This window comes from Modestobacter sp. SYSU DS0657 (assembly GCF_054050925.1).
Map to the genome: position 1 here is coordinate 1 of NZ_JBJHAG010000015.1, position 54,890 is coordinate 54,890.

60 protein-coding genes (1 of these 60 running past the window's edge) are annotated in these 54,890 nt (G+C 73.7%); 26 read left to right on the forward strand and 34 right to left on the reverse strand.

Annotation, left to right across the window (positions count from 1 at the left end; translation table 11 throughout):
- Nucleotides 1-102: 102 nt before the first annotated feature.
- The 11 genes from fliF to ACI79A_RS11070 form a co-directional block, all read right to left on the reverse strand.
- On the reverse strand, nt 103-1,656 hold the full coding sequence (gene fliF / locus ACI79A_RS11020) for a flagellar basal-body MS-ring/collar protein FliF (protein ID WP_457082972.1): 1,554 nt from the start codon (nt 1,654-1,656) through the stop codon (nt 103-105).
- Nucleotides 1,656-1,997, reverse strand: coding sequence for a flagellar hook-basal body complex protein FliE (locus ACI79A_RS11025; RefSeq protein ID WP_457082974.1), 342 nt, complete (start codon nt 1,995-1,997; stop codon nt 1,656-1,658). The genes fliF and ACI79A_RS11025 overlap by 1 nt, the downstream gene beginning before the upstream one ends.
- Nucleotides 1,998-1,999: 2 nt before the next feature.
- Nucleotides 2,000-2,404, reverse strand: a complete 405-nt coding sequence (locus ACI79A_RS11030) for a flagellar basal body rod protein FlgC (protein WP_457082976.1) — start codon at nt 2,402-2,404, stop codon at nt 2,000-2,002.
- Nucleotides 2,404-2,751 carry a flagellar basal body rod protein FlgB gene (locus ACI79A_RS11035; protein ID WP_457082978.1) on the reverse strand — a complete coding sequence of 116 codons (348 nt, stop codon included), beginning with the start codon at nt 2,749-2,751 and terminating at the stop codon, nt 2,404-2,406. Before ACI79A_RS11035 ends, ACI79A_RS11030 begins: the two co-directional genes overlap by 1 nt.
- Nucleotides 2,752-3,016: 265 nt before the next feature.
- Nucleotides 3,017-3,403, reverse strand: a complete 387-nt coding sequence (locus tag ACI79A_RS11040) for a hypothetical protein (protein WP_457082981.1) — start codon at nt 3,401-3,403, stop codon at nt 3,017-3,019.
- Nucleotides 3,400-3,786 (reverse strand): flagellar export chaperone FliS, encoded by a 387-nt coding sequence (gene fliS, locus ACI79A_RS11045; protein WP_457082983.1) that lies wholly within the window; start codon nt 3,784-3,786, stop codon nt 3,400-3,402. Before fliS ends, ACI79A_RS11040 begins: the two co-directional genes overlap by 4 nt.
- Nucleotides 3,787-3,828: 42 nt before the next feature.
- Nucleotides 3,829-5,190, reverse strand: coding sequence for a flagellar filament capping protein FliD (gene fliD, locus ACI79A_RS11050; protein WP_457082985.1), 1,362 nt, complete (start codon nt 5,188-5,190; stop codon nt 3,829-3,831).
- Nucleotides 5,191-5,299: 109 nt separating this feature from the next.
- Nucleotides 5,300-6,487, reverse strand: coding sequence for a flagellin N-terminal helical domain-containing protein (locus ACI79A_RS11055; RefSeq protein WP_457082987.1), 1,188 nt, complete (start codon nt 6,485-6,487; stop codon nt 5,300-5,302).
- 224 nt (nt 6,488-6,711) lie between these two features.
- Complete coding sequence (locus tag ACI79A_RS11060; protein WP_457082989.1) at nt 6,712-7,893, reverse strand: flagellin N-terminal helical domain-containing protein; 1,182 nt, start codon at nt 7,891-7,893, stop codon at nt 6,712-6,714.
- A gap of 132 nt (nt 7,894-8,025) precedes the next feature.
- Nucleotides 8,026-8,844: a flagellin N-terminal helical domain-containing protein gene (locus ACI79A_RS11065; protein WP_457082991.1), complete on the reverse strand. Its 819-nt coding sequence runs from the start codon at nt 8,842-8,844 to the stop codon at nt 8,026-8,028.
- 138 nt (nt 8,845-8,982) lie between these two features.
- Nucleotides 8,983-9,987, reverse strand: a complete 1,005-nt coding sequence (locus ACI79A_RS11070; RefSeq protein ID WP_457082993.1) for a sigma-70 family RNA polymerase sigma factor — start codon at nt 9,985-9,987, stop codon at nt 8,983-8,985.
- Nucleotides 9,988-10,120: 133 nt separating this feature from the next.
- Here ACI79A_RS11070 and ACI79A_RS11075 point away from each other — a divergent pair, with 133 nt between their 5' ends.
- The 8 genes from ACI79A_RS11075 (at nt 10,121) to ACI79A_RS11110 (ending at nt 16,596) form a co-directional block, all read left to right on the forward strand.
- Entirely contained in the window at nt 10,121-10,648 is a 528-nt protein-coding gene (locus ACI79A_RS11075; RefSeq protein WP_457082995.1) for a flagellar protein FlgN, read from the forward strand.
- Nucleotides 10,645-12,057: a flagellar hook-associated protein FlgK gene (gene flgK, locus ACI79A_RS11080; RefSeq protein ID WP_457082997.1), complete on the forward strand. Its 1,413-nt coding sequence runs from the start codon at nt 10,645-10,647 to the stop codon at nt 12,055-12,057. The genes ACI79A_RS11075 and flgK overlap by 4 nt, the downstream gene beginning before the upstream one ends.
- A gap of 4 nt (nt 12,058-12,061) precedes the next feature.
- Entirely contained in the window at nt 12,062-12,967 is a 906-nt protein-coding gene (flgL, locus tag ACI79A_RS11085; RefSeq protein WP_457082999.1) for a flagellar hook-associated protein FlgL, read from the forward strand.
- Nucleotides 12,968-13,100: 133 nt separating this feature from the next.
- The gene (gene csrA / locus ACI79A_RS11090; RefSeq protein ID WP_153361098.1) at nt 13,101-13,352 is read left to right on the forward strand and encodes a carbon storage regulator CsrA; all 252 of its coding nucleotides are present in this window, start codon (nt 13,101-13,103) and stop codon (nt 13,350-13,352) included.
- Nucleotides 13,353-13,489: 137 nt separating this feature from the next.
- Nucleotides 13,490-14,059, forward strand: coding sequence for a hypothetical protein (locus ACI79A_RS11095; RefSeq protein WP_457083001.1), 570 nt, complete (start codon nt 13,490-13,492; stop codon nt 14,057-14,059).
- 116 nt (nt 14,060-14,175) lie between these two features.
- A complete protein-coding gene (locus ACI79A_RS11100) occupies nt 14,176-15,303 on the forward strand; it encodes a flagellar biosynthesis protein FliA (RefSeq protein WP_457083003.1) in 1,128 nt (375 codons plus the stop codon).
- Nucleotides 15,304-15,493: 190 nt separating this feature from the next.
- Nucleotides 15,494-15,841: a hypothetical protein gene (locus ACI79A_RS11105; protein WP_457083005.1), complete on the forward strand. Its 348-nt coding sequence runs from the start codon at nt 15,494-15,496 to the stop codon at nt 15,839-15,841.
- Nucleotides 15,838-16,596: a hypothetical protein gene (locus tag ACI79A_RS11110; protein WP_457083007.1), complete on the forward strand. Its 759-nt coding sequence runs from the start codon at nt 15,838-15,840 to the stop codon at nt 16,594-16,596. The genes ACI79A_RS11105 and ACI79A_RS11110 overlap by 4 nt, the downstream gene beginning before the upstream one ends.
- A gap of 27 nt (nt 16,597-16,623) precedes the next feature.
- Here the strand turns inward: ACI79A_RS11110 and ACI79A_RS11115 are convergent, their stop codons facing one another.
- The 3 genes from ACI79A_RS11115 to ACI79A_RS11125 all read right to left on the reverse strand — a co-directional run bounded on the left by ACI79A_RS11115 (nt 16,624) and on the right by ACI79A_RS11125 (nt 21,730).
- Nucleotides 16,624-18,537, reverse strand: a complete 1,914-nt coding sequence (locus ACI79A_RS11115; RefSeq protein ID WP_457083009.1) for an NlpC/P60 family protein — start codon at nt 18,535-18,537, stop codon at nt 16,624-16,626.
- Between the two features lie 359 nt (nt 18,538-18,896).
- Nucleotides 18,897-20,198, reverse strand: coding sequence for a citrate synthase (locus ACI79A_RS11120; protein WP_457083011.1), 1,302 nt, complete (start codon nt 20,196-20,198; stop codon nt 18,897-18,899).
- 137 nt (nt 20,199-20,335) lie between these two features.
- A complete protein-coding gene (locus tag ACI79A_RS11125) occupies nt 20,336-21,730 on the reverse strand; it encodes a class II fumarate hydratase (protein ID WP_457083013.1) in 1,395 nt (464 codons plus the stop codon).
- A 374-nt stretch (nt 21,731-22,104) separates the two neighbouring features.
- On the opposite strand from ACI79A_RS11125, the gene ACI79A_RS11130 reads away from it, so the two are divergent.
- A complete protein-coding gene (locus ACI79A_RS11130) occupies nt 22,105-22,422 on the forward strand; it encodes a hypothetical protein (protein WP_457083015.1) in 318 nt (105 codons plus the stop codon).
- 24 nt (nt 22,423-22,446) lie between these two features.
- Nucleotides 22,447-23,094: a DUF1707 domain-containing protein gene (locus ACI79A_RS11135; RefSeq protein ID WP_457083017.1), complete on the forward strand. Its 648-nt coding sequence runs from the start codon at nt 22,447-22,449 to the stop codon at nt 23,092-23,094.
- A 7-nt stretch (nt 23,095-23,101) separates the two neighbouring features.
- Here the strand turns inward: ACI79A_RS11135 and glpX are convergent, their stop codons facing one another.
- Complete coding sequence (gene glpX, locus ACI79A_RS11140) at nt 23,102-24,154, reverse strand: class II fructose-bisphosphatase (RefSeq protein WP_457083019.1); 1,053 nt, start codon at nt 24,152-24,154, stop codon at nt 23,102-23,104.
- 67 nt (nt 24,155-24,221) lie between these two features.
- Here glpX and ACI79A_RS11145 point away from each other — a divergent pair, with 67 nt between their 5' ends.
- Entirely contained in the window at nt 24,222-24,896 is a 675-nt protein-coding gene (locus ACI79A_RS11145; protein WP_457083021.1) for a DUF4245 domain-containing protein, read from the forward strand.
- A 65-nt stretch (nt 24,897-24,961) separates the two neighbouring features.
- Here the strand turns inward: ACI79A_RS11145 and ACI79A_RS11150 are convergent, their stop codons facing one another.
- The 4 genes from ACI79A_RS11150 to ACI79A_RS11165 form a co-directional block, all read right to left on the reverse strand.
- Nucleotides 24,962-25,186: an exodeoxyribonuclease VII small subunit gene (locus tag ACI79A_RS11150; RefSeq protein ID WP_457083023.1), complete on the reverse strand. Its 225-nt coding sequence runs from the start codon at nt 25,184-25,186 to the stop codon at nt 24,962-24,964.
- Nucleotides 25,183-26,406, reverse strand: a complete 1,224-nt coding sequence (gene xseA, locus ACI79A_RS11155; RefSeq protein WP_457083025.1) for an exodeoxyribonuclease VII large subunit — start codon at nt 26,404-26,406, stop codon at nt 25,183-25,185. Before xseA ends, ACI79A_RS11150 begins: the two co-directional genes overlap by 4 nt.
- Nucleotides 26,407-26,503: 97 nt before the next feature.
- Nucleotides 26,504-27,328 carry a M15 family metallopeptidase gene (locus ACI79A_RS11160; RefSeq protein ID WP_457083027.1) on the reverse strand — a complete coding sequence of 275 codons (825 nt, stop codon included), beginning with the start codon at nt 27,326-27,328 and terminating at the stop codon, nt 26,504-26,506.
- A 106-nt stretch (nt 27,329-27,434) separates the two neighbouring features.
- Complete coding sequence (locus ACI79A_RS11165; RefSeq protein WP_457083029.1) at nt 27,435-28,478, reverse strand: hypothetical protein; 1,044 nt, start codon at nt 28,476-28,478, stop codon at nt 27,435-27,437.
- 133 nt (nt 28,479-28,611) lie between these two features.
- Here ACI79A_RS11165 and ACI79A_RS11170 point away from each other — a divergent pair, with 133 nt between their 5' ends.
- Nucleotides 28,612-29,583 carry a 4-hydroxy-3-methylbut-2-enyl diphosphate reductase gene (locus ACI79A_RS11170; RefSeq protein WP_457083031.1) on the forward strand — a complete coding sequence of 324 codons (972 nt, stop codon included), beginning with the start codon at nt 28,612-28,614 and terminating at the stop codon, nt 29,581-29,583.
- 70 nt (nt 29,584-29,653) lie between these two features.
- Here the strand turns inward: ACI79A_RS11170 and ACI79A_RS11175 are convergent, their stop codons facing one another.
- From ACI79A_RS11175 to ACI79A_RS11190, 4 genes are all read right to left on the reverse strand, one after another.
- Nucleotides 29,654-30,337, reverse strand: a complete 684-nt coding sequence (locus tag ACI79A_RS11175; protein ID WP_457083033.1) for a DUF6542 domain-containing protein — start codon at nt 30,335-30,337, stop codon at nt 29,654-29,656.
- Between the two features lie 271 nt (nt 30,338-30,608).
- The gene (rmuC, locus tag ACI79A_RS11180) at nt 30,609-31,733 is read right to left on the reverse strand and encodes a DNA recombination protein RmuC (protein ID WP_457083035.1); all 1,125 of its coding nucleotides are present in this window, start codon (nt 31,731-31,733) and stop codon (nt 30,609-30,611) included.
- Between the two features lie 37 nt (nt 31,734-31,770).
- Nucleotides 31,771-32,304, reverse strand: coding sequence for a methylated-DNA--[protein]-cysteine S-methyltransferase (locus ACI79A_RS11185; RefSeq protein ID WP_457083037.1), 534 nt, complete (start codon nt 32,302-32,304; stop codon nt 31,771-31,773).
- Complete coding sequence (locus ACI79A_RS11190; RefSeq protein WP_457083039.1) at nt 32,301-33,788, reverse strand: AlkA N-terminal domain-containing protein; 1,488 nt, start codon at nt 33,786-33,788, stop codon at nt 32,301-32,303. The genes ACI79A_RS11185 and ACI79A_RS11190 overlap by 4 nt, the downstream gene beginning before the upstream one ends.
- Nucleotides 33,789-33,930: 142 nt before the next feature.
- Between ACI79A_RS11190 and ACI79A_RS11195 the strand changes: the two genes are divergently transcribed.
- From ACI79A_RS11195 to ACI79A_RS11210, 4 genes are read left to right on the forward strand one after another with little or no spacing between them, the layout of a single operon-like run.
- On the forward strand, nt 33,931-34,854 hold the full coding sequence (locus ACI79A_RS11195; RefSeq protein ID WP_457083041.1) for an ABC transporter ATP-binding protein: 924 nt from the start codon (nt 33,931-33,933) through the stop codon (nt 34,852-34,854).
- Nucleotides 34,851-35,684: an ABC transporter permease gene (locus ACI79A_RS11200; protein ID WP_457083044.1), complete on the forward strand. Its 834-nt coding sequence runs from the start codon at nt 34,851-34,853 to the stop codon at nt 35,682-35,684. The genes ACI79A_RS11195 and ACI79A_RS11200 overlap by 4 nt, the downstream gene beginning before the upstream one ends.
- Nucleotides 35,685-35,714: 30 nt before the next feature.
- Nucleotides 35,715-36,962 carry a sensor histidine kinase gene (locus tag ACI79A_RS11205; RefSeq protein ID WP_457083046.1) on the forward strand — a complete coding sequence of 416 codons (1,248 nt, stop codon included), beginning with the start codon at nt 35,715-35,717 and terminating at the stop codon, nt 36,960-36,962.
- The gene (locus tag ACI79A_RS11210) at nt 36,959-37,603 is read left to right on the forward strand and encodes a response regulator (RefSeq protein WP_457083048.1); all 645 of its coding nucleotides are present in this window, start codon (nt 36,959-36,961) and stop codon (nt 37,601-37,603) included. The genes ACI79A_RS11205 and ACI79A_RS11210 overlap by 4 nt, the downstream gene beginning before the upstream one ends.
- An 8-nt stretch (nt 37,604-37,611) precedes the next feature.
- On the opposite strand, the gene ACI79A_RS11215 is transcribed toward ACI79A_RS11210, so the two are convergent.
- Nucleotides 37,612-38,097: a hypothetical protein gene (locus tag ACI79A_RS11215; RefSeq protein ID WP_457083050.1), complete on the reverse strand. Its 486-nt coding sequence runs from the start codon at nt 38,095-38,097 to the stop codon at nt 37,612-37,614.
- Nucleotides 38,098-38,203: 106 nt separating this feature from the next.
- Between ACI79A_RS11215 and ychF the strand changes: the two genes are divergently transcribed.
- From ychF to ACI79A_RS11230, 3 genes are all read left to right on the forward strand, one after another.
- Nucleotides 38,204-39,277 (forward strand): redox-regulated ATPase YchF, encoded by a 1,074-nt coding sequence (ychF, locus tag ACI79A_RS11220; RefSeq protein ID WP_457083052.1) that lies wholly within the window; start codon nt 38,204-38,206, stop codon nt 39,275-39,277.
- 146 nt (nt 39,278-39,423) lie between these two features.
- The gene (locus ACI79A_RS11225) at nt 39,424-39,621 is read left to right on the forward strand and encodes a hypothetical protein (RefSeq protein WP_457083055.1); all 198 of its coding nucleotides are present in this window, start codon (nt 39,424-39,426) and stop codon (nt 39,619-39,621) included.
- A 186-nt stretch (nt 39,622-39,807) separates the two neighbouring features.
- On the forward strand, nt 39,808-40,656 hold the full coding sequence (locus tag ACI79A_RS11230) for a mechanosensitive ion channel family protein (protein ID WP_457083057.1): 849 nt from the start codon (nt 39,808-39,810) through the stop codon (nt 40,654-40,656).
- Between the two features lie 25 nt (nt 40,657-40,681).
- Here the strand turns inward: ACI79A_RS11230 and ACI79A_RS11235 are convergent, their stop codons facing one another.
- Entirely contained in the window at nt 40,682-40,918 is a 237-nt protein-coding gene (locus ACI79A_RS11235) for a hypothetical protein (RefSeq protein ID WP_457083059.1), read from the reverse strand.
- A gap of 179 nt (nt 40,919-41,097) precedes the next feature.
- Between ACI79A_RS11235 and ACI79A_RS11240 the strand changes: the two genes are divergently transcribed.
- On the forward strand, nt 41,098-41,712 hold the full coding sequence (locus ACI79A_RS11240) for a hypothetical protein (RefSeq protein ID WP_457083061.1): 615 nt from the start codon (nt 41,098-41,100) through the stop codon (nt 41,710-41,712).
- 45 nt (nt 41,713-41,757) lie between these two features.
- Here the strand turns inward: ACI79A_RS11240 and ACI79A_RS11245 are convergent, their stop codons facing one another.
- Nucleotides 41,758-42,165 carry a hypothetical protein gene (locus ACI79A_RS11245; RefSeq protein WP_457083063.1) on the reverse strand — a complete coding sequence of 136 codons (408 nt, stop codon included), beginning with the start codon at nt 42,163-42,165 and terminating at the stop codon, nt 41,758-41,760.
- Between the two features lie 81 nt (nt 42,166-42,246).
- Complete coding sequence (locus ACI79A_RS11250; RefSeq protein ID WP_457083065.1) at nt 42,247-42,594, reverse strand: hypothetical protein; 348 nt, start codon at nt 42,592-42,594, stop codon at nt 42,247-42,249.
- Nucleotides 42,595-42,851: 257 nt separating this feature from the next.
- On the opposite strand from ACI79A_RS11250, the gene ACI79A_RS11255 reads away from it, so the two are divergent.
- A complete protein-coding gene (locus ACI79A_RS11255; protein WP_457083067.1) occupies nt 42,852-43,832 on the forward strand; it encodes an LLM class flavin-dependent oxidoreductase in 981 nt (326 codons plus the stop codon).
- Nucleotides 43,833-43,923: 91 nt separating this feature from the next.
- Here ACI79A_RS11255 and ACI79A_RS11260 read toward each other — a convergent pair whose 3' ends face one another.
- The 4 genes from ACI79A_RS11260 to dhaK all read right to left on the reverse strand — a co-directional run bounded on the left by ACI79A_RS11260 (nt 43,924) and on the right by dhaK (nt 47,412).
- Nucleotides 43,924-45,222, reverse strand: coding sequence for a C40 family peptidase (locus ACI79A_RS11260; protein ID WP_457083069.1), 1,299 nt, complete (start codon nt 45,220-45,222; stop codon nt 43,924-43,926).
- 121 nt (nt 45,223-45,343) lie between these two features.
- Nucleotides 45,344-45,754: a dihydroxyacetone kinase phosphoryl donor subunit DhaM gene (gene dhaM, locus ACI79A_RS11265; RefSeq protein WP_457083071.1), complete on the reverse strand. Its 411-nt coding sequence runs from the start codon at nt 45,752-45,754 to the stop codon at nt 45,344-45,346.
- 6 nt (nt 45,755-45,760) lie between these two features.
- Nucleotides 45,761-46,408, reverse strand: coding sequence for a dihydroxyacetone kinase subunit DhaL (dhaL, locus tag ACI79A_RS11270; RefSeq protein WP_457083073.1), 648 nt, complete (start codon nt 46,406-46,408; stop codon nt 45,761-45,763).
- Between the two features lie 2 nt (nt 46,409-46,410).
- On the reverse strand, nt 46,411-47,412 hold the full coding sequence (gene dhaK, locus ACI79A_RS11275; protein ID WP_457083075.1) for a dihydroxyacetone kinase subunit DhaK: 1,002 nt from the start codon (nt 47,410-47,412) through the stop codon (nt 46,411-46,413).
- A 217-nt stretch (nt 47,413-47,629) separates the two neighbouring features.
- On the opposite strand from dhaK, the gene fdhA reads away from it, so the two are divergent.
- The 3 genes from fdhA to ACI79A_RS11290 all read left to right on the forward strand — a co-directional run bounded on the left by fdhA (nt 47,630) and on the right by ACI79A_RS11290 (nt 49,790).
- Nucleotides 47,630-48,853, forward strand: coding sequence for a formaldehyde dehydrogenase, glutathione-independent (gene fdhA, locus ACI79A_RS11280; RefSeq protein WP_457083077.1), 1,224 nt, complete (start codon nt 47,630-47,632; stop codon nt 48,851-48,853).
- 80 nt (nt 48,854-48,933) lie between these two features.
- Entirely contained in the window at nt 48,934-49,131 is a 198-nt protein-coding gene (locus tag ACI79A_RS11285; protein WP_457083079.1) for a hypothetical protein, read from the forward strand.
- A 56-nt stretch (nt 49,132-49,187) separates the two neighbouring features.
- Nucleotides 49,188-49,790 (forward strand): GDSL-type esterase/lipase family protein, encoded by a 603-nt coding sequence (locus tag ACI79A_RS11290; protein ID WP_457083081.1) that lies wholly within the window; start codon nt 49,188-49,190, stop codon nt 49,788-49,790.
- Nucleotides 49,791-49,957: 167 nt separating this feature from the next.
- On the opposite strand, the gene ACI79A_RS11295 is transcribed toward ACI79A_RS11290, so the two are convergent.
- The 3 genes from ACI79A_RS11295 to ACI79A_RS11305 are packed head-to-tail and all read right to left on the reverse strand — an operon-like array spanning nt 49,958 to nt 53,397.
- Nucleotides 49,958-50,737, reverse strand: a complete 780-nt coding sequence (locus ACI79A_RS11295; RefSeq protein ID WP_457083083.1) for a succinate dehydrogenase/fumarate reductase iron-sulfur subunit — start codon at nt 50,735-50,737, stop codon at nt 49,958-49,960.
- The gene (locus ACI79A_RS11300; protein ID WP_457083085.1) at nt 50,734-52,680 is read right to left on the reverse strand and encodes a fumarate reductase/succinate dehydrogenase flavoprotein subunit; all 1,947 of its coding nucleotides are present in this window, start codon (nt 52,678-52,680) and stop codon (nt 50,734-50,736) included. Before ACI79A_RS11300 ends, ACI79A_RS11295 begins: the two co-directional genes overlap by 4 nt.
- A 15-nt stretch (nt 52,681-52,695) precedes the next feature.
- The gene (locus ACI79A_RS11305; protein ID WP_457083194.1) at nt 52,696-53,397 is read right to left on the reverse strand and encodes a succinate dehydrogenase cytochrome b subunit; all 702 of its coding nucleotides are present in this window, start codon (nt 53,395-53,397) and stop codon (nt 52,696-52,698) included.
- A gap of 207 nt (nt 53,398-53,604) precedes the next feature.
- On the opposite strand from ACI79A_RS11305, the gene ACI79A_RS11310 reads away from it, so the two are divergent.
- Both ACI79A_RS11310 and ACI79A_RS11315 read left to right on the forward strand, forming a co-directional pair.
- Nucleotides 53,605-54,216 carry a sulfite oxidase-like oxidoreductase gene (locus ACI79A_RS11310; protein WP_457083087.1) on the forward strand — a complete coding sequence of 204 codons (612 nt, stop codon included), beginning with the start codon at nt 53,605-53,607 and terminating at the stop codon, nt 54,214-54,216.
- Nucleotides 54,216-54,890, forward strand: partial view of an FAD-binding oxidoreductase gene (locus ACI79A_RS11315; protein ID WP_457083089.1) — the 5' portion only. Its footprint extends 102 nt past the window's final position; 675 of the gene's 777 nt are visible here — the first part of the coding sequence; it begins with the start codon at nt 54,216-54,218; the stop codon falls past the right edge of the window. Before ACI79A_RS11310 ends, ACI79A_RS11315 begins: the two co-directional genes overlap by 1 nt.

Here is a 54,890-nt window from a genome sequence, read left to right on the forward strand (position 1 = left end):
CGCCGTGACAGCGCCCCCCCGGCGCCCGGTGGCCCCCCCCGGCCGCCCGGACCTGGGGCCGCCCGGGGCCCGGGGGGTGGGCGCGGGGCCCCGGGAGGTGGGTCACTTGGACTCGGCGAACCAGCCGCGCAGCATGGTGGCGACCTCGTCCGGGCGCTCGCTGACCATCTCCGAGATCTCGCCGCGGACCTTCTCCCGCTGCGCGGACTCCAGCCGGGCCTGCTGGTCGTCGAGCTCGGGGTCGCGGATGCTCTCGACCTGGATCCGCGCCTGCTCCAGCGCGTCCACCTCGTCGTCGAACTCCTCGTACTCCTCGCGGTTGCGGCGGGAGCGGAGCCAGACGACGAGCACCAGGAGGGCGATGCCCAGCGCGATGCCGCCGGTCTTGATCATCGACCACATGGCGGCGGTCTTCTCGGCCTCCTCCGCGGCGGCGAGGTCCGCGGCCGCCTGGTCGGCGGCCGTGGTGTCGAACGGCATCGCAGCGACGGTGATGGCGTCACCGCGGGCGACGTCGAGACCGACGGCGTTGCCGACCAGCTGCTGGATTGCGGCCTGGTCGGCGGCGATGCCGGCGTCCATGACCACCGAGACGGTGAGCCGGTTGACCGTGCCAGGGGCCCCGGTGATGGTCTCCACCGTCTTGTCCACGGCGTTGTTCGAGGTGGTCGACTCCTTCTCGTACGTCGACTCGCCCTGGCCGTTGACCGCGAGGTCCTCGGCGCCGAGCACGCCACCGACGGCCCCGCCCGTCCCGGTGTAGTTCTCCGTGGTGGTCGACTCCGACAGCGCCGGGGTGCCCTCGTTGTACTGGTAGCTCTCGGTGGTGGTGTCCCGCTTGGAGAAGTCCAGGTCGGCGCGGACCTTCACCACGGCCTTGCCGGGGCCGGCGACGGTGTTGAGGATCTGCTGGGCGTTGTCGGCCAGCCGGGCCTCGTAGGTCTGCTCCATCTCGGTGCGGGCGTCGCCCCCGGCGCCGGTGACCTCGCCGGCGGCGGAGAGCACCGCGCCGTTCGAGTCGGCGACGGTCACGCCCTCCGGGGCCATGCCCTGGACGCTGGAGGAGACCAGGTGGGTGACCGCCTGGATCTGCTCGCCGGACAGGGAGGTGCCGGGCTTGAGGTCCAGCAGCACCGAGGCGGTCGGCTCGCCCTCGTCGGTGGCGAACACCTCGTCCTTGGGCAGCGCCACGTGCACCACCGCGGTCCGCACGCCGCTGATCGACTTCAGCGTGCTGGACAGCTCGCCCTCCAGCGCGCGCTGGTAGGAGATCTGCTGCTGGAACTCGCTGGTGGTGATGCCCTGCTCGTCCAGCAGCGCGTAGCCGGTCTCGTTCCCGGCCGGCAGGCCCTGGCCGCTCATCGCCAGCCGCAGGTCGTACACCTTGTCCTGCGCCACCATGATCGTCTGACCGCCGTCTGCGAGCTGGTAGGCCGCGCCCTGGGCGTTCAGCTCCTCGACGATCGCCGAGGCGTCGGTGGAGGAGAGGTTGCTGAACAACGGCGACATGGTGGGCGCGGTGATCCAGCGGGTGAAGAAGAAGCCGCCGAGGAGCAGCCCGGCCAGCAGCAGACCGATGACGATCTTCTGGCCGAGGCTGATCGTCGTCAGCATCGAGCGGACCCGCTCCAGCGGGCCGGCGAGGGCGGCGGGCATCAGATCTGCATCCTCATGATCTCGGTGAACGCGGCCACCGCGGAGTTCTTCAGCGTCACCACGGTGTCGGTGGCGAGCCGCGCCTCAGCGCTGGCGATCATGTAGTCGTGGGCGTCCTGCAGGTCGCCGGTGGCGGCCTGCAGGGCCAGGGAGTCCGCGGTCGACTGCACGGCCTGCAGGTTGTCCACGGCACCGGTCAGGACGGCGGCGAACCCGCCGGCCCCGTTGGTCGACGGGACGGCGGCGGTCGAGGCGATGCCGGCGGTACCGGTCAGCTCCTGGACACCGGTGGCCGCGGCGGTGGGCATGCCGAAGGAGATCGGTCCGATGGGGGAGGTCACGGTCAGCCCTTCCCGAGCTGCAGGGCCTGCTGGTAGGCCGACGTGGCGCGTTCGATGGTGGCCAGGTTGGCCTGGTAGCCGCGCTGGGCCATCAGCAGCTGGGTCATCTGCTCGCCCAGGTCGATGTCGGGGTAGCGGACGTAGCCCTCGCCGTCGGCCAGCGGGTTGTCCGGCTCGTAGACCATCCGGCCCTCGGCGCTGCCGAGTTCGGTCCGGGCCACCCGCACGCCGCCCTCGCCGGAGCCGTACTGCACGGCCTCGGCGACGATCATGCGTTCCTGGAAGGCGTCCTCGCCGGCCGGGCGGACGGTGTTGATGTTGGCCATGTTGTCCGCGACGGCGTCCATCCACTTGCGGTGGACGAACAGCGACGAACCGCCGATGCGCAGGGTGTCGAAGACACTCATCACTGCGTCCGCAGGGCCGAGCGCAGCAGCGCGTACTTGCCGTCGAGGGCGTTGATCGCGAGCTGGTAGCGCAGGCCGGTCTCCTGGGCGATCACCGTCTCGGTGTCCAGGTTGACGTTGTTGCCGTCCATCCGGGTCGGGTCCATCGACCGGGTCACGGAGCCCTGCCCGACCCGGGCGGCCTCTCCGTTGGCGATCTCGGTCCGCAGGGTGGACTCGAAGTCCACCCTGCCGGCGAGGTAGCCCGGCGTCTGGAGGTTGGCGATGTTGTCGGCGGTCACCCGCTGGCGCTGCTGCAGGCCGGTGAGCGAGGCGTGCAGCGCCGTCATGGTCGAGTCGGTGATCACCGGACGTCCAGCGTGGAGCGACGGAGCACGAGATACCTCCGGGTACGGCGGGTCGCGCGGGCAGGGGCTCCTGCGCGCGTGAAGGGGTCGCCGATCCGTGGCGGGGTGGTGCATTCCGTGCACCAGGGTCATCGGCAGCCGCGGCGGCCGAGATGACCACGTGCACTCGATCGTGCAACTCCAGTCACAGAATGCACACGTCCCCCGGGGCAGAAATGGTCATTTCTGCCCCGGGGGACGGGGGAGGTGCGTGGGGTGGTGGAGGTCAGAGGGCCCGGTCGATGAAGGAGGCGACCGGGCGTGACGGTGCATAGCTCATCCGGGCGGCGACGTCGCGCTGCTTCTGCGACTGGGTGATCCGCTCGACGAGGGCCTCGGCGACGGCCAGCTGGTGCTGCAGCAGCCGGGCGGCGCGCTCCCGCAGGTCGTCCGGGAGCGGGCCCAGGTTGCTCGGCGGGATCCAGTCCGTGGACCGCCGCCCCCAGGCCGCGATCTCCTCGGCCCGGCCCCGCGCGAGGGTCTCCTCGGCGTCCTGCACGTCGCCTTCCAGCGCGTCGAGCACCGCGGGCCAGTTGCGGGCCTCGTCCACCAGCGCGGGGAAGTCCCCCACCCGGTTGCGGGCGGGGCCGTCGCCCGCCCGGTCGCCGATCATGCGGGTGCGGACGCGAGGGAGGCCGCGGCCTCCCGCCAGGCGTCCCGCAACGGCTCGACGACCTTGCGGCAGTCCCCGACGCGGCGCAGGTCGCCCTTGACGGCGGCCCGGCCGAGCTCGGCGATCAGCCAGTTGTAGAGCGCGGCCAGCCGGGGCGCACCCTCCCAGGCGTCGACCTGCAGGCTCTCCAGCAGGCCGAAGACGACGTCCTGGGCGTGCTGCAACTGCTCCTGTGCCGCCTCCCGGTCGCCGTTCTCCAGGGCGGTCTGACCGCGCTCGAGGTCCAGGGCGAGGCGGTCGTACAGCATCACGAGCAGCCGCTGCGGGGAAGCGGTGGTGACCGTGTCGCCCAGGTAGCGGGCGCGGAGGGAAGCGGTGCTCATCGGTTCGGGGCTCCAGGGGAAGACGCGGCAGCGGGGTCAGGACTACTTGGAGGAGGAGGACCAGGAGGGCAGCCCGGCGATCTGCGAGGTGAGCCAGGACGCCTGGTTCTGCATCGTGCTCAGCGCGGTCTCCATCGCGGTGAACTGCCGGGTCAGCGTCGTCTTGCGCAGCTCGAGCCGGACGTCCCAGGCGGCGATCCGGTCCTGGAGGTCCCGGGCGAGGTTGTCCCCGCTCTTGGCGAGCAGCACCAGTGACCCGGTCGTGCTGTCGCTGGCGCCCTTGGCCAGCACCTCGAGCTGGGCGGCGAAGCCGACGGGTGAGGTGACGTCGTCGGCGTTGCCGCTGATCCCGTCGGTGCCGGCGCTGACGATCTTCTTCTCGGTGAGCAACGTCTTCACCCCGGCCGGGTCGCTGGTCAGCGCAGTGGTGAACGCGGCCTTGTCGAAGGTGAGCTGGCCGTCGCGGGTCAGCTCGATGCCGACCGTCGACGCCGACTTCCCGCCGACGGCGCTGGACACGATGCTGAGGATCTGGGTCGAGAGACCGCGCAGCGTGCTGTCGCCCTTGAGGACCGCCGAGGTGCTCTCCGCGTCGGTGTAGGAGGAGACCGCCGAGAGCAGCGAGTTGGCTGCGTCGACCAGGCTCTGCACCTTGGTGGCGGTCGCGTCCGGGTCCTTGGCCACCGTGACCGTGGCCGCGGCGTCCTTCTTGCTGACCGTGAAGGTGGTCCCGGGGAGCACGTCGGTGAACGTGTTCGTCGACGACGTCACGTCGTAGCCGGTGGTCGCGTCCCCGACCCGGAGCTTCGCGTCGGTGCCGGTGGTGAGCGTCGAGACCGGGACGTCGCCGGAGACGGTGAAGACGCCGCCGGCGCCCGATGTCTTGGACGTGAGCTGGAGCCGGACGCCGTTGCCCGTGTTGACCGCGACGGCCGTCACCCCGGCGGTGGAGTCGTTGATGGCCTTGACGGCGTCGTTGACCGTCTGGCCGGCGGTCAGCGTGACGTCGACCCCGCCGATCGTGAGCGTGGTCGGTCCGCTGGCGTTCAGGGCGGTGTCGGCCGTGGCCCAGCTGCCGTTGCTGTAGACGGAGTGGGTGGCCGCCAGGCTCGTGACGGTGAAGCTCAGCGACCCGGTGGCCGCGCCGGCCGAGGCGGAGGCGGTCACGGAGGTGTCCGAGCTGCTCGCCTTGGTCGTGGTCCAGGCGGTGTCCGCGGTGAGCGCGGCTGCGGCGGTGCGCAGGGCGTCGAACCGGGTGTTGACCGCGCGGTAGGCGGCGGCGTCGGCCTGCGTGGCGGACAGCTGCTGCTTGAGCAGCGTCTGCGGGTTCGCCTCGACCTGCATCAGCTGGGTGATCATGGTGCTGTAGTCGATGCCCGAGATGAGGCCCGTGCTCACGCTCATGCCTGCCATGCCGGTGCCTCCGTCGTTCGGGGATCAGGGGTGGAGCACCAGTGAGGGGGGAGGCCCGAGGGCCTCCCCCCTCACCGGGTGTTCAGGTGGTGCGGGTGGATCAGCCCAGCAGCTTCAGGATGCCCTGCGGCGCCTGGTTGGCCTGGGCCAGCATCGCGGTGCCGGCCTGGGTCAGGATCTGCGTGCGGGTGAAGTTGGTCATCTCCTGAGCCATGTCCGTGTCGCGGATCCGGCTCTCCGACGCCGACAGGTTCTCGACGGCGACGTTGAGGTTGTTGACCGTGTGCTCGAACCGGTTCTGGATGGCACCCAGGTCGGCGCGAGTGGTGGAGACCGCCTTGATGGCCTCGTCGATCAGGCCGATCGCCTCGGAGGCGCCCGAGGCGGCGGTGAAGGACACCGTCGCGTCGGCCAGCTGCTGGGCGGTCGGGGCGGCGCCCGGGTCACTGCCGGTGAGGACCAGTCCGGTGCCGTTCGATGCGGTCACCGTGCCGGTGCCAAACGTCGAGTCGAGTGCGTTCTGCAGCTGCTTGATCTGGTCGGCGACATCGACGGTGCCGCTTGCGTCAGTGTCGGCGGTGGCGTCGAACTTGATCGAGGCCAGGTCCAGGCTCTTGCCGTTGTAGGAGACCGAACCGTTCAGGTCAGCGAAGCTGGCCGTGGTGAAGGCCGCATTCCCGATGGTGAGGGTCGACTCCGTGTTGGCCGCCGCCGCCGTCGCCCCCGAGGAGGTGGTCCCGCCGGTGGAGGCCGCAGAGACGTCGACGCCGTCGACGCCCAGGCCCTGGGCGCCCATGGCGGTGCCGATGCTGACGCCGATGGTCTCCCCGGCGTTGGCACCGACCTGGAAGGCGGTGTTGTAGTTGCCGTCCAGGAGCTGCTTGCCGTTGAAGTTCGTCGTGGACGCGATGCGGTCCAGCTCGGACTTGAGCTGCCCGATCTCGGACTGGATGTTCTTCTTGGCGTCGCCGTTCAGGGAGCCCTCGTTGGAGGCCTGGACGGACAGGTCGCGCATGCGCTGCAGGATCTTGTGCGTCTCGGTGAGCGCACCTTCAGCGGTCTGCACGACCGAGATGCCGTCCTGGGTGTTGCGGACGGCGACCTTCAGGCCACCGATCTGCGAGCGGAGGCCCTCGGAGATGGCCAGACCCGCTGCGTCGTCGGCGGCGCGGTTGATGCGGAAGCCGGAGGAGAGCTTCTCCAGCGACTTGCTCATCTGGCTGTCGGTGACCGACAGGTTGCGGTACGAGTTCATCGCCGCGATGTTGTTGTTGACGCTCAGACCCATGATGTTCCTCCGTGGACGTGGGTTTCAGGATTCCGCTGCATCCGTGCTGCGGGGTGTTGCACTGCCAGGATCGGCGGGTGCCGAGCCGGTCTTGACCTGAAACGGGAACGAACTTCCGAAGGCCTCAGGAGGGCCCGAGCGGGCGCGCCGACGGTCGGCGCAGCAGTGAGGGGGGAGGCCGGGGCTCCCCCCTCACTGGGTGCTGCTCAGGAAGTGCGGGTGGATCAGCCCAGCAGACGCAGGATCCCCTGCGGCGCCTGGTTGGCCTGGGCCAGCATCGCGGTGCCGGCCTGGGTCAGGATCTGGGCGCGGGTGAAGTTGGTCATCTCCGAGGCCATGTCCGTGTCGCGGATCCGGCTCTCCGACGCGGTCAGGTTCTCGACGGCGACGTTGAGGTTGTTGACCGTGTGCTCGAACCGGTTCTGGATGGCACCCAGGTCGGCGCGGGTGGTGGAGACCGTCTTGATGGCGTCGTCGATCTTGCCGATGGCGACCGAGGCGCCCGAGGCGGCGGTGAAGGTCACCGTCGCGTCGGCCAGCTGCTGGGCGGTCGGGTCGGTGCCGGGGTCGGTGCCGGTGATGACCAGCCCCGTGCCGTTGGCGGCGGAGACCGCACTGGTGCCATCGGCGTTCTTGCCGAAGGTCGCGGTCAGGGCGGTGTTCAGCGTGGCGAGCCGGGTGGTGGCGTTGTCATCCTGGCCGTACTTCACCGAGGCCAGGTCGAGGCTCTTGCCGTTGTAGGAGATCGACCCGTTGAGGGCGTCGAACCCTTCGGCGTCGAGGGCGGCGTTGCTGAGGGTGACGTTCGAGGGAGTCCCGTCAGCAGCCGCGGTCGGCGTGCCGACGACGGCGGTGCCGCCGGTGGCAGGCGCCGACACGTCGACGCCCTCGACCCCGAGGCCCTGGGCGCCCATGTTGGTGCCGATGCTGACGCCGATGGTCTCCCCGGCGTTGGCACCGACCTGGAAGCTGGTGTTGTACTTGCCGTCCAGCAGGCTCTTGCCGTTGAAGTTGGTCGTGGACGCGATGCGGTCCAGCTCGGACTTGAGCTGGCCGATCTCGGACTGGATGTTCTTCTTGGCGTCGCCGTTCAGGGAGCCCTCGTTGGAGGCCTGGACGGACAGGTCGCGCATGCGCTGCAGGATCTTGTGCGTCTCGGTGAGCGCACCTTCCGCGGTCTGCACGACCGAGATGCCGTCCTGGGTGTTGCGGACGGCGACCTTTACGCCACCGATCTGCGAGCGGAGGCCCTCGGAGATGGCCAGGCCCGCTGCGTCGTCGGCGGCGCGGTTGATGCGGAAGCCGGAGGAGAGCTTCTCCAGCGACTTGCTCATCTGGCTGTCGGTGACCGACAGGTTGCGGTACGAGTTCAGCGCCGCGATGTTGTTGTTCACGGTCAGACCCATGAGGGGCTCCTCCTTGACGGGGTGGCCGCGGCATCCGTGCCGCGGTCGTTGCTCCCCTGTCAACGGACCGGCCCGGTGGGTCCTTGAGGCCCGGCCGGCGGTGTCCCCCCATCGGGTGGGTGACCGGTCCGGTCAGCTCAGCAGCTGCAGCACCCCGCGGGCGCTCTGGTTGGCCTGGGCGAGCATCGCGGTGCCGGCCTGGGTCAGGATCGACGTCCGGCTCAGGGCGGTCGTCTCCGCGGCGAGGTCGGCGTCGCGGATGCGGCTCTCCGATGCCGCGGTGTTGTCGATCGCCACCCCGAGCTTGGCGATGTTGTGCTCGAACCGGTTCTGCACCGCGCCCAGCCCGGCGCGGACGGTCGACACCTGACCGATCGCCGCGTCGATCACCGCGATCGCGTCCGGTGCGCCGCCGGCCGTCACGTCCACCCCGGACACCCCCAGGCCGGCGGCGGACACGGAGGAGCCGAGGTCCACGGAGATCGTGTGACCCACGTCGGCCCCGACCTGGAACACCGTCCGGTAGCTGCCGTCCAGCAACGTCCTGCCGTTGAAGGAGGTCGTGCCGGCGATCCGGTCGAGCTCGGCGGTCAGCTGCCCGATCTCGGTCTGGACGTTCGCCCGGGCCGCGTCGTCCACGCCGCCGGCGTTCGCCGCCTGGACGGCGAGGTCCCGCATCCGGTGCAGGATCGACTGGCTCTCGGTGAGCGCACCCTCGGCGGTCCGCAGCACCGAGATGCCGTCCTGGGTGTTCCGCAACGCGACCTTGAGGCCGCCGATCTGGGTGCGCAGGCCCTCGGAGATCCCGAGGCTGGCGGCGTCGTCGGCGGCTCGGTTGATCCGCTGGCCGGAGGACAGCCGCTCCACGGAGGTGACCAGTTGCCGGTCGGCGACCGACAGGGCGCGATGGGCGTTCAGCCCGGGGATGTTGCCGTTGACGACGAGGCTCAAGGGACCCTCCGGGGACCGAGCGCGGCGAGGAGGCCCACCGCAGGGTGCGGTGGGCCTCCTCTCCTACGGTCCGCCCGGTCCGGTGTTGACCCGAAACGGGTGAGGTCCTTGGTGCGGCTGTGACTCGGCCGCCGCGGATCAGGCCGGCTGGGCGGTCGGCTCGTGCTCGGGCGCCTGCCACCCGTACCGCTGGCGCACCCGGGCGGCGGGCACCGGTGCGTGGGCCGGCGGGGCGGCCGGCGCGGGCACCCGGGCCGGGGTCGCCGGGGGAGCGGTGGGCCGCGGTGCGGGGACCGGCGGCCGGACCACGTTCCGCCCGGCGGCCTGGGCTGCGGCGACGCGGTCGACGTAGGCGCGCTGCTGGTTGCGGGCGCGCACCCCGCCGTCGGCCGGTACGGGCGTGTCGTCCCAGATCTCGCTCATCGCGGCGTGCAGCAGGGTCAGCGCGCGGGCACGCATCTGGGAGACCCGGGAGAGCGTCACACCCAGCGAGTCGGCGATGTCGGTCAGCGACTCGTCGCCGAAGAAGTTCCGCTCGACGACCTCGTCGAGGCGGTCGGGCAGCGCGCGGATCGCCTCGTGCAGGTGCCGGCCCCGCTCGGCGCGCAGCAGCGCCCGCTCGGGGGAGTCGCCGGTGTCGGGCAGGTCCAGGGAGGTGCCGTCGCCACCGGTCTCGGCGTCGATGCTCACCATCACGGCGCGGTGCACGTCGACCTGCAGCGAGTCCAGCTCGGCGCGGCCGACGCCCAGGCTGGCTGCGAGCTCCGCGCGCGTCGGTGGCCGGCCGAGGCTCATGGTGAGCGCGTCCGCAGCGGCGTCGGTGCGCCGGGCGGCGGCCCGGACCGAGCGGCTGGCCCAGTCCCCGGAGCGAAGCTCGTCGAGGACGGCGCCCTGCAGCCGGGGCAGCGCGTAGGTGGCGAAGGTGGCGCCGGCCGTCGGGTCGAACCGGCGGGCCACCTCGACCAGCGCCACGCGGGCGCAGGCCTGCAGGTCCTCGCGGCTGACGTGGCTGGGCAGGGAGATGCGCGAGGCCACCGCGTTCACCGCGAAGTGCGTCAGCGGCAGATGGGTGGTCACCAGTGCGTCGACGTCGGGGTGTCGGCGTTCGCCCCCGGTGACGGGGGTGGGGCTGGCTGCGGTCACGTCGTCTCTCTCGGCGGACCGGAGCCGGTCCGGGACCGGGTGCGCACGGATTTCTGTGCGGCCGTGCTGCTCGGCTTGACCGCGCGCCGGGCCGTGCCGATGGGAGTGGCGTCGGCACGCCCCGCCCGGGCGCGTGCCGCAGACGGACACGACGACGAGGAAGGCGGCCGGCATGGACCACCAGCACCTGTCGACGTTGCTGTGGCGGGAGCACGAGCTCCTGGACCTGCTGCTGTTCAAGGCGGAGGAGAAGCAGTACCTGATCCTCACGGGGAAGAGCCGCTGGCTGCCCCGCATCGCCCACGAGATCGAGGTCGTCCTGGAGCAGCTGCGCACCCTCGAGGTGGAGCGCGCTGCGGCGACCGAGCAGATCGCCGGGCGGCTGGGGCTGGAGGCCAACCCCTCCCTGCGCCAGCTGGCCGACTCCGCGCCGGCGCCGTGGAACGACCTCTACGCCAAGCACCACGAGGCGCTGCTGACGCTCGTCACCGAGCTGCGCAGCCTCTCCGACGCGAACAAGGAGCTGATCGAGAGTGGGTTGTCGGTGATCGGCGACGCGCTGCTGTCCTCCCGCACCGGGACGCAGTCCGGGACGTACACCCAGAACGGCCGCACCGCGGGCAACGCCTACCGCTCGGTGACCCTGGACGGTGCGATGTGAGCACGTTCTCGGGACTCAACACCGCGACGTCGGCGCTGTGGGCGCAGCAGCGCGGCCTGGACGTCACCGGCCAGAACATCGCCAACGTCAACACCGAGGGCTACAGCCGCCAGCGCGCGGAGCTGCAGTCGGTGGGCGGCAACCCGGTGCCGGCGATCTGGTCGGTCAGCAAGGACGTCGGCCAGGGCGTCAACGCCGACACGGTGATCCGCATCCGGGACGCCTTCCTCGAGGCCCGCGCCCAGGCCGAGAGTGGCAAGACCGCCTCGATGGCCGTGCACGACACCACCCTGGCGCAGATCGAGCAGGCGTTCCGGGAGCCGGGCGAGACCGGCATCCAGGCCAAGCTCACCGACGTGTTCAGGTCGTGGGGCGACCTGGCGAGCAACCCGACCGAGGACGGCGCCCGGACCGCGGTGCTGCAGAAGACCGCCACCCTGGTCGCCGAGTTCCACACCACCGACGCCGCCCTGGACAAGGCCTGGACGCAGACCCGGGGCGCGCTCGACGTGCTGGCCGACGACGTCAACACCACCATCGCGCAGGTGGCCGAGCTCAACACCGCGATCAAGAAGGCCACCCAGTCCGGGTTGCCGAGCAACGAGCTGGCCGACAAGCGGGACGCCCTGGTGCTGCAGCTGTCCCAGTCGATCGGCGCGACCTCCTCGAAGGGCGACTTCGGCACCGTCGACGTCGCGGTGGGCGGGGCGACCCTCATCTCCGGGAGCTCCTCCACCGGCGTGCGGGTCGTCGGCACCGCGGACCCGCTGGAGGCGACGACGACGCCCCCGCGGCTGGTCACCGACCCCGGTGGCACGACGCTGCACGCGGGCGGGACCGCCGGCGGACAGCTCACCGCGCTGCGCGACACGATCCCCGCCTACCGCGAGCGGCTGGACGGCGTCGCCCAGAAGCTGGCCGACGAGTTCAACGCGGCGCACACCACCGGTGTCGACAAGACCGGCGCCCGCGGCGGTGCCCTGTTCGACGACGGCGCGGGCGCCACGACCGGCATCACGGCCGCGACGCTCCGCCTCGCGATCACCAGCACCGACCGGCTCGCCGCAGCGGACCTGGGCACGGAGGGCACGCCGAGCACGGACAACCGCAACGCCATGGCCATCGCCAGGCTGCAGAACTCGGCGGACGGTACGGCGGTCGGCTACCGGCAGCTGATCGTGAAGCTGGGCGTGGAGGCGTCGGTGGCCACCGGCAACCTGAAGACCCAGACGGTGGTCGCCAGCCAGGTGGACGCCTCCCGGGAGTCGGTCTCCGGGGTGAACCTCGACGAGGAGATGACGAACATGCTCCGCTTCCAGCACGCCTACTCGGCGGCGGCCCGCATGATCACCGCGATCGACGAGACGCTCGACGTGCTGATCAACCGCACCGGCCGCGTGGGGCTGTGACCCGATGAGGATCACGCACAAGGCGGTCGTCACGACCAGCCTCCAGGGGCTGAACCGGAACATGGACGCCATCCAGAAGCTGCAGCAGCAGCTGACCTCCGGCAAGGCGATCAACAAGCCCTCGGACGACCCGGCCGGCACCAACGCCGCGATCATCGCGCGGCAGGAGCTCGCGACCGCGACCCAGCACGCCCGCAACATCACCGACGGCATGGGCTTCCTGGACGCCACCGACTCCACCCTGCAGAACATGATTGCGCAGGTGCAGAAGGTCCGGGACCTGACCGTCAAGGGGCTCAACGACGGCGCCAGCTCGGAGAGCTCACGGGCAGCGATCGCCACGGAGGTCGCCGGCATCCGGGAGAGCCTGCTGGGCCTCGCCAACCGCACCGTGCAGAACCGGCCCATCTTCGGCGGGATCACCGCCGGGACCACCGCGTACGACGTCACCACCGGCACCTACGTCGGCAACGGGGGCGGGGAGACCCCGATCAACCGGCAGGTCTCCGACGCCGACGTCATCCGCATCGACATCACCGGGCCGGAGGCGTTCGGCGTGACCGATCCCGCGACGGGGCAACGCGACCTGTTCACGATCATCGGGGACATCGCCCGTGACGTCGGGCCGGACCCGGCGGCGCTGGAGGGCCACCTGGCCGCCCTCGACGGGGCGCTCAGGGACATGCTCAAGGTCACCGCGGACATCGGGACGCGCACCTCACGGCTGGAGACCGCCAAGCAGGTCAACACCGACCTGCAGCTGTCGCTGACCAGCCGCTCGGCCGACATCGAGAACATCGACCTGGCCAAGACCATCATGAACCTGCAGATGCAGCAGACCGGTTACGAGGCGGCGCTGTCCGCCACCGCGAAGGCGATCCAGCCCTCGTTGCTGGACTTCCTGCGCTGATCAGGGGCGGTCGGGTGCCGTACCGGTGCCCGACCTGCCGAGAAGGGAAGTGCAGGGCGCCGCGCGGCGGCGTCCCGCCCCGCACCGCGGGGCGAGCCACGGATGGCACCACACCCATGGAGGGGTCAACGACATGCTCACACTCACCCGCAGCGTCGGCGAGAGCATCCGCATCGGCGAGGACATCGAGGTCTACGTCGTCGAGGTCCGCGGCGGCACCGTGCGGCTGGGCTTCAAGGCCCCCCGCGAGGTGGCGATCCACCGCGAGGAGGTCTACCGGCAGATCGCCGAGGCCAACGCCCTGGCTGCCGAGGTGGCCGCCGATGCGCTGGGCGCTTTGGCAGCATTCGCGCCAGAGTCCGAACAGGCATCGAGCAAGAAGTGACAACGACCTGGTCATATCGGCCCAATAACCGCTCGACTCGTCCGTCTCAGTAGTCACAGGGCGGCGAGTCTTGCCGTTGGTGACTCGGATCGTGCGCAAGCCTTCCCCTACCGCGCCAGCTACAGGGGGAGACCAAGATGGCACTCAGCGCACGCACCATGAGCACGGTCGAGGCGGTCGACCTGCTCGCCGACAGCACTGCCGCCGAGCAGCACCGCCCGGCCGGTGACGAGCACCTCGAGTGCCCGGACGCCGCGTGGTCCGACACCGTCGTGGTGCACGTGCAGCTGCGTCCGCGGCGCTCGGCCACCCGTCGCTGCCTCGCCGCGCTCACCGAGCTGGCCGCACGGCACGAGGCGGTCGCCTTCGCCCTGACCGGCCTGTCCGGTGACGCCCGTGCGGTGCGGGTGACGGTCGGCGTCGAGCTGGGGCCGCGCGACCAGATCGCCCGGTTCTCCACCGAGGCGCAGGCGGCCTACGCCTTCGTCGACGCGCTGTTCACCGACCTGTACGACTTCATGCCGGTCTACGTCGGTGAGCCGAGCGAGGCCGAGCGGGTCGCCGCGGCCGGCGTGCTCGACGCCGTCGGCGGAGCGCGGACCCCCGCGCCCCGCTCGCCGATGCCCCGCATCCCCACCCCTCGCACCCCGTCCTCGGTCGCGGGTGCGGCGGTCGCCGGCTTCCGCGGCATCCCCGTCCCGGCCTGAGCCCGGTCGTCGGGCCGCGCTTCGCCGCTTCGCCGCTTCGCCGCTTCGCCGCCTCGCCGTCGGCCTCCGGCCCCCTCGTCACCCCGCCCACCTGCACTTCCCCTCAGGAGGACCCGGTGCCCCAGCACACCACCACCCCCGCCGACACCTCACCCGCCGACACCACCCCCGCGGCCGACGACGACCGCGGCCGCGTCCGCGAACCGCTGGTCTTCGGCGGACTGGCCGAGGCCGAGGGCTGGGCGCTCGCGCCCATCACCCCCCGCGACCGGGTGCACTTCCGCACCGACCGGGAGCTGTCGCTGACCGACTTCCGGGCAGCCCTGCCCGCCGGCGTCGAGGTGAGCTACGACGAGGGGGAGGGCCTCTACCGGGTCGACGGCCGGCCGGGCACGGGGGAGGCGCTGGCCACCCTGGTCCGCGGCTGGTGCGCCGGGGAGGGGATCGCCACCGTCGGGCTGCGCCCGGAGGCCGGCGTCCGCCGCCGCGCCCCCCGGGACCTGCCGCCGGCCTTCCTCGCCGACCTGTGCCGGCACTACTGCCGGGTCAGCCTCAAGCGCCTGCAGCGGAACATGAGCACCATCCGGCTGCACCTGCCGGACAACGACGACATCGACCAGCAGGTCGCCGAGTGGGTGCTCAAGGCGGTGTCCACCTACGACGAGACCAAGTCGGTGCCGTTCGGCGCCTACCTGGCCACCCAGCTGTCCAAGTGGGTGCACGACCTGGGCCGCAACGCCTACGGGCGCACCGCCGCGGACACCGAGAACAAGCAGCAGAAGGCGGTCGCCGCCTTCACCGCCGAGCACCAGCGCCGGCCCAGCGAGAAGGAGCTCGCCGCCTACATGGGGCAGAGCGTCGCCACCCTGCGCCGCAACTCCCAGACCGTCGCCACGCTCACCGGGCTGCGCAACCTCCAGTCGCTGGACGGCGGTGCGGACGCCGTGGAGTACGTGCTGCCCGACGGCGCCGAGGTCCCCGACGAGATCATGAGCGAGGCGGAGCAGACGCTGCTCTCGCACGCGCTCACGGCGGCTTGCGCCCCGGATCCCACCGCGCGTCGCGACCAGCGCGCCGCCCAGCCCAACGTGCTGGGCTGGGCCACCTGGTACCTGACCACCTGGGGTGGCAAGACGAAGACCCAGCTCTCGGCGGACCTGGGCACCTCGGTGCGCAACATGAACGTGCACGCCGACCGCGCGGAGAAGGCCCTCAAGACCCGGCTGACCGAGCTCGGCGGCTGACCCCACCGCACTGACCGGCGACCGCCCGGCACCCCGACCCGGGGTGACCGGGCGGTCGGCGTTCCGGGCCCGCACGGACGGCGGAAAACGGCCGGCTACGGGTCCACCTGGCCGCCGACCTGCCGATATCCCTCTCGTGACCGCCCCCGACCGCTCCCGCCACCCGCGGGAGCCCCGGGAAGAGCGGCTGGTGAGCGTCCCGCCGGCCGAGGACACCCGGCAGCCCGTCCTCGTGCCGCACTGGCTCGACGCCGCAGATCGCAGCGAGGTCGAGCGGGCGGTCCAGACCGCTCTGGACGGGGCTCCGGTGCACCCCGTGGCGGCCGTCCACCTCGGGGACGTGCTCACCGAGCTGCACGTGGCGGCCGCCCGCGAGCTGGTCTGGCCGGCCTCGGTGGCGCGGGTCCGCAGCGCCACCGGCTGGGGGGACGACGTCGTCCCGGTCCGGCTCAGCGCCGTGGAGCTGGCCAGCGTGCTGTCGCTGACCGGCCTCGGCCCGGTCGCCCGGGCGGCGCTGACCGGGGGACGCAGCCGGTGACCGACTCGCCCTTCGGCTCCCCGGCCGGGCTGCTGCGCCGGCTGGTGCGCACCGAGGTGGACGTCGACGACGTCCGGGACGCCGTGGACCACCTGGCCGGGACCCACGAGCTGCCCGGGCTGCGGCTGTCGGTGGCCGACGGGCCACGGGGTGCGCTGCTGGTCGTCGAGGAGGCCGGCCGGGTCAGCCGGGCGCTGCTCGGGGACCTCGCCGAGCAGATGACCCGGGCGCGCATCGACAGCACCCCGCACGCCGTCCTGGCCGGGCTGCGGGCCTGGCTGGACCACCGGCCGGTGCCCGACCCGGTGGCTGCCGCGGCCGGGGTCGCCGTGCTCGACTGGGCCGAGGGCCGCGGCGAGATGCTGGGCTGGCGGGTGGTGGTCCGGCGGGCCGGCCTGCTGGTGCCCTGGCGCCCGTCCCGGAGCGCCTCGCTGCCCGACGTGCACCGCACCCGCGCCGCGGCCTGGGACCGGTCGGTCGCGGTGGAGGCGGCGCTGCGGATCGAGGGCCCGGTCGGCCTGTGGACGACCACGAGCGTCCCCGGCGCCGACTCGGCGGTCCTCGTCGACCCCGAACGGCTGCTGGGTGAGATGGCCGAGCGTGGCCTGCGGATGCACGACGTGCACGTGGTCGTGACGCCGCGGCGCCCGGTCGCGTGCGCGGAGGGCGGCGTCGCCCGCCGGCTGGTGGCCGAGGCGGCCGACCAGAGCGTCATCCTGCCCTGGCGGCGCGTCGCCGACCTCGGCTGGACCTGACCGCCCCGTCCTCCCGGACGCCGGAGCTCAGGTCAGGCTGCCGTACTCCCAGTGCCAGGGCTCGGGGTTGCTGCCGTCGGCCTGCGCCCAGTCGGGGTGCACCCAGCCCCAGCGACCGGCGTTCGCCTGCATCCAGGCGGTCTGCACGGTGCCGAAGACGTTGATCCCGCCGCAGAGGTCGACCGCCAGGGCCCAGCCGTGGTTGGAGGTGCCCGGGATCGCGGTGATCCTCGGCTTGCGGTGGTGGGCGTCGACCTGCGCGCCCAGCGACCGGTAGGAGTCGGTGATGCACAGCGGTGCGCCGAAGGCGGCCTGGTACGCCGCGGACATCGCCGAGTAGGCGGCCGCCGCGTCGCAGCGCAGCCGGTGCGGGTACCCGATCGAGCAGAGCTGGTCGCGGGGGATCTCGCCGTTGGCGAAGCCACCCCAGGCGCCGCTCACCGGTGCCCGGTCACTGCCCGGCGCGGGCACCGGGGCGGTGCAGGTGGCCGGGGCGGCGGCCGCGACCGGCAGCGGCGTCGGCGTGCCGGCCGGCACGGTCACGCGGACGGCGGCGCGCAGGTCGGGCACCTCGCGCACCGCGACCTGCCAGCGGTCGGCGGAGGCGGACAGCACGCTGCGGCCGCCGACGTAGATGCCGACGTCGTCCAGCGTGGTGCCGCCGGCGGTGCTGAACACCAGGTCGCCGACCTGCAGCTGCCCCTCGGGCACGGGCGTGCCCTGTGCCCACTGGCCGGCCAGGCCGACGGGCAGGCCGAAGCCGCCGTGCGCCCAGACGGCGGAGGTGAAGCCGCCGCAGTCGAACCCGTCGGGACCGCTGCGGCCGGGCAGGTACGGCCGGCCCAGCAGGGCGAAGCCGGCGCTGACCGCGGCGACGGTCTCGGCGGGCAGCACGGTGATCGTCGCGCCCGCGGCGTAGGTCAGGGCGATGCCGGGCACCGGCGTGCCGGCGGCGTCCCGGACGGCGGCCAGGCCGGTCGGCAGCGACTCGGGCGCGGCCAGCTCGGCGGCTGCCGGCGGCGTGATGCCCGCGACCGCGAGCCGGGTGAGGTAGTCCTGCCAGCCGGCCAGGGCGGCGGCGTTGTCGGCCGCCTGGGCGGGGCCGACCGGGGTGGCGGCGGAGCCGGCCCAGGTGGCGGCGGCGAGCGGGTCCAGGTGGGCGACCAGGTCCCGCACCTCGGCGAGCACCTCGGCGGCGTCCTGCCGCGCCTCGTCGGCGCGCGCCTCGGCGGCGGTGGCGTCGTCGGTGAACTCCGCGGCGTGCACGGCGGCCCGGGCGACACGGGCCACCCGGGCGTCCTGGGCGTCGGTGAGCTGCTCGGCGAGGCCCTGGGCGTGCAGCACGTCGCCGGTGGTCCGGGGGGAGTGCAGCGAGAGCTGGGCGAGCGGCCAGCGCTCCTCCGCGCTGCGCTGGTAGGCGGCGACGGCGATCTCGCCCACGGCGACCCGGTCGGCGGCGACCTCGGCCTGCGCGGCGGCGCCGGCGTCGCGGGCCTGCTGCGCCTGCGCGCCGTGGCGCGCGGCCGTCTCGGCGGCGGCCCGGTAGCGGGCCGCCGCGTCGGCGAGCGCGGTCGCGGTGACGCCGGCCTGGCCCGGGTCGGTGACCTGGCCGGCCTCGGTCGGCGGCTGGGCCACCGAGCCCATCAGTGCGACGATCGCGACGGTCGCCCCGGTGATGACGCCGAGCCGGCGCAACCACAGGCGCAGGTGCCCGGTCGAGCCGGTCGGGCGCTTCCTGGCCGGCCGGCGCCGCGACGCGGGGCGTCCCGCGGTGCGGGGATGCCCGGTGGCGCCGTTCCGGCGCTGGGGCGAGCCGGGCCGGGGAGCGGCGGACCGGGCGGGGCTGCGGCCGGCCGGGGTGCGGGCGCCCGTCGCCGGGCGCTGGCGAGGGGCCTGGGCGCGGGTCCGTGGCGCAGCGGACTGCGCGCGCGGTGCGGGCACCGGGGGCTCCCTCGGGTCGTCGGCCGGATCGTCGGGCTGCCGGGTGGCAGCCGTGTCCTGATCCCATCGACGTCCCCCGGGAGGGGGTGAAGGTTCCTCACGCGTTCGGGGGGTGCGTCTCACCCCTCCGGGGGGTGTCGGTCACCCGGAGGCGGAGCGAGCAGTGCTGGTCGCGGACGCAGGGGACCCGACGTTCGGGGACCGCGCCGGCGCTCACTCGGGCCACGGTCCCCGTCATCCCGGGCACGACGAGGCCCCCGCCGTCCGGGAAGGACGACGGGGGCCACGTGAGCGGTTGGAACGGCCTCCTCGCAGGGCCCGCGCTGAGCGTGCGAAGCGCGGGGAGGGAGGAGGTCCTCCTAGCGCTGGGCGATCTCGACGAAGGAGCGCTCGGCGGGGCCGGTGTAGACCTGCCGGGGGCGCCCGATCTTGGTGGCCGGGTCCTCGATCATCTCCCGCCACTGGGCGATCCAGCCGGGCACCCGGCCGAGCGCGAACAGCACGGTGAACATCCGGACGGGGAAGCCCATCGCCCGGTAGATCAGCCCGGTGTAGAAGTCGACGTTCGGGTAGAGCTTGCGCTCGACGAAGTAGTCGTCGGAGAGGGCGATCTCCTCGAGCTGGCGGGCCAGGTCGAGCAGCTCGTTGTTGCCGCCGAGCTTGCTCAGCACCGTGTCCGCGGTCTGCTTCACGATCGCCGCGCGCGGGTCGTAGTTCTTGTAGACCCGGTGCCCGAAGCCCATCAGCTTGACGCCGGGCTCCTTGTTCTTGACCCGCTCGACGAAGCGGGGGATGTCGCCGCCGTCGCGCTTGATCGCCTCCAGCATCTCCAGCACCGACTGGTTGGCGCCGCCGTGCAGCGGACCGAACAGCGCGTTGATGCCGGCGGAGACCGAGGCGAACAGGTTGGCGTGGGAGGAGCCGACCAGCCGCACCGTGGAGGTGGAGCAGTTCTGCTCGTGGTCGGCGTGCAGGACGAAGAGCATGTCCAGCGCCTTGACCAGCTCCGGGTCGGCCTCGTACGGCTCGGCCGGGAAGCCGAAGGTCATCCGGAGGAAGTTCTCCACCAGGCCCAGGGAGTTGTCCGGGTAGAGCATCGGCTGACCGACGGACTTCTTGTAGGCGTAGGCCGCGATCGTGGGGAGCTTGGCCAGCAGCCGGACGGTCGAGAGCTCGACCTGCTCGGGGTTGAACGGGTCGAGCGAGTCCTGGTAGAAGGTCGACAGCGCGCTGACCGCCGAGGAGAGCACCGGCATCGGGTGCGCGTCGCGCGGGAAGCCGTTGAAGAACTGCTTGAGGTCCTCGTGCAGCAGGGTGTGCCGGCGGATCCGCTGGTCGAACGCCTCCAGCTGGTCGGCGGTGGGCAGCTCGCCGTAGATCAGCAGGTACGACACCTCGAGGAAGCTGGCCTGCCCGGCCAGCTGGTCGATCGGGTAGCCGCGGTACCGCAGGATCCCGGCGTCACCGTCGATGTAGGTGATCTCCGAGGTGCAGGACGCGGTGTTCACGAAGCCGATGTCCAGGGCGACCCTGCCGGTCGTGGACAGCAGCTTGCTGGTGTCGATGCCAGGGGCGCCTTCCGTCGCGGGGATCTCCCGCAGGGGGAGTTCGCCGCCGGGGAAGCGCAGGGCCACGTCGTCGGTGCTCGCTGTCTCGCTCATCAGTTCTGGACGCTACTGCCCCACGCCCCCGGATGGCGTGCCAGGGGGCAGGATTCCTGCTCTTTGCACGCCATCCGGCCCCTCTGCTGGGGCCCGCCGCGAGCTCGCGGAGCGGTGGGGGCAGAGGGGTCCCTTTTTCAGGGGTGGGTCATGGAGAGGACGTCGAGGGCGGCGTCCAGCTGCTCCTCGGTGAGCTTCCCCTGCTCCACGTAGCCGCGCTCCACGACGACCTGGCGGATCGTCTTCTGCTCGGCCAGCGACTGCTTGGCGACCTTGGCCGCCTCCTCGTAGCCGATGTACTTGTTCAGCGGGGTGACGATCGACGGCGAGGACTCCGCGTACTCGCGGCACTGCTCGACGTTGGCCACGATGCCGTCGACGCAGCGGTCGGCCAGCAGCCGGCTGACGTTGGCCAGCAGCCGGATCGACTCCAGCACGTTGCGCGCCATCAGCGGCAGCGTCACGTTCAGCTCGAATACGCCGGTGGTGCCGGCGTAGGTGACCGCCGCGTCGTTGCCGATCACCTGGGCGCCCACCTGGATGACGGCCTCGGGGATCACCGGGTTGACCTTCCCCGGCATGATCGAGCTGCCCGGCTGCAGGTCCGGCAGGGCGATCTCGCCCAGTCCGGTACGCGGACCGGAGCCCATCCACCGCAGGTCGTTGGCGATCTTGATGAGTCCGACGGCGATGGTCTTCAGCTGCCCGGACCCCTCGACCAGGGCGTCGCGGGAGCTCTGCGCCTCGAAGTGGTCGCGCGCCTCGGACAGCGGCAGGCCCAGGTCGGCGGCGAGCTTCTCGATGATCGCCGCGGCGAACCCGGGCGGGGTGTTGATGCCGGTGCCGACGGCGGTGCCGCCCAGCGGGAGCTCGCCGATCCGGGGCAGCGAGGCCTGCAGCCGCTCGATGCCGTAGCGGACGGCGGCGGCGTACCCGCCGAACTCCTGGCCCAGGGTGACCGGGGTGGCGTCCATCAGGTGCGTGCGGCCGCTCTTCACCACCTCCGCGTACTCGGTGGCCTTGCGCTCCAGCGAGGCGGCGAGGTGCTCCAGCGCCGGCACCAGGTCGACGACGATCGCCCGGGTCGCGGCGACGTGGATCGCCGAGGGGAAGACGTCGTTGGACGACTGCGAGGCGTTGACGTGGTCGTTGGGGTGCACGGGCGAACCGAGCGCCTCGGTGGCCAGGGTGGCGATGACCTCGTTGGTGTTCATGTTGCTCGACGTGCCCGAGCCGGTCTGGAAGACGTCGATCGGGAAGTGCGCGTCCCAGGTGCCCGTGGCGACCTCGGCCGCGGCGGCGGAGATGGCGTCGGCGACGTCGGCGGGCAGGACGCCGAGCGAGGCGTTCACGGTGGCCGCAGCGCCCTTGATGGACGCCAGGGCGCCGATGAGCTCGCGCTCGATCGGGGTGCCGGAGATGGGGAAGTTCTCGACGGCGCGCTGGGTCTGGGCCCGCCACTTCGCCCAGGAGGGGACGCGGACCTCCCCCATGGAGTCGTGCTCGACGCGGTAGTCCGTCTCGGTGGCCACGGTGCGCTCCCGGTGTGGTGTGGATGGTGACAGTGCTCCGCCAGCGACCCTAGACAGCCGCCCGGACGGCACGGCTGCGGGCGCCTGTGGACGACGGCTCCGCGGTGCCGCGCCGGCGCCCTACGCTCCGCCGGACCCCGGACCGGTCCGCCGCCGGTCCCCGACAGCCGGAGACGTGCATGCCCGAGCAGCACCCCGCGCCACCGCCCGCACCGGGACCGTCGGCGCAGCCCGCCGGCCGGCCGGATGCCGGGTGGTGGCCCGGCGCTGCGGGGGCCGGCACCGGGTGGACGGGCGCGCCCGGCGGCGCTCCTGCCGCACCCGCGACGCGGCGCCACGGGCCGTCGCTGGGCGCGGCCGCCGTGTCGGCGGGCGTGATCGCGCTCGGCGTCGTGCTGGCCTCCGGGAGGACTGCGCCCTCGACGACCTCGACGACCTCGGCCTGGACGACCACGGCCTGGACTACGGCTCGGACGCCGCGCAGGTGGAGCAGACCGACCCGGTGCCACCCGACGGCCTGGGCGACGACCCGGTGCTGGACGGCCTCGCCCAGCAGTGCTTCGACGGTCCTCCAGGCCTGCGACGACCTCTACCAGGAGGCGCTGTCGGAGCCGGGGTACGCGGACTACGGGCTCACCTGCGGCGGCCGGGTCGAGGAGTTCGCCGTCTACGCCTGCACCCGGCTGGAGTGAGATCCGGCCCGCTAGGGTCCGGGCATGGCCGAGGAACCAGCTGCCGAACGCCCCGCCGTGCGCGCGTCGGACGCCGACCGCGAGGCGGTGGTGACCCGGCTGCAGACCGCCCTCGGTGAGGGCCGGATCGACGTCGACGAGTTCACCCAGCGGGCCGACGCCGCCTATGCCGCGACCACCGTCGGGGAGCTCGACGGCCTGCTGGCCGACCTCCCCGCGCCGGCATCGGCCTTCCCGGCGGTGGGGGAGATCGTCGGGGAGCGGACCAACGGCTCGGTCGCCAGCGTCTTCGGGGACGTCAAGCTGACCCCGGTGGTCGGCGTGCCGGAGCGGGCCAGCACCGTGTTCGGCGACGTCCGGATCGACCTGCGTGGCCTGCGCACCGCCGCGGAGACCGTGCAGCTGCAGCTGGGCACCGTCTTCGGCGACGTCGACGTGATCGTCAGCGAGGGCGTCGCCGCGGAGATCGAGGGCTGGACGGTGTTCGGCGACCGCAAGACCCAGCTGGCACCGGTGCCCCGGCTGGCCGGCACGCCGCTGGTGGTCGTCCGCGGCTGGACCGTCTTCGGTGACCTGCGGCTGCGCAGCCTGGCGCCGGGGGAGTCACCGAGCAGGTGGCGCGCCGTCGTGGACCGGCTCGCCGCCCGCCGCGAACCCCCGCCCGGCGCCTGAGGAGCGGCTACCCGTCCTCGCCGAAGGGCACCGCGGAGTACTCGTTGAGCTTGGCCAGCGAGTGGAGGCTGTCGATCGAGCGGATCGTGCCCGACCGCGACCGCATGACCAGCGACTGCGTGGTGGCACCACCGGCGCGGTACTGGACGCCGCGCAGCAGCTCGCCGTCGGTGATGCCGGTGGCCACGAAGAAGACGTCGCCCTGCACCAGGTCGTCGATGGTCAGCACCCGGTCCAGGTCGTGCCCGGCGTCGAGCGCCTTCTGCCGCTCCGCGTCGTCGCGCGGCCAGAGCCGGCCCTGCAGCGCGCCGCCCATGCACTTGAGGGCGCAGGCGGTGATGATCCCCTCCGGGGTGCCGCCGATGCCCATCAGCAGGTCGACACCGGTGCCCTCGCGGGCGGCGGCGATCGCGCCGGCGACGTCGCCGTCGGTGATGAACTTGATCCGGGCACCGGCCTCGCGGACCTCGCTCACCAGCTGCTCGTGGCGCGGGCGGTCGAGGATGCACACAGTGACGTCACCGACGGAGCTCTTCTTCGCCTTGGCGACCCGGCGGATGTTCTCGCCCACCGGCGCGGTGATGTCGACGACGTCTGCCGCGGCCGGCCCGGTGGCGATCTTGTCCATGTAGAAGACCGCCGAGGGGTCGTACATCGCGCCGCGGTCGGCGACGGCCATCACCGCGATCGCGTTGGGCATGCCCTTGGCCATCAGCGTGGTGCCGTCGATCGGGTCGACGGCGACGTCGTAGTCGTTGCCCCAGCCGTCGCCGACGTGCTCGCCGTTGAAGAGCATCGGCGCCTCGTCCTTCTCGCCCTCGCCGATGACGACGACGCCGCGCATGTGGACGGTGCCGATCAGCGCCCGCATCGCGTCGACCGCCGCGGCGTCGCCGCCGTTCTTGTCGCCACGCCCGACCCACCGGCCGGCGGCGAGCGCGGCCGCCTCGGTCACCCGCACCAGCTCCAGGGCGAGGTTGCGATCGGGGGCGGGGCGGTCGGCGCGGAGCGTCGACGGGGGCCGGGTCGGCAACGGACCGTCGGGCAGGGGCAGGGACACGGGTCCTCCTGACGTCCGCACGGCGCTGTGCGGCAGGGTGGTGGCACGGTGCTGCGATCCTAGGGGCATGCCCGAGACCGGCCAGGCCGCCGACCAGGACCACACCCAGCGACCCGGCGAGCAGCGCACCCACCCCTCCGATGACGCCGCCGCGACCGACGCGCCGTCCGGACCTGCTGCCGCCGCGCCCTCGGCGGCCGGGGCGAGCGCGCCGCCGGTCGACCGCATGCAGCGGTTCACCCCGGCGAACATGGTCCGGTCGCTGCTGCCGCTGGTGGTGATCTGCCTGGTCATCGTCGGGTTCACCGCGCTGCGTCAGAACCCGGAGGACCCGATCCGGGAGGTCGCCATCGCGGGCACGGTCGAGCGGACGGCGGCCGCCGCCGGTCACCCGCTGCCGGTGCCGCAGGACCTGCCCGACTCGTGGCGGCCGACCAGCGTGCGCACCGACGTGCAGGCTCCGGTGACGCTGCAGATCGGCTGGTTCACCCCGGGCGAGGAGTACGCCGGGTTCGTGGTGAGCGACGACCCGGACGCCGCAGCCCTCACCGACGTGCTCGGCGAGGCGACGGGTGAGGGCTCCACCGAGGTGGACGGCGAGACCTGGCAGCGGCTGACCAGCGCGCGCGGGGAGACGGTGCTGACCCGCACCGAGGGTCCCTCGACGCTGCTGGTGACGGGTTCGGCGACCGACACCGAGCTCGAGCAGCTCGCCGCCGCCGTGGAGCTCCTCGCCCCCTGAAGAACGACCCTCCTGCCCCCTCCGCTCGCAAGCTCGCGGCCGCCCCTGCAGGAGGGCCGCTGACGTCAGGCGTCAGGTGTGGGGGTGGCGGCGGCGAGGCGCTCGCGGGCCCGGTCCAGCCAGTGCTGGCACATCTCGGCCAGCTGCTCGCCGCGCTCCCACAGCGCGAGCGACTCCTCGAGGGTCAGGCCGCCCGCCTCCAGCCGGCGGACGACGTCGGCGAGCTCCTCGCGGGCCTGCTCGTAGGTCTGGGTCGGCTCGGCGTTCTCCGGTGCGGGGGTCTCGCTCACGGGTGCCCATCCTGCCTGTCGACGCGCACCGGCAACCGGCCGCCCGCGACCCGCACCTGCAGCTGCTCGTCGTCCCCGACCTCCGCGGGGTCGCGCACCAGCGCGCCGTCGGCCCGCTGCACGACCGCATAGCCGCGCTGCAGCGTGGCGGCGGGGGACAGCGCGGTCACCCGGGCCCGGGCGTGCTCCAGGTCGCGCTCGGCGACTTCCACCCGGTGGGTGACCGTGCGGGTGGCGCGCTGCCGCAGGGCGGTGACGTCGTCGGCGCGGCCGGCCAGGAGCCGCCCCGGGTCGGCCAGCACCGGGCGGCTGCGCACCGACTCCAGCCAGCGCTCCTGCTGCTCCAGCCGGGCGCCGACCAGGTGCCGGGCGCGGGCCCGCAGCCCCTCGACCAGCCGCCGCTGCTCGCCGATCTCGGGCACCACGCGGTGCGCGGCGTCGGTGGGCGTGGCCGCCCGGACGTCGGCGGCGTGGTCGACCAGGGTGGTGTCGGTCTCGTGGCCGACGGCGGTGACCACCGGGGTGCGGCAGGCGGCGATGGCCCGCACCAGCCCCTCGTCGGAGAAGGGCAGCAGGTCCTCCACCGAGCCACCGCCGCGGGCGATCACGATGACCTCGACGGCCGGGTCGGCGTCCAGCCGCTGCAGCCCGGCGATCACCGACTCCGCGGCCGTGGGCCCCTGCACCGCGCAGTTGTGCACCGCGAAGCGGATGGCGGGCCAGCGGCGGCGGGCGGTGACCAGGACGTCGCGCTCGGCGGCGCTGTCCCGGCCGGTGATCACCCCGACGACGGCGGGCGCGAAGGGCAGCGGCCGCTTGCGGTGGGCGTCGAACAGCCCCTCGGCGGTCAGCAGCCGGCGGATCCGCTCGATCCGGGCCAGCAGCTCACCGAGGCCCACCGCGCGGATCTCGGTGGCCCGCAGCGAGAAGGAGCCGCGGGCCACGTAGTAGTCCGGCCGGGCGCGGACGATCACCCGGGACCCCTCGGTCAGCTCGAGCCCGGGCCGGTCGGCCACGTCGCGGTGGCAGGTGACCGGCACCGACAGGTCGGCCGCCGGGTCGCGGAGGGTCAGGAAGACCGTCGCCGCCGCGCCGCGGCGGGACAGCTGCGCGACCTGGCCCTCGACCCACACCTCACCGAGCCGGCCGATCCACTCGGCGACCTTGCGGGCGACGGTGCGCACCGGCCACGGCGACTCGGGGGACGAGGGACTGGTCACCCGACCGAGGGTGTCACGTGCGGAGTGACGTGCTGGAACGGCCTCGCCCAGAGGCTCGCCGCGAGCGTGCGAGGGGTGAGGAGGGCGAGGTCCTTCATCAGCCGGGGTACCCGGGGGCAGCGGGCAGCCCGAAGAACTCCTCCAGGGTCGACACCCCGGAGCGCTGCAGCTCGGTGGCCAGCGCGGTGCCCACGTACCGCACGTGCCAGGGCTCGTACTTGAAGCCGGTCACGTCCTGCGCCCCGTCCGGGTACCGCACGACGTAGCCGAACTCCGCGCCGTGCTCGGCCACCCACCGGCCCTCGGGCGTGGTCGCGAAGCAGCTCTCGATGTCGCAGCCACCGCCGCCGACGTCCGCCGCCAGACCGGTCTGGTGCTCGCTGTAGCCGGGGCGGGCCACCTGGACCTGGGCCCGCTCCTCCCCGAACCGGCTGACCTGGGCGTCGAAGAGGCCGACCTGGTAGTCGTACGAGCGGTAGGCGCTCTGCACGCTGAGGGAGAGACCCTGGTCCGCCGCGGCGGCGAGCATCGCGTCCATCGCCTGCGCAGCCTCGGCGCGCAGCTGGTACCGGTCGCCGACCGGGACCAGGTCGGTGGGCGCGTGGTCGATCGGGCTGAGCGGGCGGGTTTTGTTCACCACCACCCAGGGGCTGGCCGGGTCGTCGACGGAGAGCTGGGTCCGGTCGAAGGTCGGCTCGGCCGGCGTGCTCGGCGCGGGGGTGACGGCCGGCGGCGCCGTGGCCGCAGACGGCTGCGGAGCGGGGGTGGTGCGGGCGGTGGCGGTGGGCGCGGAGGAGCGGACCTCCCGGACCACCAGCACGGCGCCGACCGCCAGGACGACGACCACCAGCCCGACCAGCAGGCCGAGCAGCCCGGCCCGCCGCCGCCGCGGCGTGTCGCCGTGCCTGCTGCTGTCGGTCACTGGCCTCCCCCGCTCGGTGCCCCGGCGCCGCCCGCCGGACGGTGCACGATCCTGGCATCGCGTGCGGCCGCGCCGCGGGGGTGCCCGGTCCGGCGGGCGGCGTGGGTCAGCCGCGGTCGGCGCTCAGCTTCTCCAGCCGGTTCTGCAGCAGGGTCACGTACGGCGCCCGCGCCCGGGTGGCCCGCTCGTAGTCGAGCAGGTCGGCGACCGTCTCGGTCGGGTAGGAGCGCAGGTGGCCGCGCAGCGCGGGGATGCTGAAGGAGTCGTAGCCCTCGACGGGGGCGGACACCGCGGGCTGGTCGCCGGCGGGCACCAGCGGCTCGCTCGCCGCGCTGTCGGTCACCGGGCTGCCCGGGGTCACGCTCTCCGCCGCCTCGGGGCCACCGAGGTCGACGAGCTCCTCGGCCGCCTCCGCGAGTGCGGTGTCGCCCGCTGCGGTGTCGTCGGGTGCGGTGCCCCCGACGACGGCGTCGGCGATCACCTCGTCGGCGACGGCGTCCTCGATCACCTGCTCGTCCTCGGCGACGTCGGCGACGGTGTCGGCGGTGAGGTCGGCCAGCACCTCGTCGGGCACGGCGTCGGGGACCTCCTCGGCGATCTCGTCGGCCACGTCGTCGGCCAGCCCGTCGACCACCGCGGTGATCGCGTCGGCGGCCGGGTCGTCGGGCAGCGCGGCGACCTCGGCCGGGGTGATCTCGTCGACGGTGGGGGCGCTGTCGTCCAGCACGGCCACGGCGACGTCGTCCGGGAGCACCTCGGCATCGGCCACCGGCAGCGCGTCGACCGCGAGGTCGTCGGCCAGCACGTCGGCGCGCTCGTCGGCGTCGGTCTCCTCCGGGAGGTCGGCGACCCGGTCGAACGCGGAGCTGCGCGGGGCCGGGGTGCCGGCCGGCGGGGGCGGTGCCGGCAGGTCGTCGTCGAAGGTGGCCATGCCCGGCTCGGCGTCGCCGCGCAGCCCGGTGAACAGCTCGTCGCCGCGGGCGACCAGCCCCGAGTACTGCTGCTGCAGCCGCAGTGACGTCTGCAGTGCCTGGCCGATCAGCCGCACCGGCAGTCCGGGCAGCGTCTCGGGCAGCTTGCGCGCCTCGTCCAGCACGGTCGCGGCCAGTCCGGCGGCCGCGCGGACCACCTCGGGGATCTCTCGAGCCATGCCCCCAGCGTGCCGCACGATGCGATCACCGGCAGCGCGACGGTGCGTCGTTCTTCCGGCCCGCCTGCAGGGGCCCGGATGTGAGCTTGCGAACGTCCGGGGGGCAGGCGGGTCCTTTCACTACCATGGGGTCATGGTTGAACCGCGCGGACGAGTCCTGCTGGCCGACCCCCGGGGCTACTGCGCCGGCGTCGACCGGGCGGTGGTGGCGGTCGAGCGGGCCCTGGAGATCCACGGGGCGCCGGTCTACGTGCGCAAGCAGATCGTCCACAACAAGCACGTGGTGGCCACGCTCGAGCGGCGGGGCGCGGTCTTCGTCGACGAGACCGACGAGGTGCCCGAGGGCTCGGTCGTCGTGTTCAGCGCGCACGGGGTCTCCCCGGCGGTGAAGACCCAGGCCGCCGAGCGGTCGCTGCGGACCATCGACGCGACCTGCCCGCTGGTGAGCAAGGTGCACATGGAGGCGAAGCGGTTCGCCAAGGACGACTACGACATCCTGCTGATCGGCCACCGCGGGCACGAGGAGGTCGAGGGCACGATGGGCGAGGCCCCGGCGAACACCCAGCTGGTCGACGGGCCCGAGGACATCGCCAACGTCCAGGTGCGCGATCCGGAGAAGGTCGTCTGGCTGTCCCAGACGACCCTGTCGGTCGACGAGACGCTGGCGACGGTCGACTCGCTGAAGACCCGTTTCCCCGGCCTGCAGAGCCCGCCCAGCGACGACATCTGCTACGCCACGCAGAACCGTCAGCAGGCGGTCAAGCAGATGGCCGCCGAGTGCGACCTGGTGCTGGTGGTCGGGTCGACGAACTCGTCGAACTCGGTGCGCCTGGTCGAGGTGGCGCTGGAGGCCGGCGCCCGCGACTCGCACCTGGTCGACTTCGCCTCGGAGATCGACGAGGCGTGGCTCGACGGCGTCGGCACCGTGGGCGTGACCAGCGGTGCCTCGGTGCCGGAGATCCTCGTCAGCGAGGTGCTCGACTGGCTGGCGGCCCGCGGCTACGCCGACGTGGAGACGGTGAAGGCGGCCGAGGAGCGGCTGGTCTTCGCGCTGCCGCACGAGCTCAAGCCGCGCCGCGCGGCTCTGGCGGTCGACACCGAGTAGCGCCCCCGCGACGACGGACGGCCCGGCACCCCGTGAGGGGGGCCGGGCCGTCCGCGTTCGAGGCGGGCCGTCAGCGGCGGGTGACCAGCCGGAACAGCCAGACGGCGACGGCGGCGCAGGTGGCGATCGCCATCGCCGGGAAGCCGCGCACCAGCAGGGTGGCCAGCGTCGGCAGGGTGAACGTCGCCGAGGGGGCCAGGGCGATGTTGAGCAGGGCGACACCGATGAACACCAGCGGCGGGGAGACCAGGACGGTCATCAGGTCGCGGCGGCGGACGACGAGGGCGGCGAAGCCGCTGCTCGCCGTGAGCACCACGAGGGTGAGCGTGCCGAGGCCGATCCCGATGTAGGAGTCGGCGGCGGCCGCGGCGAGCGTGACCACGAAGGCGCCGAAGACCGCGAGCAGACCGGGCACCCGGGGGCCGGTGGTCGACGCCGGGCCGCCGGCCGTCGTGGAGCCGCCGCGGCGGGGTCCCGCGGCCGGCGCGTTGCGGCGCGGCGGGGGCACCGGACGGGAGTCCCGGGACCGGCGCGGGTCCAGGTCGGCCGGCCGGCGGGCGCCGGTGGCCTCCCACGGGTCGGTGCCGCGGGGATCGGGGCGGCGGCGCTCGGGAGCGCGCCCGCGGTCGGGAGCCCGGCCGCGCGCGTCGCGCGGCAGCGGGTCGCGGCCACGCGGTGCGCCGCCGCTGGACGCCCGTGGCGAGGGGTACGAGCGGCCCGCGGCTGCGCCGGTGTCGCTGCGTTCTGCCCGCATGGCGTCCTCCCGCCTGTCCTGGAGCCTGGCATCGACACTGACCGGAGTGATCGTGCACCTCCTCGTCCTCGGGAGGAGGTGCGCCCCTCACCGGTCGGGCCACGGTAGCGGCCCTTCCTGAGTAGACGCTGGAGCCCGGACGCAGCGGCGGGTCAGATGTGCCCGTGTCGACGGGGCGACGTGGCGGATTCTGTGCAGCCCGGCCCCAGCCGCCCCATCCCTCACCACCGTCCCGGCCGTTGCAGGACGGGGCGGGAACGGCTTGCCCCCGTCAGCCGCTGGTGCCGTCCCGCTCGGACGTCGGACGCGCGGGGAGCTCGCTGTCGTCGGGCGGGGCCGTCGACGGGCGCGCGGTGCTCGGCGGCACGTCGGGCACCGACCGCAGCGCGCGGACGGCGGTCTCCGCCGGTGGCGGGGTGGGCACCGGGTCGGCGGCGACACCGAGCTCGTCGAAGCGGCGAGCGGCGGAGAGCACCGAGCGCTCGTAGGAACCGACCGTCTCGTTGTAGCGGGTCAGTGCAGAGCCCAGCGCCGAGCCCAGCCGGGTGAGGTGCCCGGAGAGGGTGCCCAGCCGGGCGTGCACCGTGCGGCCGACCTCGAGCACGGCGGCGGCGTCCTGGGCGAGCCGCTCCTGGCGCCAGGAGTAGGCGACGGTGCGCAGCAGGGCCAGCAGGGTGCTCGGGGTGGCGATGACGACGTCGCGGCCGAAACCGTGCTCCAGCAGCGCCGGCTCGGCCTCCAGGGCCGTGGTGAGGAAGCCGTCGGAGGGGACGAACAGCACGGTGAACGGTGCCGCGGTGCCGAACGCGGTCGGGTACCGGCGGGCCGCGAGGACGTCGACGTGGGTGCGCAGCTGCCGCGCGTGGTCGGCGACCCGCTGGGCGCGCACTGCCGGGTCGGTGGCCTGCACCGCCTCGATGTAGCCGGTGAAGGGGACCTTGGCGTCGACGACCACCTGCCGGCCGTCGGCCAGGGTGACCACCAGGTCGGGCCGGACGGCGACGCCCTCGGCGGTGGTGGCGCCCGGCTGCTCGACGAAGTCGCAGTGCTCGAGGAGGCCGGCCACCTCGACCACCCGGCGCAGCTGGAGCTCACCCCACCGGCCCCGCACGTGCGGGGTGCGCAGGGCGGTGACCAGCGCCGCGGTCTCCTGGCGCAGTAGGGCGGAGGTCTGGCCGATGGTGCCGACCTGCTCGCGCAGCTCCCCGTGCGCGGTGGCCCGGTCGCGCTCGATGCCGGCCAGCAGCCGGTGCAGGTGGTCGAGCGACTCGTGCACCGGCTCCAGCGCGTCGGGCGCCGCGGCGGACCGGCCGCGGAGCGCCACCACACCCAAGGTGATCGCGGTGGCGAGCAGGGCACCGAGCAGGAGCCCGAGCAGCAGCGAGGCGGCGTCCATGGTCGGGGAGCCTGCCCGACCCCACCGACAGTTCCGCTCAGCCGCGCAGCTCCACCACCTGGGTGAGGGCGGGGGCGTGCGCGGCCTCGTGGTCGAGCAGCCAGCGCTTCACCGGGGTGCCCCAGCGGAAGCCGCCCAGCCCGCCCCCGGTGGCGAGCACCCGGTGGCAGGGCACGAACAGCGCTGCGGCGTTCCGGGCGCACGCGCCCGCCGCGGCGCGCACCGCCGCGGGCCGCCCGCAGCGGACGGCGAACTGGGCGTAGGTGTCCGGGTGCCCGGCGGGCACCGTGCGGAGCACGTTCCACGCCTCGGTGAGGAACGGCCCGGAGCGCTGCCGCACCGCCACCCCGTCGATCGCGGCCACCTCGCCCGCGGCGAAGGCCTCGACGGCGTCGAGCACGGGCAGCCGGTCGGCGCGCTCGACCGAGTCCGGCCGCAGCGTCGGGTGCACCACCGGGAGCAGGTCGCCGACGTCGGCGGTCCAGCCGCTGGCGAGCACCACCTCGTCGTCGACCAGCACGGTGAACGGGCCGGGTGGGGTGTCGGTGGTGGCGTACCGGGCGGTGGTCATGAGGCGCTCCGTTCGGGGAGGGGGCCGCGGGTGAACAGGGACGGGACGGCGAGCGCCCACAGGTGCATCACGGCGTAGGAACGCCACGGCCGCCAGCGGGTGGCGGCGTCGGCGTCGGAGCTGCCGAGCGCGGCGAGGCTGCGGCGCAGCGCGAGGTCCCCGGGGAGCCACACGTCGGGGTCGGCCAGCCCGCGCAGGCCGACCAGGGCGGCGGTCCACGGGCCGATGCCGGGCAGAGCGAGCAGCGCGCGCTCGGCCTCGCCGCGGTCGACGCCGGGTCCGAGGGCCACCGTGCCGTCGGCGAGCGCGGTGGCCAGCGTGGTCACCGTCCGCCGGCGCGCGCCGGTCAGGCCGACGGCGGAGAGGTCGGCGCCGGCCAGGTCCTCCGCCGAGGGGAACGCGTGCGTCAGCGTGCCGACCGGCTCGGCGAGGGGCCGCCCGGCCGCGGTGACCAGCCGGGCGGTCAGCGTCCGGGCGCCGGCCACCGACACCTGCTGGCCCAGCACCGCCCGCACCGCGAGCTCCGCGGCGTCCGGGGAGGCCGGCACCCGCCGTCCGGGCGCGGTGGCCACCAGCGGGGCGAGCGCCGGGTCCGTTCCGAGCAGCTCGTCCACCGCCGCCGGGTCGGCGTCGAGGTCGAGCAGCCGGCGGCAGCGGGACACCGCCGCGCCCAGGTCGCGGAGGTCGGTGAGCCGCAGCTGCGCGGTGACCGCCGGGCCGCCGTCCGGGGCCGGGGTGAGCCCGACGACAGCCGGGCCGTGCGGCAGCGCGAGCACCCGGGAGAACGTCGTGCCGTCCCACTCCTCCAGGCCCGGGGTGGCGTGCGCGCCGAGGAAGAGCAGCACCTCGTCGGCGGCGAACGGCGCCCGCGCGGCCAGCCGCAGGGTGAGCCGGCCGGGGCCGCCCCCGTCGCCGCGCGGGGTGGCCGGTCGCAGCGCGGTGGGCGTGGTGGCGAAGATCGACCGGACGGTGTCGTTGAACTGCCGGATGCTGGCGAAGCCGGCGGCGAACGCGACGTCGGCCATCGGCAGCGTGGTGGTCTCGATGAGCACCCGCGCGGTCTGCGCCCGCTGCGCGCGGGCCAGCGCCAGCGCGCCCACGCCGAGCTCGGCGGTGAGCAGCCGGTGCAGCTGCCGCTCGGAGTACCCCAGCCGCGCGGCCAACCCGCCGACCCCGGCGCGCTCCACCTCGCCGTCGGCGATCAGCCGCATCGCCCGGGCGACGACGTCGGCGCGCACGTCCCACGCCGGGGAGCCCGGGACGGCGTCGGGCCGGCAGCGCCGGCAGGCGCGGAAGCCCGCTGCCTGGGCGCCGGCGGCGGTGGTGTGGAAGGAGACGTTGCGCCGCAGCGGGGTGCGCGCCGGGCAGGAGGGGCGGCAGTAGATGCCGGTGCTCCGCACCGCGGTGACGAACCAGCCGTCGAAGCGGGCGTCCCGGCTGGCGACCGCGCGGTAGCAGCGCTCGGCGTCCAGCAGCTCGGTCACGACGTCGAGCATGGCACCGCCCCGAGCCGGCCACTGGCGGGTATCGGACACAGCGGTGGGCGGCCGCCGTCCACCGATCGGTGGACGGCGGACCCACGGCTCGACGGTCCCGGCATCCGCCCACCGCGGACAGGCTCGGGCCATGACGACGACAGAGGCGGCGCCGCTCGCGGCGACGACCACCGGAGGGCCGCCGGCGATCAGCGTGCGCGGCCTGGGGAAGCGCTACGGCGGCCGGGCGGTGCTCGAGGGGCTGGACCTGGAGGTGCACCGGGGGGAGTGCTTCGCCCTGCTGGGGCCCAACGGTGCCGGCAAGACCACGACGATCGAGATCCTGGAAGGCGTGCGGGGCCGGGACGCCGGCCAGGTCACCGTCCTCGGCGTGGACCCGGCCACCGCCGGCCGCACCTGGCGCGCCCGGATCGGGGTGGTCAGCCAGGGCGAGGGCGCCGCGCAGGCGCTGACCGTGCGCGAGGCGCTGGACCACTTCGCCACCTACCACGCCACTCCGCGACCCACGGACGAGCTGCTGACCGCGGTCGGGCTCACCGAGCAGGCCGGCACCCGCGTGGGCCGGCTCTCCGGTGGGCAGCGCCGCCGGCTGGCGGTGGCGCTGGGGGTGCAGGGCCGGCCGGAGCTGGTCTTCCTCGACGAGCCGACCACCGGGATGGACCCGGTGGCCCGGCGGCAGTTCTGGGAGCTGGTCCGCGGCCTGCGCGCCGGCGGGACGACGGTGCTGCTGACGACCCACTACCTGGACGAGGCGGCCGAGCTGGCCGACCGGGTCGGGGTGGTCAGCGGCGGGCACCTGGTCGAGGTCGCGCCGCCCGACGAGCTCGGGTCGGCGCTGCGCCGCCGGGCCACCGTCCGCTGGACCGAGAGCGGCGTGCGCCGCGAGGTGCGCACCGAGAGCCCGGCCGCCGTGCTGCGCGACCTGCTCGCCGCGCACCCCACCGGCGAGGTGCCCGACCTGTCCGTCACCCGGCCCGGCTTGGAGGACGTCTACCTCGCCCTCGTCGGCGCCGCCCCCCCCGGGACCACCGACCTGCAGGGAGAGACCCGATGACCGCCGTCCTGGCGCCCTCCACCACCCGGCCGGTCCCGCCGTCCGCCGCGCGGATCGCGCTGGCCCGCACCCGGCTGGAGCTGCGGCTGTTCGCGCGGGAGCGCCAGCAGGTGGTGTTCTCCTTCGCCTACCCGATCGTGATGATGGTGGTCTTCGGCTCGGTGCTGGGCGGCGACGTGCTGCCCGGCGGCGTCCCCTTCCCGCAGTACTTCCTGGCCGGGATCGCCGCCACCGGCATCATGCTCAGCAGCTTCCAGTCGATCGCCACCTCGATCGCCGCGGAACGGGAGGCCGGTCAGCTGGAACGGCTGCAGGTGCTGGGCACCCCGCCGGTCGCCTACTTCGCCGGCAAGGCCGGGCTCGTGCTGGTGACGACGGCGGTGCAGCTGGCCCTGCTGCTGCCCGTGGCGCACTGGGGCTACGACGTCCCCCTGCCGGCGGGTGCCGGGGACTGGGCGACGTTCGGCTGGGTCGCCCTGCTCGGGTCCCTGGCCGGCACGGTGCTCGGCATCGCCGTGGCCGCGCTGCCCGGCAGCGCCCAGTCGCTGACCACCGGGGTGACGGCGTTCGCGGTGGTGCTGCAGTTCTTCAGCGGGGTGTTCTTCGCCTTCCCCGAGCTGCCGGGCTGGATGCAGCAGGTGGCGGCGGTCTTCCCGCTGAAGTGGCTCACCCAGGGCATGCGCTCGGCGTTCCTGCCCGACCAGGCGGCGGCGTTCGAGGTGGCGGGGGGATGGGAGCACGGCAGGACTGCCCTGGTGCTGGTCGCGTGGGTGATCATCGGTGTCGTGGTGTGCACCCGGACCTTCCGCTGGCGCCAGGCCGACCGATGAGACAGGCCGATCGATGAGACGGGCCGACGGGTGAACCTGGCCGCCCGGCTCCGCGCCGCCGTCGTCCCCGCCCGGGGTGGGGACGACGGCGGCGCACCGCTGTCCGACCGCAGCTGGCGGGCCACGGTGGTCGGCCTGCACGTGGTCTTCGTGGTGATGCTCGGCGTCGCGGTGCTGGCCACCTTCGTCGCCCGGGTGGAGGGTTCGCGGGCCGTCACCCTGGGCGCTCTCGCGGTGCTGGTGGTCGCCTACCTCGTGCTCGGCGCCCCCGCCATCGGCGAGGACCACCCGCGGCGGGCGGTCGGGTACCTCGCGGTCCTGGTGGGGGTCTTCGCCGTGCTCGGCTGGCATGCCCCGGAGCTGCTGTTCCTGCTCTTCCTCGCCTACTCGCAGGTCTGGTTCCTGGTCGAGTCGGCTCGGCCGGGCGCCACCTGGACGGTCCTGCTGGCGCTGGCCAGCACGGCTGGGCCGACGGTCTCGTGGACCCGCGGCACCGAGCCGCTCTCGGGCATCGTGCAGACCTCGGTCGGGCTGGTGTTCAGCCTGGCGCTGGGCCTGTGGCTGAGCCGGGTGCTGCAGCAGAGCCGCGAGCGCGCGCAGCTGATCCGGGAGCTGGAGGACACCCGGGTCGAGCTCGCCGCGGCGCACCGCGAGCAGGGGGTGGCGGCGGAGCGGGAACGGCTGGCCCGCGAGGTGCACGACACGCTGGCGCAGGGCTACACCAGCATCGTGGTCCTCGCCCAGACCGCCGCGGCGCAGGTGGGCACCGACCCGGCGGCCGCCGCCGAACGGCTGGCGCTGATCGAGGAGGTGGCCCGGGACAACCTCGCCGAGGCCCGGGCGATGGTGGCGGCGTTCGCGCCGGTGCCGCTGGACAGCGCCACCCTGGTGGAGGCGCTGCAGCGGCTGGCGGAGCGGTTCGGCCGGGAGACCGGGATCCCCACCCGGGTCGACCTCTCCGCGCTGGACGGCGCTCCCGGCCTGACCCGGGCCGAGGAGATCGTGCTGCTGCGCGGCGCGCAGGAGGCGCTGGCCAACGTGCGCCGGCACGCCGCCGCCAGCGCGGTGGTGCTGCAGGTCAGCCGGGTGGGGACGGGGGAGTCGGGACAGGTGTCGGTGCACGTGGCGGACGACGGGGTGGGCTTCGACCCGGCGACGTCGGCCGGGGTGGGCCTGGCCGGCCTGCGCGATCGGGCGGCCGAAGTGGGCGGCGCGGTCGACGTGGTCTCGGCGCCGGGAGAGGGCACCCGGGTGACCGTGCGGGTGCCGGCGCCGTGACCACCCGGGTGCTGGTGGTCGACGACCACCCGGTCGTGCGCGGCGGCGTGGTCGGCTGGCTCGCCGCGCAGCCGGACATCGCGGTCGTCGGGGAGGCCGGTGACGGGCTGGCGGCGCTGGCCGCGGTGGCCGAGCAGGCTCCGGACGTCGTCCTGATGGACCTGCGGATGCCGCGGATGGACGGCGTCACCGCGACCGGCCGCATCCTCGCCGCGCACCCCGGCGTCCGGGTGCTCGTGCTGACCACGTACGACACCGACGCCGACATCGTGCGCGCGGTGGAGGCGGGTGCGGCCGGCTACCTGCTCAAGGACACCCCGCTGCCGCAACTGGCCGACGCGGTGCGCGCGGCCGCCCGCGGGGAGACCGTGCTCGCCCCGCCGGTGGCGGCGAAGCTCTTCTCGCGGATGCGGGCGCCGGCGGCCGACGCGCCCACCGAGCGGGAGCTGCAGGTGCTGGCCGGGGTGGCCCGGGGGCTCACGAACGCGCAGATCGGCCGGGAGCTGTATATCGGTGAGGCGACGGTGAAGACCCACCTGCTGCGGGTGTTCGCCAAGCTCGGCGTCGACGACCGCACCCGGGCGGTGCTGGTGGCCGTCGAGCGCGGCCTGCTCCCGGGGCCGGGAGCGGCCTCGGGCTGACCGCCGGTTCAGCCGTCGGCACCCCACGGCACCACCGGGCCCAGCAGCTCCCCGTCGTGCGGCACCCCGTCGGCGTCGCGGTGGACGGCGCGGTGCTCGTGGCTGCCGGCGGCGTGCGACAGTGCGGCCAGCAGCAGCCGCACGGCGTCCCGGTCCAGCCCGGCGGTCAGGTCGGCGAGGTCGACGGACTGGCCGTCGGCGAGGCTGGCGGCGGCCCGCAGCAGCCGCCGCTGGCTGCCGGTGCCGGTGATCGCCCCGGTGCGCAGGGCGCCGTCCAGCTCCGGCCACAGCACGGCGGCCCAGGGCCCGCCGTCGAGGGCGCCGTCCAGGGCGATGGTGATCAGATCGGCCGTCTGCAGCCGGGGCAGCCAGTGGCCGTCGTTGGCCAGCAGCAGGACGGCGGCCTCGGCCGCGTAGTCGCCGACCGCGGCGCGCAGCAGGGCGCCCTCGAGGGCGACCAGGTCGAGGTCGGCCACCCGTGGTTCGTCGAACACCGTGCCTCCCTGGGGCTCCGGACGGAGTGCCCGGCAGTGTGCGCCCGGGGTCGGACAGTTCCGCCGTCGGCGGCCGACTGGCGGGGTGCACCTAGGCTGTACTCCCGTGAGTCTCACCATCGGCATCGTCGGCCTGCCCAACGTCGGCAAGTCGACGCTGTTCAACGCCCTGACCAAGAACGACGTGCTCGCCGCGAACTACCCGTTCGCGACGATCGAGCCCAACGTCGGCGTCGTGGGCGTCCCCGACCCCCGCCTGGAGAAGCTGGCCGAGGTCTTCGGCTCGCAGAAGATCATCCCGGCCACGGTGAGCTTCGTCGACATCGCCGGCATCGTCCGCGGCGCGAGTGAGGGCCAGGGTCTGGGCAACAAGTTCCTGGCCAACATCCGCGAGAGCGACGCGATCTGCCAGGTGATCCGGGTCTTCACCGACCCCGACGTGGTGCACGTCGAGGGGAGGGTCGACCCCGCCGACGACATCGAGACGATCAACACCGAACTCGTCCTCGCCGACATGCAGACGCTGGAGAAGGCGGTCCCGCGGCTGGAGAAGGAGTCGCGCAAGGACAAGGACCGCAAGGCCCTGCACGACGCCGCCGTCGCCGCCCAGGCGGTGCTGAACGAGGGGAAGACCCTCTTCGCCGCCGGGGTCGACCCCGAGCCGCTGCGCGAGCTGTCGCTGCTGACCACCAAGCCGTTCCTGTACGTCTTCAACGTCGACGCCGACGAGCTGGCCAACGAGGAGAAGCTGGACGAGCTCCGCGCCCTGGTCGCGCCGGCCGAGGCGATCTTCCTCGACGCGCAGACCGAGTCCGAGCTGATCGAGCTGCCCGCCGACGAGGCCGCCGAGCTCCTCGCCTCCATCGGGCAGGACGAGCCGGGGCTGGACCAGCTGGCGAAGGTCGGGTTCCGCACCCTGGGCCTGCAGACCTACCTCACCGCCGGCCCGAAGGAGTCGCGGGCCTGGACCATCCCGGTCGGCGCGACGGCGCCCGAGGCGGCCGGGGTGATCCACACCGACTTCCAGCGCGGCTTCATCAAGGCCGAGATCGTCGGCTTCGACCAGCTGATGGAGGCCGGGTCGATGGCCGAGGCGAAGTCGCGCGGCTGGGTGCGCATCGAGGGCAAGGACTACGTCATGGCCGACGGCGACGTCGTGGAGTTCCGCTTCAACGTCTGAGCCGTCCACGGCGGGGCGGCGGGCATTCCCGGCGCCGGCCCGGCGTTCCTCTTCAGCACCCGTTCGCCGCTGCCGATGGAGTCGGCGACCGGATGCTGCGTGGCCACGTCGGGTGACCACCGGGACCGCACGACCGAGGAGACGTCATGGAGTACCTGCGCCAGTTGCAGACGGAGCGGCCGGTGCTGTTCTGGGTGGGCATGCTGGTGGCCTTCCTGGTGGTCTTCCAGCTGGCCCTCTTCCTCATCGGGCTCGTCATCGGGCCGTTCGGGCTGCCGTCCTGGGCGCCGATCGTGGTGCTGCTGGGTGGCCTGGTCCTCGTCGCCCGGCGCCAGCAGCGCTGACGCCGGGCGGTCCGGTCAGCAGCGCCGGAGGTTGGCACGCATCGCGTGGGGCGACACACGGGCCCGGCGGCGGTGCGTGCCTCTCGATCACCCCGGGGTCACGCTGAGCAGCACCTGGCCCCGGCTCAGCGGGCCCTCTTGGCGCCGGCATGACTGAGCCGCAGCCCGGCTGAGCATCCACCGGGGATGCCGGTCGACCCGCACCCGTCCGACGTCCTGGCCGCGACCGAGGACGTCGACGTCGTCGTCGCGGACGAGATCGCGCTCAGCGAGGTCCTGCAGGCGACCGGGGTCTTCCTCGCCTCGATCCTGCTCGCGGTGTTGCTGCGGCGGCTGCTGGTGCGGGCCCTGGACCACGACGCCAGCCGGCACGTCGGCCTCGTCGCCGGCCGGTTCCTCGGGCTGGTCGTGGTCGCCGTCGGCGTCGTCTACGGCCTGGACCTGCTGGGCGTGCAGATCGGCCCGCTGGTCGGCGCCCTGGGGGTGGGGGGCATCGCCATCGCGTTCGCCGCCCAGGACATGCTGCAGAACCTGATCGCCGGGGTGATGCTGCAGATCCGCCGTCCGCTGCGGCTGGGCGACCAGGTCGCCAGCGGCGACTTCGAGGGCGTCGTCGCCGACGTGAACCTGCGGACGACGGTGCTGCAGACCTACGACGGGCTCGTCGTGTACCTGCCCAACGCCGAGGTGCTGAAGAACCCGATCATCAACTACACCCGCACCCCGCTCAGCCGGACGTCGCTCACCGTCGGGCTGGCCTACGACACCGACCTGGTCCGGGCCCGGGAGGTGCTGCTGGCGGCCTGCACGGCCGCGGACGGCGTCGCGGACACCCCGCCCCCGGAGGTGTGGGTGGAGGAGTTCGCCGACTCCTCGATCAACCTCGCGGTGCGCTACTGGCACGCCGCGGACATCGCCAGTCGCTGGCGGGTGCGCAGCGGTGTCGCGATCTCGGTGAAGTCCGCCCTGGACCGCGCCGGCATGACCATCCCGTTCCCGCAGCGGGTCCTCTGGTCGGGGGACGAGGGTCGGTAGGCGCCTGTCCTGAGGGGGCAGCGGCTCAGCCCAGCGACACGCTGAGCACGACCCGCTCCTCGCTGACCGTCGTGCACTCCAGCGTCAGGCCAGCGACGGTGACGCTCTGGTCCTCCCGGCAGGACACCTCCGCGTTCTCGCCCGCCCCGACGGTGGCCGTGCCGTCCTGCGCGTCGCCGAGCGAGATCGGGGTGCCCAGCACCTCGACGGTGATGCCGTCGCCGGGCAGCGTCACCGAGCAGGTGCCGTCGGCGCAGTTCACCCCCGGATCGCCGGCGCCGGAGCACCCGGCGGTCGGCGCGGGCAGGGCGCCCCCGGCGAGCAGGCCGGCGGCCAGGCGGGGAGTGCGGGTGCCTCCACCGCGCGCCGGGCCCTCCCCGCTGCACCGCGGCGTGCGGCAGGATCGCCCCGTCGTCCGACCCCCGACGGGAGCCCCGCACCGTGACCAGCCCGCAGCACCAGCCCGCCGCCATGGTGGTGCCCGCCTTCTTCGTGAAGCAGCGGATCACCGTGATGGTCAACCGCTACGAGATCCTGGCCGCCAACCCGGACGGCTCCGAGGGGCAGCTGCTGGCCCTCGCCGAGCAGAAGCGGATGAAGCTCAAGGAGGAGGTCGTCTTCTTCGCCGACGAGTCCAAGAGCCGCCGGGTCTTCTCCTTCAAGGCCCGCCAGCGGCTGGACGTCGCGGCCGAGCACGACGTGTACGACGAGCAGGGCCAGCCGCTCGGCATGTTCAGCAAGCAGTTCGGCGCCAGCCTGCTGCGCTCGACCTGGAAGCTCTCCGCTCCCGGCATCGAGGCGATCGGGCAGGAGCGCCGCCCGGTGCTCGCCGTCGTCCGCCGGGTCTGGACGTTCCTGCCCGTCGTCGGCGACGTGTGGGTGCCGTTCGTCTTCCACTTCGACTTCACCGACACCGCGAGCGGGCGGACCGTGCTGGTCAGCGAGCGGCAGAAGGCCGTCCGGGACCGCTACCGGGTCACCGTCCCCGATCCGCGGCTGGACTTCCGGGTGGCCGCGTCGATGGCGGTGGCCCTGGACGCACTGCAGAGCCGGTGAGCCGCACTGCTGAGCGGTCACCGGCACTGCAGTGCCGGTGACCGCTCAGAGGTAGCGGGCCTCCAGCTCGGCGAAGAACGCCTTCGCCAGCGCGACGAAGTCGGCCTCGCGCAGGGCGATCTCGTCGCCCACCCGGTGGCCCAGCACGCTGTGCCCCGGGTGGCAGCGCAGCTGCCGGTCGGCCAGCACCCGGCCGCCGCCCCGCAGTGAGGTGGCGAGCAGGCGCACCTCGGTGAGCGCGTTGCCGTCCTCGCCCTCGGCGTCGCGGCCCCGGTGCACGCAGGCGCCCTCGAGCAGCAGCACCAGGTCGTTGAAGTAGACCGGCTCGAACTCGTCCAGGGCGGGGTGCCCGCCCACGGCGGTCACCAGTTGCCGCCAGGCGGCCACCCGGGCGTCGACGACCGCCCGCCGGACGTCGATGTGGTCCTGGCTGTAGCAGCTGTGGCTCAACACGGCGACTCCTCGACGAGACGCGCGCTCCTGCCGGGGCGTGGTCTCCCGAGGGTCCCACCGGGGGGCCTCCGGGGAAAGGGGTCAGACCCAGCTGTAGCGCTGCTCGCCGGTCCGCGGTCGGGGAACCTCCCAGCCGGCCGACGTCGGGGTGTCGACCCCCACGTGCGCGTAGCGGATCGGGACCACGAGGTCGTCGTCGGTCCGGCGCCGGGGCACCGGCGGCAGGGTGTATCGGGCGGCCTGCCACTGGGGGAGCCGGACGTCGGCCAGCGGCATCCAGCTGGCCCGCCGCAGGCCGCCGATCTCGAACTGGACCCGCAGCTCGCAGGCGCCCCAGGCGTCGTGGCGCCACCCCACCAGGGCAGCGGGGAACCACTCGCCCAGGTGGAAGAACTCGATCTCCAGCGGCGCGCCCGCGAGCGTCGTCATCCCCACATCCGGCACGAGGCGGACTGTATGGGGTTGATCATGTACGGCGGGTGAGGCGCGCGACGGATGTGACCCGCGTGCCGAACGTGACGCGACGTCGCCCGCCGGCCACCTCCGCGCTGGCCGGCCGGGTGCTCCGGCGTCCGCCCAGGAGGGAAGCCGGCCGCCGGCGCAGTGCGGCAGCGCACCGGTCGGCTGGGAAGGGCGTCCGCGCCCCGCGCGTTGTGCAGGTCAACCGACTGGAAGGCCTGCACCTCATGCGCATCCCGCTGTCCGTCCTCGACCTCGCCCCGATCGCCCGCGGGGAGACCGCCAGCAGCAGCATCGCGGCCAGCGTCGCCCTCGCCCAGCGCGCGGAGTCCGCCGGCTACCGGCGGGTCTGGTACGCCGAGCATCACAACATGCCCACCATCGCCTCTTCGGCGACCAGCGTGCTGATCTCCCACGTGGGGGCGCAGACCAGCTCGATCCGGCTCGGCGCCGGCGGCGTGATGCTGCCCAACCACTCGCCGCTGACGATCGCCGAGCAGTTCGGCACGCTCGCCGCGATGTACCCCGACCGCATCGACCTGGGTCTGGGGCGGGCGCCCGGCTCGGACCAGAACACCATGTACGCACTGCGGCGCGACCCGAACTCGGCGGAGACCTTCCCGCAGGACGTGCTGGAGCTGCAGGCCTACCTGACCGGCAACTCCCGGGTGCCCGGTGTCGACGCGATCCCCGGCAAGGGCTCCGACGTGCCGCTGTACATCCTCGGCTCCTCCCTGTTCGGGGCGCACCTCGCCGCGGCCCTGGGACTGCCGTACGCCTTCGCCAGCCACTTCGCCCCCCAGGCGCTGGAGGCCGCCGTCGCCACCTACCGGCGGGAGTTCAAGCCGTCGGAGCAGCTGGCCGACCCCTACGTGATCGCCGGCGTGAACGTCGTCGCCGCCGACACGGAGGAGGTCGCGCAGCAGAACCTGACCGCGGTGCGGCGCAACCTCGCGATCGGGCTGTTCGGCCGCGGCCGGCCGCTCACCGACGAGGAGGCGGACGTGCTGCTCGAGCAGGGCGCCGGCCACCACGTGAGCTCGATGCTCACGCACACCGCCGTCGGCACCCCGGACCAGGTCGGGGACTTCCTCGACCGGTTCGTCAAGCAGGCCGACGCCGACGAGCTGATCGTCGCCCACCAGTCGCCCACCACCGAGGGCCGGCTGCGCTCGGTCGACCTCACCGCCGAGGCGGTGGCGGACTGATCCCTCCGGTATCCGCCTCGGGGCTGGAACGGCCTCTCTGCAGGGGCCCGCGCCGAGGGTGCGAGGCGTAGGGGGGCGGAGAGGCCCTCCCTCAGGCGCTGGGGCGGACGCCGCCGATGAAGCCGCCCCAGCGCATCGACGTCTCGCGGATGACCGAGCCGCTTTGCGGGGCCTCGAGGATGCGGCCGCCGCCCAGGTAGATCGCCACGTGGTGGATGGTCGCCGGGTTGCCGGTGTCGGTCGCCCAGAAGACCAGGTCGCCGCGCTGCAGGTCCTCGCGCGAGACCTTGGGCAGCGCCGCGTACTGGGCCCGGCTGTTGCGCGGGATGGTGACGCCGGCCTGGGCGTAGGCGTAGCGGGTGAGCCCGGAGCAGTCGAAGCCGACGACGCCGGCGTCCACGCCCCAGCCGACGCTCGGGCCGTTCAGCGAACCGCCGCCCCAGGAGTAGATGGTGCCCAGGTAGCGCTCCGCGGCGCCGATCGCGGTCTCCACGGCCGAGGTCGACCCGGCGCCGGCCCGGGGGCCGGACGACGCCCCAGCGGTCGGGCCGGAGGTGAGCTGCTGGCGCACCGGCGGGGTCTGCGCCCGGCTCTGCGCGGCCGCTGCCTGTTCGCGCTGCGCCTGCTCACGCTGAGCCTGCTCCGCGGCGGCCCGCGCGCCCTGCAGCCCGGACAGGGTCTGCTGGGCGGCGTCCAGCTGTGCCTGCAACCGGGTCTGCTGCGCCGCGAAGTCGGCGGCCTGGTGGCGGGCGCCGGCCTCGATCCGCTCGGCCTGGGCGAGCGCGTCGGCCGCCTCCTGCCGCAGCGTCTCCGCCTGCCCTAGAGCCTGCCGCGCGGCGGCGTCGGCGGCGGTGGCCTGCTGCTCGGCCACCGTGACGTCGGCGAGCACGTCGGTGCGGTGCACCCCCACCGCGTCCAGCAGCGCGGCGCGCTCCAGCACCTCCGCCGGGCCGCCGGCGTCCAGCAGCGCGGCCAGGCCGGGGGAGGTGCTGCCCTGCTGGTAGCTGCTGCGGGCGAAGGCGGCCACTGCCGCGCGGGCGGCGGCGAGTTCCTCGGCGGCCTGCCGGGCCTCGGCGGCGGCTGCCTCGGCGGCGGCCTGCGCCGTCTCGTGCTCGGCCTGCTTCCCCTGGAAGGTGTCCAGCGCGATCGCCGACCGCGCCTGCGCGGCGGCGAGCTCGGCCTGTGCGCCGGCGAGCTGGGCGGCGACCGCGCCGACCTGCCCGGCGGCGTCGGCCTTCGCCCGCTCGGCGTCCTGCAGCTGGGCGTCACTGGGGCCGACCGGCGTCGCGGCGGCGATCCCCGGCGCGACCACGAGGGCGAGGGAGACGGCGACGACGACGCCCGCCAGGCGTGCTCCGACCCGACGTCCGGCCCACACCTGCGTGCTCACGATCGCGCTCCTCAGCTGGTCCGCTCACCCCTTCGGGTGACCTGACCACCTGATCGGCGCGGTGCCGGAGGTGCTTGAGGGGCGGGGGTGCACTGAGTTGCCGGAAGCAACCCTCGCCGGCTCAGCCCAGGTGCGCCTGCTTCGGCGCCAGGCCTCGGGCCGCCTCGGCGGCGACCGCCTCCCGGGCGCCACCGCCGGCCGCCACGACCGCCGCGCCGACGAGCCCCTCGACCAGCGGGCCGGGGGAGAGCACCACCCGTTCGCGCAGCTCGTCGTCGACCAGCTCCAGCGCCGTCTCCGCCGAGAGCACCGCGCTGCCCAGGTCCATCAGCACCACGACGCCGTCACCGCGGTCCGCCGCGGTCAGCGCCTCGGAGATGGCGACCGCGTCGGTGCCCAGGCCGCCGTCGTCCAGCCCGGCCGCCACCTCGATCGGCACGTCCTGGGCGGTGAGCATCTGCCGGGCCAGCGTCACCGCCGCCTCGGCCAGCGGCCGGCTGTGCGAGACGACGACGAGCCCCACCTGCGCCACCGCCGGTCAGCCCAGCTCGGCGGCCGCGGCCTCGACCAGCAGCGTGGTCGAGGTGGCCCCGGGGTCCGGGTGGCCGGCGCTGCGCTCACCGAGGTAGCTGGCCCGGCCCTTGCGGGCGGTCATCGCAGTGGTCGAGTCGCGCCCCTCCCGGGCGGCGGCCGCCGCCGCGGTCAGCGCCTCGCCGAGCGGCCGGCCGTCGGCCAGCGCGGCGTCCAGCGCATCGCAGGCCGGGATGAGCGCGTCGAGCATCGTCTTGTCCCCGGCCTCCGCCTTGCCGCGCGCGACGACGCCGTCCAGCCCCGCGCGCAGGGCCTTGGCGAAGGTCGCCGCGTCCCACGGCTCGGACCCTCCGGCACCGGCCAGGCGCAGGAAGAACGTGCCGTACAGCGGGCCGCTGGCGCCGCCGACCTTGCTCACCAGCGTGGCGCCCACCCGCTTGAACAACGCGGCGGCGTCGGCGGGCGGGCCGTCGTCCAGCGCGGCCACCACCGCGGACATGCCGCGGTCCATGTTCGTGCCGTGGTCGCCGTCGCCGATCGCCTGGTCCAGCCGGGTCAACTCGTCGCGGTGCTCGGCGACGGCGCCGGCGAAGGCGCGCACCCAGCCCTGCAGCTGGTCGACGGAGAGGGCGTCGAGGGAGGGCTCGTCGGCCACTCTCACACCCCCCACCGCAGCGCCGGGGTGCGCACCGGGGCGTCCCACAGGCGGAGCAGGTCGTCGTCCATCCGCAGCAGGGTCACCGAGCACCCGGCCATCTCCAGGCTGGTCATGTAGGAGCCCACCAGCGAGCGGGCCACCGGCACGCCGGCCTTCTCCAGCACCTGAACCACCTCGCCGAACATCAGGTACAGCTCGATCAGCGGGGTGCCGCCCATGCCGTTGAGGAACACCAGCACGCCGTCCCCGCCGGTGAAGTCCAGGTCGCCGAGCACCGGCTCGAGCAGCATCTCGGCGACCTCCCGGGCCGGCGCGACCGGCACCCGCCGGCGCCCCGGTTCCCCGTGGATGCCGATGCCGACCTCCATCTCGCCCTCGGGCAGGTCGAAGGTGGGGGTGCCGGCACTGGGCACCGTGCAGGAGGTCAGCGCCACGCCCATGCTCCGGCTGCGGGCGTTCACGGTGCGGGCGACCTCGGCGACCTCGGCCAGCGACCGGCCCTGCTCGGCGGCCGCGCCCGCGGTCTTCTCGGCCAGCACGGTGGCGCCCACGCCCCGCCGGCCGGCGGTGTAGAGGCTGTCCTGCACCGCGACGTCGTCGTCGACCACCACCGACACCACCTCGGTGCCGGACTCCGCGGCGACCAGCTCGGCGGCCATCTCGAAGTTCATGACGTCACCGGTGTAGTTCTTCACCAGGTGCAGCACACCGGCCCCGCCGTCGACGCCGGTGGTGGCGGCGACCATCTGGTCGGGGACGGGGGAGGTGAACACCTCCCCGGCGCAGGCGGCGTCGAGCATCCCGGCCCCGACGAAACCGCCGTGCATCGGCTCGTGCCCGGAGCCGCCGCCGGAGACGATGCCGACCTTGCCCCGCACGGGGGCGTCACCGCGGAAGACGACCCGGTTGGGGTGGTCGACCCGCAGCTCGGGATGGGCGATCGCCAGGCCACGCAGGGACTCGGCGACGACGTCGGCCGGGTCGTTGACGAGCTTCTTCATCGGACCTCCTGTCGGTGGGGGCGCCTGCTGACCGTAGGAGTGATCCAGGTCGCACGGCAACGGACGGCGTCCCGCATCGTCGGACGGCTCGCCCGAGGAGTGTCATCGGACTGTGGCGAAGGGCACACTCGCGTTGTCCGGGTCGCATGTCAGGGCTCGGAGCCGCCCCCGACAAGGGGACGACGGAGCACGGTCCCCGAGCAGAAGGAGCCAGAGGATGGCCGGCAACAGAGGCGTGGCGTACATCGAACCGGGCAAGGTCGAGGTCCACGACATCGACTACCCCAAGCTGGAGCTGCAGGACGGTCCCGGGGTCAACCCGGCGAACGTCGGCCGCCAGCTGCAGCACGGCGTCATCCTGAAGGTGGTCACCACGAACATCTGCGGCAGCGACCAGCACATGGTCCGCGGCCGGACGACGGCGCCGCCGAACCTGGTGCTCGGCCACGAGATCCTCGGGGAGGTCGTGGAGAAGGGGCGCGACGTCGAGTTCATCGAGGTCGGCGACCTCTGCTCGGTGCCGTTCAACATCGCCTGCGGGCGGTGCCGCAACTGCAAGGAGGGCAAGACCGGGATCTGCCTGAACGTGAACCCGGCCCGCCCGGGTGCGGCCTACGGGTACGTGGACATGGGCGGCTGGGTCGGCGGGCAGGCCGAGTACGTGACGGTGCCCTACGCGGACTGGAACCTGCTGAAGTTCCCCGACCGGGACCAGGCCATGGAGAAGATCCTGGACCTGACCATGCTCTCGGACATCTTCCCGACCGGGTTCCACGGCGCGGTCACCGCCGGGGTGAAGCCGGGATCGACCGTCTACATCGCCGGAGCCGGCCCGGTCGGGCTGGCCGCCGCCGTCGGGGCGCAGCTGCTGGGTGCCTCGGTGGTCATCGTCGGGGACCTCAACGAGGACCGGCTCGCGCAGGCCCGCTCGTTCGGCTGCGAGACCGTCGACGTCAGCAAGGGCGACCCGAAGGACCAGCTCGAGCAGCTGCTCGGCGAACCCGAGGTCGACGCCGCGGTGGACGCCGTCGGCTTCGAGGCCCGCGGGCACGGCGAGGGGGCGCAGAAGGAGGCGCCGGCGACGGTGCTCAACTCGCTGATGGAGGTCACCGCCGCCGGTGGCGCCATCGGCATCCCGGGCCTCTACGTCACCGGCGACCCCGGTGGCATCGACGAGGCGGCGAAGGTCGGGGCACTGTCGCTGAGCCTGGGCACCGGCTGGGCGAAGTCGCTGTCGTTCACCACCGGGCAGTGCCCGGTGATGCGCTACAACCGCGGCCTGATGAAGGCGATCCTCGCCGACAAGGTGCAGATCGCGAAGGCCGTCAACGCCACGGTGATCAGCCTCGAGGACGCCCCGCGCGGGTACCAGGAGTTCGACTCCGGTGCCTCCCGCAAGTACGTCATCGACCCGCACGGGATGACCGGCAAGGCCGCCTGACCCGGTCCGGCCGCGCCGGCCCGGCACCGCTGCCGGGCCGGCGTTGCCGGCCTGCGGGGACGGGGGAGGAGGATGGGGTGGTGAACGTCTTCACCGACTACGCCGAGACCCACTGGGTCCCGATCAACGGCGACATGGTCACGGTGCAGACCGTGGACGCCGCCGGAACGCGGGAGACCCACGTCCTCTCCGTCCCCGAGGCGCTGGCGCAGTTCAAGGTCAAGTACCCGTTCATCGACGACGCCATGGCCGCCGAGCTCTTCGCCCGCGGCGGCTGACGCGGGGGAGCCGCACCTCACGCAACAGTCCACGACGCAGCGCCGTTGCACCTGGTGTGACGCTCCGCTTCTCGGTCCTCGGTGACTCCCTGGCCTTCGGCACCGGTGCCGCCTCGCCGGCCGACACCCTCGGCGCCCGGCTCACCCGCGAGCTCGAGGCGGCGGGCCTCCCGGTGCGCCTCGACGTGGTCGCCGTCCCCGGGGCGACGTCGCTGGACCTCGACGCCCAGGTCCGCCGGGCGCCGCGGGACGCCGACGTCGCCCTGCTGGTGGTCGGAGCCAACGACCTGACCCGCCAGGTGCCCCCGGCGCAGGGCGCGGCGGCCCTCGGTGCCGCGGTGGCCGAGCTGCGCCGGCGGGGTACCGCGGTGCTCGTCGTCCCCACCCCGGACCTGTCCGCGGTGGCCTGGGTGCCGCCGGCGTTCCGCGCCGTGGTGGCGGCCGTCTGCGACCAGGTGCGCACCCGGCAGACCGCCGCCGCGGAGGCGGCCGGCGGGGTCGTCGCACCGGTGGCGCCTGCGCTGTCCGCGCGGTTCGCCGCGGAGCCGGGGCTGTTCTCCGCCGACCGGTTCCACCCGTCCTCGGCCGGCTACGCGCTGGTCGCCGAGGCGCTGGCCCCGCACCTGCTGGCCCTGGTCGAGCGCCGCGCCGCGGCCTGAGCCGGCCGCCGAGATCCGCGGTCTCGTGGTCTCCCGGCTCGGGTGGCCCCGAGACCGCAGATCTCGGCAGCGGGGCCGGGAGGCAGCGGGAGCCGGGAGCAACGACGACGGCGGCCGCCCCTCGCGGGACGGCCGCCGTCATCAGTGCCCCGGGTCAGGGGCGGTGGTCAGCTGGCCGGCACGGCCCCGGCGCGGAGCGCGCCGAGCAGGTCGTGGTTCAGCCGGGAGATGGTCTCCATCGAGATGCCCTTCGGGCAGACCGCGGAGCACTCACCGATGTTGCTGCAGCCGCCGAAGTCCTCGGCGTCCTGCTGGGCCACCATCTTGAGCACCCGGGTGTCCCGCTCGGGCTGGCCCTGGGGGAGCAGCCCGAGGTGGGCGACCTTGGCGGCGGTGAACAGCATCGCCGAGCCGTTGGGGCAGGCCGCCACGCAGGCACCGCATCCGATGCAGGTCGCGGCGTCGAACGCGGCGTCGGCGTCCTTCTTCGGCACCGGGACGGCGTGCGCGTCGGGAGCGGTGCCGGTGGGAACGCTGATGAACCCGCCGGCGGAGATGATCCGGTCGAACGCCGAGCGGTCGACCGCGAGGTCCTTGACCACCGGGAACCCGCCGGAGCGCCACGGCTCGATGTCCAGCACGTCGCCGTCGTTGAACGAGCGCATGTGCAGCTGGCAGACGGTCGCCTGCTCCGGGCCGTGCGCGATGCCGTTGATCATCAGACCGCAGGAGCCGCAGATGCCCTCGCGGCAGTCGTGGTCGAAGGCCACCGGGTCGTCGCCGTCGAGGATCAGCTTCTCGTTGAGCACGTCGAGCATCTCGAGGAAGGACATGTCGGGCGAGACGTCGGTGACGTGGTAAGTCACCATCTTGCCCTTCTGCGTCCGGTCCCGCTGACGCCAGATGCGCAGGGTCAGGCTCATCGTGCGTGGCTCTGTGCTGGTCACTTGTAGCTCCGCTGGGCGAGGTGGACGTTCTCGAACTCGAGGGCCTCGCGGTGCAGCACCGGCGGCACGCCCTCCGGGGTGTACTCCCACGCGGCGACGTAGGCGTAGTTCTCGTCGTCGCGCAGCGCCTCACCCTCAGGCGTCTGGCTCTCGGCCCGGAAGTGCCCGCCGCAGCTCTCGTTGCGGTGCAGCGCGTCGACGCACATCAGCTCGGCGAGCTCGATGAAGTCGGCGACCCGGCCGGCGTGCTCGAGGTTCTGGTTGAAGATGCCCTGCTCGCCGGAGACCTTGACGTTGGTCCAGAACTCCTGGCGGATCTCCGGGATCCGGTCGAGCGCCTTGCGCAGGCTCTCCTCCGACCGCTCCATGCCGCACAGGTCCCACATGAGCTTGCCCAGCTCCCGGTGGAACGAGGCGACCGTGCGGGTGCCGTTGATCGACAGCAGCTTCTCGGTCTGGGCGCGGACGCCCTGCTCCGCCTCGACGACCGCCGGGTGGGTGGTGTCGACCTTCGGGAAGGGGCCGTCGGCCAGGTAGTCGTTGATCGTGTTCGGCAGCACGAAGTAGCCGTCGGCCAGGCCCTGCATGAGGGCGCTGGCGCCCAGCCGGTTCGCGCCGTGGTCGGAGAAGTTGGCCTCACCGATCACGAACAGACCCGGGATCGTGGACTGCAGGTCGTAGTCGACCCACAGCCCGCCCATCGTGTAGTGGACCGCCGGGTAGATGCGCATGCCGGTCTCGTACGCGTCCTCCCCGGTGATCCGGTTGTACATGTCGAAGAGGTTGCCGTACTTGGCCTCGATCGCCTTGCGGCCGACCCGCTGGATGGCGTCGGAGAAGTCCAGGTACACGCCCAGCCCGTTCGGGCCCACGCCACGACCCTCGTCGCAGACGTTCTTCGCCTGGCGCGAGGCGATGTCGCGGGGCACCAGGTTGCCGAACGCCGGGTAGATGCGCTCGAGGTAGTAGTCGCGCTCGTCCTCGGGGATCTCCCGCGGGTCGCGGGTGTCGCCGCGCTCCTTGGGCACCCACACGCGCCCGTCGTTGCGCAGCGACTCGCTCATCAGCGTCAGCTTCGACTGGTAGTCGCCGCTGACCGGGATGCAGGTCGGGTGGATCTGGGTGTAGCAGGGGTTGGCGAACAGTGCGCCCCGCTTGTGCGCCCGCCAGGCCGCCGTGACGTTGGAGCCCTTGGCGTTCGTGGACAGGTAGAAGACGTTGCTGTAGCCGCCGGAGGCCAGCACGACGACGTCGGCCATGTGCGAGGTGATCTCGCCGGTGATCAGGTGCCGGACGACGATGCCCCGGGCGCGGCCGTCGACGACGATCAGGTCGAGCATCTCGGTGCGCGGGTGCTGCTCGACGTTGCCCAGCCCGATCTGCCGCTCCAGCGCCTGGTAGGCGCCGTACAGCAGCTGCTGGCCCGTCTGGCCGCGGGCGTAGAAGGTGCGCGACACCTGGGCGCCACCGAAGGAGCGGTTGTCCAGCAGGCCGCCGTACTCGCGGGCGAAGGGCACGCCCTGGGCGACGCACTGGTCGATGATGTTGGTGCTCACCTCGGCGAGGCGGTGCACGTTGTCCTCGCGGGAGCGGAAGTCGCCGCCCTTGACCGTGTCGTAGAACAGCCGGTGCACGCTGTCACCGTCGTTGCGGTAGTTCTTCGCGGCGTTGATCCCGCCCTGCGCGGCGACCGAGTGGGCGCGGCGGGGGCTGTCCTGGAACCAGAAGTTCTTGACCCGGTACCCGGCCTCGGCGAGCGTCGCCGCCGCCGAGCCACCGGCCAGGCCGGTGCCGACCACGATGACCGACAGGCGCCGGCGGTTGGCCGGGTTGACCAGCCGGGCACGGAACTTGCGCTCCTCCCACCGCTGGGCGATGGGGACGTCGCGGGGGGCCTTGGTGTCGGCGATCGGCTCGCCGACGGTGAAGAGCTCGAGAGGCATGGCTGGGAGTTCCCGTCAGTCGATCAGGCCGAAGGCGATGGACAGCGGCACGAGCAGGAAGCCCACGGTGAGCACGGTGGCGACGACGTAGGCCAGCGCGTTCACGGCGCGCTCGCGCTTCTTGTTGGTCTGCCCGAGGGTCTGCGTGGCGGCGAAGATGCCGTGCCGCAGGTGCAGGCCCAGCAGCAGCATCGAGACGACGTAGAAGGCCGTGATCGGGATGTTCGAGAAGCTCGCGACCAGGCGCTCGTACGGCGTGGTGTCGTGCCCGGCCGGGTTCACGGTGCCCAGCGTCAGGTCGAGGATGTGCCAGATGATGAACAGCGCGAGGATGACGCCGCCCCAGCGGACGGTGCGCGAGGCGAAGCTCTGCTGCACCCGCTTCTTCGTCGCGTAGGGCACCGGGCGGGCGCGCTTGGCCTGGCGCCACAGCGAGACGGCGGCCCAGAAGTGCGCCACCACCGACACCAGCAGCACGATCCGGATGATCCAGAGGACCGTCTGGGTCGGCACGGCCGGCTCGCCGATGCTGCGGATCCACCCCGAGTAGTGGTTGAAGGACTCGGCGCCCTCGAAGGCGTGCAGGTTGCCGATCATGTGGGCGATCAAGTACAGGATCATGACGATCCCGCTGACGGCCATGACCGTCTTCTTGACGACCGAGTTGCTGAACCGGCCGGTCTTCGGGGCCCTCCGTGGAGCCTGCTGCGTCGTCATCGTCGCCACGGCACCAAGGTATTCCCTGTGCCCAGTGACACCCAGGTGAACCCGCCGTGACACGGCTCATGTAAGGCGACCCTCACCTGCGGGTCCGCCCGCCGGTGGTGGCACCCGGGGGAGGCGCCGGCCCCCGGAGAGGAGGAGGATCTCCGCCGTTCGGCCCCGCACCCGCCCGCCAGGGCCGGTCAGAGAGGAACTTCGGACGTGCCCGGACCCACTCGCGGCTTCCTCGGCCGCCGTCGCGGCCCCAGCGACCCGCGGCTCCCACCCGGCCAGTACGACGTCGGCGGTGACTGGCCGGTGCTCACCGCCGAACCAACGCCGCGGATCGCGCCCGAGACCTGGACGATCACCGTCGACGGCGAGGTCGAGAACCCGACCACCTGGACCTGGGACGAGGCGCACGCGCTGCCCGCGTCGGCCTACAGCGGCGACATCCACTGCGTCACCACCTGGTCGAAGTTCGACACCCACTTCGCCGGCATCAGCGTCGACTCGCTGCTGGAGGTCGCCAGGCCGACCGCCGAGGGGCGGTTCGTGATGGCGACGTCGAAGACCGGCTACACCACCAACCTGCCGATCGAGGACGTCACCGGCGGCAAGGCCTGGCTGGTGTGGGAGTACGAGGGGCAGCCGTTGCCGATCGAGCACGGCGGCCCGGTGCGCATGCTGGTGCCGCACCTGTACTTCTGGAAGAGCGCCAAGTGGATCAGCAAGATCACGCTGCTCAAGCGCGACCAGCCGGGCTTCTGGGAGCAGAACGGCTACCACGACCGCGGCGACCCGTGGCGGCAGCAGCGGTACCAGGGCGACTGATGGAGGACCCGGGCCCGGACTCGGGCGCCACGTCGGTCACCGCCGGTGGCCCGCCCGGCGGTGGCGGGGCGCCGGCGGGTGGGTGGACCACCGCGACCGTCGCCGGGGTGCGCCGGCCGATCGCCCGCTCGGTGGAGCTCCGGCTCGACGTCCACGACCGGGTCGACCACCTGCCCGGCCAGCACTACGTCGTGCGGCTGACCGCCGAGGACGGCTACACCGCGCAGCGGTCCTACTCCGTCGCCTCCGCGCCGGGCGACCCGCTGGTCGAGCTGTTCGTCGAGCGGCTGGACGACGGTGAGGTGAGCACCTACCTGGCCGACGTCGTCGAACCCGGCGACGAGCTGGAGGTGCGCGGGCCGATCGGTGGCTGGTTCGTCTGGGACGGGCGGACCCCGGCGCTGCTGGTGGGCGGCGGGACCGGTGTCGTCCCGCTGGTGGCGATGGTGCGGCACGCCCGGGACATCGGCCGGCTGGACCTGCTCCGGGTGGCGGTGTCGGCGCGGACGGTGGCCGAGCTGCCGTACGCCGAGGAGCTCGCCGCGGCCGGCGCGCTGGTCGTGACCACCCGGGAGGCGCACGGCATCCGCCCGGCTGCCCGGATGACCGCGATGGACCTGCTGCCGCTGTGGGAGCCGGGGCAGACCGCGTTCGTCTGCGGTTCGGCGGCGTTC

Excerpts from the sequence above, each read along its gene's own strand:
- fliF (WP_457082972.1), bottom strand. The coding sequence starts at position 1,656 with ATGCCCGCCGCCCTCGCCGGCCCGCTGGAGCGGGTCCGCTCGATGCTG.
- ACI79A_RS11030 (WP_457082976.1), bottom strand. The coding sequence starts at position 2,404 with ATGAGTGTCTTCGACACCCTGCGCATCGGCGGTTCGTCGCTGTTCGTC.
- ACI79A_RS11040 (WP_457082981.1), bottom strand. The coding sequence starts at position 3,403 with ATGATCGGCGACCGGGCGGGCGACGGCCCCGCCCGCAACCGGGTGGGG.
- fliS (WP_457082983.1), bottom strand. The coding sequence starts at position 3,786 with ATGAGCACCGCTTCCCTCCGCGCCCGCTACCTGGGCGACACGGTCACC.
- fliD (WP_457082985.1), bottom strand. The coding sequence starts at position 5,190 with ATGAGCGTGAGCACGGGCCTCATCTCGGGCATCGACTACAGCACCATG.
- ACI79A_RS11055 (WP_457082987.1), bottom strand. The coding sequence starts at position 6,487 with ATGGGTCTGAGCGTCAACAACAACATCGCGGCGATGAACTCGTACCGC.
- ACI79A_RS11060 (WP_457082989.1), bottom strand. The coding sequence starts at position 7,893 with ATGGGTCTGACCGTGAACAACAACATCGCGGCGCTGAACTCGTACCGC.
- flgL (WP_457082999.1), top strand. The coding sequence starts at position 12,062 with ATGAGGATCACGCACAAGGCGGTCGTCACGACCAGCCTCCAGGGGCTG.
- csrA (WP_153361098.1), top strand. The coding sequence starts at position 13,101 with ATGCTCACACTCACCCGCAGCGTCGGCGAGAGCATCCGCATCGGCGAG.
- ACI79A_RS11095 (WP_457083001.1), top strand. The coding sequence starts at position 13,490 with ATGGCACTCAGCGCACGCACCATGAGCACGGTCGAGGCGGTCGACCTG.
- ACI79A_RS11120 (WP_457083011.1), bottom strand. The coding sequence starts at position 20,198 with ATGAGCGAGACAGCGAGCACCGACGACGTGGCCCTGCGCTTCCCCGGC.
- ACI79A_RS11135 (WP_457083017.1), top strand. The coding sequence starts at position 22,447 with ATGGCCGAGGAACCAGCTGCCGAACGCCCCGCCGTGCGCGCGTCGGAC.
- ACI79A_RS11145 (WP_457083021.1), top strand. The coding sequence starts at position 24,222 with ATGCCCGAGACCGGCCAGGCCGCCGACCAGGACCACACCCAGCGACCC.
- ACI79A_RS11165 (WP_457083029.1), bottom strand. The coding sequence starts at position 28,478 with ATGGCTCGAGAGATCCCCGAGGTGGTCCGCGCGGCCGCCGGACTGGCC.
- ACI79A_RS11170 (WP_457083031.1), top strand. The coding sequence starts at position 28,612 with ATGGTTGAACCGCGCGGACGAGTCCTGCTGGCCGACCCCCGGGGCTAC.
- ACI79A_RS11175 (WP_457083033.1), bottom strand. The coding sequence starts at position 30,337 with ATGCGGGCAGAACGCAGCGACACCGGCGCAGCCGCGGGCCGCTCGTAC.
- rmuC (WP_457083035.1), bottom strand. The coding sequence starts at position 31,733 with ATGGACGCCGCCTCGCTGCTGCTCGGGCTCCTGCTCGGTGCCCTGCTC.
- ACI79A_RS11185 (WP_457083037.1), bottom strand. The coding sequence starts at position 32,304 with ATGACCACCGCCCGGTACGCCACCACCGACACCCCACCCGGCCCGTTC.
- ACI79A_RS11195 (WP_457083041.1), top strand. The coding sequence starts at position 33,931 with ATGACGACGACAGAGGCGGCGCCGCTCGCGGCGACGACCACCGGAGGG.
- ACI79A_RS11200 (WP_457083044.1), top strand. The coding sequence starts at position 34,851 with ATGACCGCCGTCCTGGCGCCCTCCACCACCCGGCCGGTCCCGCCGTCC.
- ACI79A_RS11225 (WP_457083055.1), top strand. The coding sequence starts at position 39,424 with ATGGAGTACCTGCGCCAGTTGCAGACGGAGCGGCCGGTGCTGTTCTGG.
- ACI79A_RS11230 (WP_457083057.1), top strand. The coding sequence starts at position 39,808 with ATGCCGGTCGACCCGCACCCGTCCGACGTCCTGGCCGCGACCGAGGAC.
- ACI79A_RS11250 (WP_457083065.1), bottom strand. The coding sequence starts at position 42,594 with ATGACGACGCTCGCGGGCGCGCCGCTGGAGATCGAGTTCTTCCACCTG.
- ACI79A_RS11255 (WP_457083067.1), top strand. The coding sequence starts at position 42,852 with ATGCGCATCCCGCTGTCCGTCCTCGACCTCGCCCCGATCGCCCGCGGG.
- dhaK (WP_457083075.1), bottom strand. The coding sequence starts at position 47,412 with ATGAAGAAGCTCGTCAACGACCCGGCCGACGTCGTCGCCGAGTCCCTG.
- fdhA (WP_457083077.1), top strand. The coding sequence starts at position 47,630 with ATGGCCGGCAACAGAGGCGTGGCGTACATCGAACCGGGCAAGGTCGAG.
- ACI79A_RS11300 (WP_457083085.1), bottom strand. The coding sequence starts at position 52,680 with ATGCCTCTCGAGCTCTTCACCGTCGGCGAGCCGATCGCCGACACCAAG.
- ACI79A_RS11305 (WP_457083194.1), bottom strand. The coding sequence starts at position 53,397 with ATGACGACGCAGCAGGCTCCACGGAGGGCCCCGAAGACCGGCCGGTTC.